Origin of the sequence: Citrobacter sp. Igbk 17 (assembly GCF_028069775.1) — a bacterium.
Lineage (GTDB): Bacteria > Pseudomonadota > Gammaproteobacteria > Enterobacterales > Enterobacteriaceae > Citrobacter.
In genome coordinates this window covers 1-57,671 of the sequence record NZ_JANEWI010000012.1, presented here as the reverse complement: position 1 = coordinate 57,671, position 57,671 = coordinate 1, and the positions used below count along the sequence as shown (strand labels likewise).

Below are 57,671 nucleotides of genomic sequence, written 5' to 3'. Positions count from 1 at the left end.
TGCAATATCCCCGGCTTTTAAACCCCGCGCGGCAGCATCTTGCTCGCTGATGTAAAGCGGTTCTCTTCCGGCTACCGCATACGTGCTGCGAAACGCATCACTTGAGCACAACTGGGAGTGCAGGCGTTTATCCGGATGACAGGATTGCAGGTGCAGTGGATATTTGTCTTTTTTACCCTGATGGCTACGTTCAAACGGCTCCATCCATACCGGATGCCCAGGGCAATCGTCATACTGAAAACCGGCGATCGTTTTGCTGTAAATTTCAATCAGACCTGATGGTGTACCCAGAGGATTAAGATCGGGCTGATCGCGAAATTCGCCATGACGAACCCACGGTTGTCCCGCGGGATATTCAACATACCCTTCACCTTTCCAGAACGAGTCAAAGTCTGGCAACGTGACACCGAGCGAGGCACCCATTTTGACGCCTTCGTCATAGAGCGCTTGTACCCACTGCATTTCATCGCGGTTTTCCCGGTATACCGACTCCTTGTCAAAACGTTTACAGAGTCCGGCAAACACGTCGAAATCATGCCGCGCTTCATATTGCGGTTTGACGACCTGATGCAGCGCCATCAGCCCCTTATTTGAATGGGTACCAAACTGCTCAATATCGTTGCGTTCAAAGCGTGTGGTAACAGGCAGGACGATATCGGCAAAACGACAGGATGCAGTCCATTGGTGATCTAACACCACCACGGTCTCCAGTTTCTTCCACGCCTCGATCATTCGGTTGCGATCCTGCTGGGCGTGGAACGGGTTCGCCGCGCTGAAGATCGCCATTTTGATGTCAGGGTAGATTAACGTCTCGCCGTTAAAGGCGATCTTTTTGCCCGGTTCCAGCAGGCAATCAACAATACGTGAGGTAGGAATATGCTCGGATACGCCGCGAAAATCCGGTTTATACTTCGCCTCTGGCGGATTGTTAATGCTCCCCAGACCAGAAAGTACCGGCCCGGCTGACGTTACCGTCCCTCCGCCGTTGTAGTGCCAGCCGAACCCCACACCACCGCCCGGTAACCCAATTTGACCGACCATACTGGCCAGCACCACCAGCATCCAGGGATACTGTTCGCCGTGGTGCATACGCTGTACGCACCAGCCGCCCATAAACTGCGTCCGGCCTTTCACCAGCAGCCGGGCAAAATCACGGATCTGATCCGCCGTCAGCCCACAGATTTCCGCAGCCCACTCGGCGTTTTTCGGTTGCTTGTCTGTTTCTCCCATCAGGTAGGGTAAAAACTGCTCGAAGCCGACGGTGTAGTCGTTAATGAATGCCGTGTCGTACAGTTTTTCTTCATACAGGGTATGTGCGAGTGCCAGCAGTAACGCAACATCGGTTTGTGGTCGTAACGCCAGCTGTTCACACCCCAGAAAATTTTGTGATTTGCTCCGCACCGGATCAACGCTGATGACGCGCATTTTGCCCTGGGCGACGGCCTCTTTGATCTGCTGCCAGTAGCCAAACGCGTCGTGATCGGGAACCAAAAATTCAATCTGCAAATTCTTAATGGGATCACAGCCCCACAGTACGATGGTATTGCTGTTCTCGATAACCAGCGGCAGCGAGGTTTGCTGCTCATAGACTTCAAGCGAACCAATTACATGCGGCAAGATAACCTGCGCTGCAGCCGCTGAGTAGTCGCCTACGGTCGTCACATAGCTACCATGCAAACCGAGCCCTCTGTCCATTGCACCGCCAGCCTTGTGGTATTTGCCCACCATTTGCCAATCCGCCAGCCCGGTAAAGACGCCGGATGAACCGTAGGTTTTTTGCACCCGCTCAAGCTCTTCATAAAACAGGTCCAGCGCCTGATCCCAGCTAACCCGCACAAAACGATTATCTCCCCGCTGGCTACGATCCGACTTCTCACGCTTGCGTAACCAGTCCAGTCGAACCATCGGATAACGAACCCGTGAAGGGTTGTAGACGATTTCACGTACCGCATTGAGCATATCGCACGGGTGTTTGTCATGTTTGAACGGTCGCGTTTCCGTCCACTCGCCGTTAACCACTTTGGCTTCAAAAGCACCATAATGTGAGCCGGATTGGATCCATTGTTCGGGGTTTTCCCCCGCCGCCCATACTTTTGATATCAGCGGATTAGGCGCCAGCGCACTGGCTGCGCCAACCGCCAGCATTCCGGTCAGAAAACGACGGCGTGACGGATTAAAGTCATGAATATCCATATCTTATCCTTATTATTTGTTGGGTTCAGACACATCACTGGCGTGGGTCTGGAGGTATTTCAACAACGTACGTTCTTCCACCGGATTGAGTCGATAATACGTCGACATCGCTTTCAGTCCGGCAATCCAGCCGTTGGCGGTGTATCGGGTAGCCGGTGGCGTGCTGTGACAGGCGCTACACGTCGATTGCAGCATCTGATCCGAGTACTCCCACACCGGCGTAATGCTATCGATGAGTCCCTGCGCGGAGGTCCATGCGGTCACACTCACCTGCTGCCATTCCTGATGCGAACCAGGGTCAGTCTGGGTTTGCAGGACTTTCACGTTTTCCATCAGTGAAGCATCAAGGACCGCGGAGAAGACGCGTTTGCCCATATACTGGGTGATCACCCGCCCACGCCCCTTGCTTTCACGCCAGCCCGTCACTTCCAACTGGACGTTGTTCCCCTCTTTTTGCAGCACCTTGACCTGGGTTGCCGGAAATAACAGCGCTTTCCCTGCTGGTGCCCCCGCCGTAGCTGTTAGTGTTTTTTCGCTTAACGAAAACAGCGTCGTCGCAGTTGATAGTTTTTCCCCCTGCTGTTGTAGCTGCTTGTAGCGATCGCGAAAGCCACTGCTCATGTCCGGTTTGTGGTGCGCGATCCCTTTGTGACAGTCAATGCAGTTGCTGTCCTTCGCTGCCGCCGCCGTCATCTGTGCTGCGGCATTGGCGGATTGTTTTCCATGATCCATCGCTTCATAGCTGTGACACGATTTACAGGCTGCCGAATTGTTGGCACTCATCCGTGCCCACTCTCGCTGGGCGAGCTCAGCCCGTTTGGCATTGAACTTTTCCGGGGTATCAATCGAAGGTGAGATAAAGGTGTGGTAGAGATCGTTTAAGGCTTCGGTTTTACGCACAAGCGTCGGGACGACTCCCGGGGGAATGTGGCAATCCTTACACTCCGCTCGTACACCAGAGGCATTACGAAAATGCACACTGGTCTTATACTCCTCTCCTGATGTGCGCATCGAGTGGCACGATAAACAAAACTCCGTAGTGCTGGTGTAATGGACTCCTTGCCATGTTCCCCAAATAACAATGGCCATTACGACTGCGCCACCTAACGCACACCAAAGCGCGTTCTTTTTTATCCACGACATACCTGCCTCCATTTTTTTAATAGCATCACGCTAAGGGATATTAAAAAGCAAAAATAGAGACAGCGATTTCAGATTATAGGAACAGCCTTAACTCTATGAGGCGTGTCAAAATAGCAATATGCTGAAACGTGTAATATGCCCCTATTGTTTAAACAAGGAATTTCCTCATGCTGACACTGTCTCTCAATAGGGAAAGTCGCACCCCGCTACAATTGCAGATCTTTCAATTTTACTTTCAGGCAATTCAGCAAGGCGATTTGCTTTGCGGGGATAAACTGCCCTCTATCCGCGAGCAGGCGCAGACGCTAAACGTGGCCAAAATCACGGTGGTGATGGCGTATGAAAAACTGATGGCGGCCGGTTTTATCAAGAGCAGGCAGGGTATCGGCTATGAAGTCACATTTACGGCACCTATGCGTAGTCCCCCGGTACACGTGCCATCTGCGGAAGGCTCACCGCCGATAAAGCCGAAGCCTGCCGGTGTTTCTACCGATGTTTACGCTGAAATGGGGCGTGAGTGCTATTGCCGGATGGGCGTCCCTGACCCCAATGCGTTTCCCTGGTCAAACTGGCGTAAATGGAATAATGCCCCCAGCGTACTTAAAGAGCAGCTACTGACCCGATATCATTCACCAAACGGATTATTTTCATTACGTGAGCAAATTGTCAGATACCTTAATTTATCCCGTGGCATTAATACCAGTGCACAAAACATCATCATTACTGATGGAATTCAGGAAGGGTTATCACTGCTCAGCCAAATATTTATTATTCATCACACCCTAAGCCAGAATAAAAAATGTCACGTGGTCGCCGAATCACCTTGTTATTCTGGTGCATGGCATCTGTTTAATTATTATGGTGCCGATATTACGTCTATTGCCGTGGATAATCACGGGCTGTGCACCGATAATTTACCTGAGGTTGAAACCCAGCTTTGTTATGTGACACCCGCTCATCAGTATCCAATGGGCAGTGTTCTGTCACTTGAACGACGTAAGTCATTACTCACGTGGGCACAGCGAGTGGGCGCCTGGATTATTGAAGACGATTACGACGCCGTATTTACGTATGGTGAGAATCCCCTTCCGGCACTGAAAGCCATGGATTACCACAACCGGGTTATCTACATGGGGACCTTCTCAAAAACGCTGGGACCGGGGGCACGTCTCGGTTACCTCGTTTGCCCTGATGAACTGCTGCCCGCCGTTCAAAATATGAAAGCGCTGAACAACAATGGTAGCCAGTGGTTATTGCAGCAGTTTTTAGCCGAGTTAATGCAAAACCAGGTGTTTTATACTCATCTCGGCAAGCTAGCCAGCAACTACGCAGCACGCCTCGCATTACTGCGTGATGGCTTATCAGCCCTGTTCCCTGAAGGAAAGATCGATGGTGCCTCGGCAGGGTTACATCTCTCATTGCGCATTAACTGGTCGCCTGACATCATCGCAAAACTACGCCAGCGCTGTCTGCGGGCAGGGGTACGCTTTGATACATTACAGGAAATTGAAAACGGTTCAGAAACAGCCTGGAGGCAAAAAAATTCCGATGCGGTGATGTTCTTTGGTTTTGGCGGGTTGCAGGTGCCGCACCTCAGAAAGGTATTAAATGTACTGGAGCAGGAGATGTGTGCGTTATTACAGCAATAACAACGCACCTGAGTATTGCCGGGGGCGGTACAAGCGCCATCCGGCAATTTATGGTCTCGTGTTGAACGAATTACAGCAGATCGCGAAACTGCGTTTTTTTCAGCGCCAGCTCCACGCCGCGAACTTCTGCCAGCCCTTTCAGGCGACCAATCGCGGAGTAGCCCGGATTCGTTTTCTTGTGCAGATCGTCAAGCATCTGATGTCCATGATCCGGGCGCATTGGGATCGGACGCAAATCACCCGCTTTCTTACGGCGTTGCTCTTCGCTCAAAATGGCTGCCACCACCGATACCATATCCACGTCGCCCTGCAAGTGTGCGCCTTCGTGGAAGGTTTTCGGGTTTTCTTCACGGCAGGTTGAACGCAAGTGTGTGAAGTGAATACGATCGCCAAAGGTCTCAATCATTTTTACCAGATCGTTATCGGCGCGCACGCCGTACGAGCCGGTACACATGGTGAAACCATTATTGATGCTATCTACCGTTTCTTTCAGCCATTGCATATCTTCAATGGTCGACACGATACGTGGCAGACCGAGGATTGGCCGTGGCGGATCATCAGGATGCACTGCCAGACGTACGCCAACTTCCTCGGCAACAGGCACAATCGCCCGCAGGAATACAGCCATGTTATTGCGCAGTTCGTCTTTGCTGATCCCATCATATTCCGCCAGGCGCGCGCGGAACTGATCCAGCGTATAACCTTCTTCGGCACCCGGCAGACCAGCAATAATGTTGCGGGTCAGCTTTTCAATGTCGGCAGCGGTCATTGCATTGAAATAATCCAGCGCCTGACGCTGCTCTTCAGCGGTGTAATCGGCTTCGGCCCCCGGACGTTGCAGAATGTGCAATTCAAAAGCCGCAAACGCAATCTGGTCGAAACGCAGCGCTTTGGACCCATCCGGTAGCTGATATTCAAGGTCGGTACGCGTCCAGTCCAGGATCGGCATGAAGTTGTAGCACACGGTATCAATGCCGCAGGTCGCCAGGTTTCGAATACTTTGCTGGTAGTTTGCAATCCACATCTGATATTGGCCGGACTGTGTTTTGATGTCTTCGTGGACAGGGATACTTTCCACCACCGACCAGGTCAGCCCTTTTTCGGCCAGAATCGCCTGGCGCTTTTGAATTTCTTCTACGGGCCACACTTCACCGTTTGGAATGTGGTGCAAGGCGGTCACAACACCCGTTGCGCCAGCCTGACGCACATCATCAAGCGATACTGGATCGTTTGGTCCGTACCAACGCCAGGTTTGTTCCATTGCTTCACCTCACAAGTTGTTATACCAAATTAAACGACTTTTATGACGACTACCATACAGGCATCCGGTATACGATCAACACATCGCCCATCATTGATTGATCCAGCTCACATTACCCGGATAAATGAGGCACACCAATTCAATTTGTTGTCATATAACTTTATACTGCCATTGTTAATTAATGGTTAATCAGGTGTATTTAATGAAGACTATTGCCTCAGCATCTCTTGCGGAAAATGTCGTAATGCCTCAGTACGATCGCCAACAGCTAAAAACGCGGATCGTACATTTTGGTTTCGGTGCATTTCATCGTGCCCATCAGGCGTTATTGACCGACCGGGTGCTAAATTCGCAGGGCGGAGACTGGGGGATTTGTGAGATCAGCCTGTTCAGCGGCGACCGGTTGATGAGCCAGCTACGCGAGCAGGATCATTTATTTACCGTGCTGGAAAAAGGTGCGGCCGGTAACCAGCCAATTATCGTCGGGGCCGTCAACGAGTGCCTGAATGCAAAACTGGATTCGCTGGCTGCTATTATTGAGAAATTCTGCGAGCCTCAGGTCGCGATTGTCTCGTTAACCATTACGGAAAAAGGCTACTGTATCGATCCTGCCACCGGGTCACTCGATATCACTAACCCGCGTATTATTCACGATCTGCAAGTACCGGATGAACCCCACTCTGCACCGGGTATTATTGTTGAGGCACTGCACCGCCGACGTCAACGTGGGCTGCAACCGTTTACTGTCCTCTCCTGTGATAACATCCCGGACAATGGTCATGTGGTAAAAAACGCCGTACTGGGAATGGCGGAGAAACGCTCGCCTGAACTGGCTAACTGGATTCGGGAGCACGTCAGTTTCCCGGGAACCATGGTAGACCGGATTGTCCCGGCAGCGACTGAAGAATCACTGGATGAAATTGCCCGCGAATTAGGCGTGGCAGACCCTTGCGCAATCAGCTGCGAGCCGTTTATTCAGTGGGTCATTGAAGACCATTTTGTCAGCGGCCGTCCGCAATGGGAAACGGCCGGTGTACAGATGGTTGATGACGTTTTGCCGTGGGAGCAAATGAAGCTACGGATGCTGAACGGTAGCCATTCGTTTCTCGCTTACCTCGGTTATCTGGCGGGATTCCAGCATATCAGCGACTGTATGCAGGACCGCGCATTTCGCGAAGCGGCTCACCGCCTGATGCTCAGCGAACAAGCCCCGACGCTGCGCATCACCAATGTCGATTTAGACCAGTATGCCGACAGCCTGCTGGAACGCTTTGCCAATCCGGCGCTAAAACATAAAACCTGGCAAATCGCGATGGATGGCAGCCAAAAATTACCCCAACGAATGCTGGACGGGATTCGCGTTCATTTAGCACGTCAAAGCGAGTGGCCGCTGCTGGCACTCGGCATTGCGGGCTGGATGCGCTACGTAAGCGGAATTGATGATTCAGGTGCAATTATTGATATTCGTGACCCGATGAGTGACAAAATCCGCACTATCGTCGAACAGAGTACGGAATCAGAACGCGTCAGCGCGCTGCTTTCACTGCATGAAATCTTCGACACAGACCTCGCACAGAACCCACAATTCGTCGATACCGTGGAACGAGCCTGGCAACGTATCGCCCAGTACGGTGCACATCAGGCTGTCATCGAGACGTTAAAAAGTTAACGATTTCTGCCATTAAACAGGACGAAGTTCGTCTTCGTCCTCTCTGCCCTTCTCTTTTCCCCCGTTTTTCGCCAGGATTGTTAAAAGCCATTACGGTAATTTATGATTCTGGAGTAAACGTGACTAAAACCAATCTCATCACGGGTTTTCTCGGCAGTGGCAAAACCACCTCTATTCTTCATCTATTGGCCAACAAAGACCCCGCAGAGAAGTGGGCCGTTCTGGTCAATGAGTTTGGCGAAGTGGGTATCGACGGCGCACTGCTCGCTGATAGCGGCGCATTGCTCAAAGAGATCCCCGGTGGCTGTATGTGCTGCGTTAATGGTTTGCCCATGCAGGTTGGCCTCAATACGCTGTTACGTCAGGGAAAACCGGATCGGCTGCTGATTGAGCCCACCGGTCTCGGACATCCCAAACAGATTCTGGATTTACTGACCGCGCCGGTTTACGAACCGTGGATCGACTTGCGCGCAACGATTTGTATCCTGGATCCTCGCCTGTTGCTGGATGAGAAAAGCGTAGCGAATGAGAATTTCCGCGATCAGCTGGCCTCTGCCGATATCATCGTTGCCAATAAATCCGATCGTGCCACGACAGAAAGCGAAATTGCGCTGCAAACCTGGTGGCAACACTACGGCGGCAACCGCCAGTTAGTTCACGCCGATCATGGGCAAATCGACGGACAATTACTGGATTTGCCCCGGCTGAATCTGACGGAGCTTCCTTCCAGCGCAGCACATACTCACCAGCATGCTGATAAAAAAGGGCTGGCAGCCCTAAGCCTGCCTGCGCAGCAACGCTGGCGTCGCAGTCTGAACAGCGGTCAGGGACATCAGGCCTGCGGCTGGATTTTTGACGCTGATACGGTGTTCGATACCATCGGCCTGTTGGAATGGTCACGTCTCGCCCCTGTTGGGCGTGTGAAGGGAGTGATGCGTATTAAAGAGGGGCTGGTGCGTATCAATCGTCAGGGTGAGGACTGGCATATTGAGACGCAAAACGTCGCTCCTCCTGATAGCCGTATTGAACTCATCTCCGATACCGAGACCGACTGGAATGCATTACAGAGTGCATTGTTGAGGCTTCGTTTAGACGTTGGCGCGTAAGGTTGCCTCCGTTTTATGGCAATGGTAAACGACGATGAAAACCCGATACCCACAAATACTCCTGCTTAATATTGCTGGTCTGGCGCTATTTCTGTCCTGGTACCTTCCACACGGGCATGGGTTCTGGTTTTCTCTTGATTCGGGCATCTTCCACTTCTTCAATCATAAGCTGGTTGAGAGCCCGCTCTTTCTGTGGATTGTCGCTGTCACCAATAACCGGGCATTTGACGGCTGTTCATTATTGGCGATGGGTACATTAATGCTGAGTTTTTGGCTAAAAGAAACGCAGGAAGGTCGTCGCCGTATTGTGGCAATTGGGCTGGTGATGCTGCTAACTGCGGTGATATTAAACCAGTTGGGCCAGGCGCTTATTCCGGTTAAGCGCGCCAGCCCCACTCTCACATTCGATAATATTAATCGCGTCAGCGAGCTGCTGCATATTTCAACAAAAGATGCGTCCAGAGACAGTTTTCCTGGCGATCACGGTATGATGCTGCTTATTTTTTCCGCATTTATGCTGCGTTATTTCGGAAAAGTCGCAGGAATAATCGGCCTTATTATAACTGTGGTTTTTGCCTTTCCACGCGTAATGATCGGCGCGCATTGGCTCACAGATATCGTGGTAGGTTCAATGACCGTCGTATTGATTGGCTTGCCCTGGTGGTTAATGACGCCATTAAGCGATCGCCTGGTTATGCTGTTTGCCCATTATCTTCCCGGTAAAAACAAACAATTTTTAAACAAATAACGCAGAGTAATTAACATCATCAGGGATGCTTCTGATTTCCTGATGATATCTGCCGGGAATTTATCATTCTGACTGTCATTCTCCTGTCATATTATTCCTGTTTAAAATGAATGAATTGCGTGTTTTTTACTCTATCTGTTCTTAATTTAGCCAATGCAGTTTATTCACTTTCTGTATCACTTTTTCTTATAAGAAATCACATAAAATCACTCGCAATGACCGGAGCGATCGGGTAACCTCAGACTCGTTTTGCCTCGCGGGATAATTATTCACTATAAGAATAAATTTGTGCGTTCTGCCACAGATTTGACCTTAAAGAATTGTCTCATCATGCGTTGGTAATTAGTCTCGTCACGTTTGGCATTTTTTATAACGATATTTATCGTTAAGGACTTCAAGGGAAAACAAACAAAATGGTCAAATCTCAACCGATTTTGAGATATATCTTGCGGGGGATTCCCGCGATAGCAGTTGCGGTTCTGCTTTCTGCATGTAGCACAACAAACACCGCGAAGAATATGCATTCTGAGACGCATGCTGTGGGTAATGGAGATAACTCTTCACTGCAAGCCTCTCAGGATGAATTTGAAAGTATGGTACGTAATATCGATGTTAAATCACGTATTATGGATCAATACGCTGACTGGAAAGGCGTGCGTTACCGCCTTGGCGGCAGCACTAAAAAAGGTATTGATTGTTCAAGCTTCGTACAGCGTACGTTCCGCGAGCAATTTGGTTTAGAGCTTCCGCGCTCAACCTACGAGCAACAGGAAACGGGCAAATCCGTTTCGCGCACTAATCTGCGCACAGGCGATCTGGTTCTGTTCCGTGCGGGTTCCACCGGCCGTCACGTCGGTATCTATATCGGCAATAACCAGTTTGTACATGCCTCGACCAGCAGTGGCGTTATCATTTCCAGCATGAACGAGCCTTACTGGAAAAAACGTTACAACGAAGCTCGCCGGGTCCTGAGCCGCAGTTAATTTCGTTTGGCAGCTATCCCTTGGCTATCCTGATGAGACTTATCAAAAGCACTGCTTCGGCAGTGCTTTTTGCGTTGCGCTATGTTTAAGAAAAATCTCACTATACGAATCAATCCAGGTTATAGTTTTACAGATCAAGCCGTTTAATAATAAGCAGATACCCCAGGTAAACATAAGGAACTATGTTCAGACGTCCTTCATCTTCCAGTCGAAATGTCCTTTTTACCTGTATTTTTACGGGGGTAGCCGTCGCGGTACTTGTCAGCACCCTGCAGTTTTTTGCCACCTGGCACAAACGAGATGTTAAGTACGAAACGCTTCTTTCCGATATCGAATATTACATCAGCAGTTACCTCTCAGACCTCAAAAGCACAACAGATGCCCTGCAACCGCTGGTCTCATACAATTGCCAACAAGTTGCCGCCAAGCTGACCGCCAGCGCAGCGTTTAACCTCAATGTACGCGCTTTTTTGTTGGTAAAAGAGGGTATTGCTTTCTGCTCCTCCGCAACTGGCGCGATGGATTCGCCTATTCTGTCGCTGATTCCGAAGCTGGATATCCACAAAGATGTCGATGTGGAATTGCTGTCCGGTACCCCGATGATGCCTGACAAACCGGCGATCATGATTTGGCACCGGAATCCTTCATTTAATAATAGTGGCGTGTTTTCCTCACTGAATATCAATCTGGCACCTTACCTGCTCTATACCGCCCGAGAAGATGATTTTGACGGTATTGCGATTATTGTCGGTGATACCGCTATCACGACATTTTCATCCCAACTGATAGACGTCTCCGCACTTCCGGATACCACCTGGCGTCAGACGACGCTGAAAGGGATCCCCATGAAGATTCGGCTATACGCGCAAGAGTGGACGTACACTGACGTCTGGTATGCCGTCATGTTGGGATGTATGGCCGGGATCATGACTGGGTTGCTTTTGTGGTACTACATCTACGCCATTCGTTTACGCCCGGGAAAAGATATTCTCAACGCCATCAAACACGATCAGTTTTATGTGGTCTACCAACCGGTCGTTGAAATGGCGACGCTGGAAGTAAAAGGCGTAGAAGTATTGTTACGCTGGCGCCACCCGACAACAGGTGAGATCCCGCCAGATGCTTTTATTCACTACGCTGAATCACAACAAATGATTGTGCCGCTGACGCAGCATCTGTTCAAACTGGTGGCCCGTGATGCCCCTGCATTAAAAAAAGTGTTACCGCAAGGTGCAAAACTCGGGCTCAACATCGCGCCAACGCACCTGCATGGTGAGAGCTTTAAAGACGATATCCAGCACCTGAATGCCTCCCTGCCGCCACGCCATTTCCAGGTTGTACTGGAAATCACCGAACGCGATATGCTCAATCAGCACGAGGCATCAAAGCTTTTTGAATGGCTACACTCTGCCGGATTCGAAATTGCCATTGATGATTTCGGCACTGGCCACAGCGCACTCATTTATCTGGAACGCTTTACCGTTGACTATCTGAAAATCGACCGAGGATTTATCAACGCCATTGGGACAGAAACGCTAACGTCTCCAGTACTGGATGCGGTGTTGACACTGTCTAAGCGTCTTAATATGCTGACGGTTGCCGAAGGGGTAGAAACGCCTGAGCAAGCCCGATGGCTGCGCGATCGCGGGGTTCATTTCTTCCAGGGATACTGGATCAGCCGCCCATTAATGCTTGATGATTTTGTGCGTTGGATGGCGCAACCCGATAAGCCAACGTGGTGATCGCACCAGGCGATTTATATATTTTCACTCGCCACCCCAACCGCTATTTCTCAGGCAAGAGGCCTGTCGGGTTGTGGCAGGACAAGGAAACCTCTGTGATATGATTCCTCGCGTACTGCTTCTGTTTATCGCCCTTATCGGGTTTAGCGTTCATGCCCAATCCATCAAAGAAAGCTACGCCTTTGCCGTGTTGGGCGAACCCAAGTACGCATTTAATTTTAATCACTTTGATTATGTTAACCCTGCGGCCCCCAAAGGCGGACAACTCACCCTCTCCGCCATTGGTACCTTTGACAACTTCAACCGCTACTCGATGCGCGGCAACCCTGGCGCACGCACCGAAACGCTCTACGATACACTGTTTACCACTTCGGATGATGAACCCGGCAGCTACTACCCGCTTATCGCTGACAGAGCGCGTTACGCCGATGATTACTCATGGGTAGAAATCGCGATTAATCCGCGGGCCCGTTTCCACGATGGTTCCCCCATTACCGCACGCGATGTCGAATTCACCTTCCATAAATTTATGACCGAAGGCGTACCGCAGTTTCGTTTGGTCTACAAAGGAACAACGGTAAAGGCAATTGCCCCGTTAACAGTGCGAATTGAACTCGCCAAACCGGGCAAAGAGGATATGCTCAGCCTGTTTTCCTTACCCGTTATGCCCGAAAAGTACTGGAAAGATCACAAGCTCAGCGACCCCTTGTCATCTCCACCCCTTGCCAGCGGCCCTTATCGCATCAGTCAATGGAAAATGGGACAGTACATTGTTTATTCGCGCGTTAAAGATTATTGGGCGGCAAACCTGCCCGTCAATCGCGGGCGCTGGAACTTTGATACCATCCGCTACGATTACTATTTAGATGATAACGTCGCTTTTGAAGCGTTTAAGGCTGGAGCATTCGACCTGCGACTTGAAAACGATGCAAAAAATTGGGCAACCCGTTATACCGGTAAGAATTTCGCGAATCATTACATTGTCAAAGACGAACAAAAGAATGAGTCCGCACAGGACACACGATGGTTAGCCTTTAACATTCAACGTCCAATGTTTAGTGACCGACGAGTACGGGAAGCGATTACGCTGGCCTTCGATTTTGAATGGATGAATAAGGCCCTGTTTTATAATGCCTGGAGTCGGACAAACAGTTATTTCCAGAACACCGAGTATGCAGCCAGAAGTTATCCCGATGCGGATGAACTGGTGATCCTTGCGCCAATGAAAAAAGATCTGCCACCGGAAGTTTTCAGTCAAATCTATCAACCGCCGATGTCGAAAGGCGATGGCTACGATCGTGAAAACCTGTTGAAAGCCGATACGTTACTCCAACAGGCGGGATGGATACTGAAAGGGCAACAACGGATAAATAGCACCAGCGGTAAACCGCTGACCTTCGAGTTATTACTCCCGGCAGGCAGCAACAGCCAGTGGGTATTGCCATTCCAGCATAACCTACAGCGGTTAGGTATTACGATGAATATCCGCCAGGTCGATAACTCGCAAATCACTAACCGTTTGCGCAGCCGTGACTATGACATGATGCCCAGGCTCTATCGCGCAATGCCGTGGCCAAGCTCAGACCTGCAAATTCTCTGGGCCTCTGAATATATAGATTCCAGCTATAACGCGCCCGGTGTGCAAAGCCCGGTCATTGATAAACTGATTAGCCAGATCATTGCCGCACAAGGGAATAAAGCCAAACTGATCCCGTTGGGGCGGGCACTGGACCGGGTATTAACCTGGAACTACTACATGTTGCCGATGTGGTACATGGCAGAAGATCGTATCGCCTGGTGGGATAAGTTCTCGCATCCGGCTATCCGCCCGATTTATACCATTGGCATCGACAACTGGTGGTATGACGTCAACAAAGCGGCGAAACTTCCCGCAGCCAGAAGACAGGGAGAGTAAATGGGCGCTTATCTGATTCGACGTCTGCTGCTGGTGATCCCCACGCTCTGGGCCATCATTACTATCAACTTTTTTATCGTACAGATTGCACCTGGCGGTCCTGTTGAACAGGCCGTCGCCGCCATTGAGTTCGGACAAAGCGGTGCGTTGCCCGGTGCGGGCAGCGAAGGTGTTCGCGCCAGCCACGCGCAAACCGGCGTTGGGAATATCAGCGACAGTAACTACCGTGGCGGCCGGGGCCTTGACCCGGAGGTGATTGCGGAAATTACCCGTCGCTACGGATTCGATAAGCCCATTCATGAACGCTATTTCAAGATGCTCTGGGACTATATCCGTTTTGATTTTGGCGACAGTCTGTTTCGCAGCGCCTCTGTTCTTACGCTAATCAAAGACAGCCTGCCGGTGTCCGTGACTTTGGGGCTCTGGAGTACACTCATCATCTATCTGGTGTCGATTCCACTTGGTATCCGCAAAGCAGTCCACAACGGTAGTCGTTTTGACGTCTGGAGCAGTGCTTTCATTATTATCGGCTACGCCATCCCCGCATTCCTGTTCGCGATTTTGCTGATCGTCTTTTTTGCCGGAGGCAGCTATTACGACCTGTTCCCGCTACGCGGACTGGTGTCCGCTAATTTTGACGCCCTGCCCTGGTATCAAAAAATTACCGACTATCTGTGGCACATTACCCTGCCTGTGCTGGCAACCGTGGTGGGTGGGTTCGCCGCGCTGACCATGCTGACTAAAAACTCATTTCTGGATGAGGTACGTAAGCAATATGTCGTTACTGCGCGTGCCAAAGGCGTTAGTGAGAAAAATATTCTATGGAAGCATGTGTTCCGCAATGCCATGTTGCTGGTAATCGCAGGATTTCCCGCCACATTTATCAGCATGTTTTTCACCGGTTCGCTGCTGATCGAAGTGATGTTTTCGCTTAATGGTCTGGGATTACTGGGGTATGAATCTACCGTATCGCGCGACTACCCGGTGATGTTCGGCACACTCTACATCTTCACCCTGATCGGCCTGTTGCTCAATATCCTTAGTGATATCAGCTATACGTTGGTCGATCCTCGTATTGATTTCGAGGGACGCTAATGTCGCGATTAAGCCCCGTCAATCAGGCCCGCTGGGCGCGTTTTCGTCATAACCGCCGCGGCTACTGGTCATTATGGATTTTTTTGGTGTTGTTTGGCCTGAGCATGTGTTCCGAGCTGATCGCAAATGATAAGCCGCTGTTGGTTCGCTATGACGGCAGCTGGTATGTCCCTCTGGTTAAAAACTACAGTGAAAGCGATTTCGGCGGCCCGTTAGCAACAAAGGCTGATTACCAGGATCCGTGGCTGCAACACCGCCTGGAGAGCCAGGGTTGGATACTATGGGCCCCCATCCGGTTCGGCGCTACCAGCATCAACTTTGCCACCGATAAGCCCTTCCCCTCGCCGCCCTCTGCGCAAAACTGGCTGGGTACTGACGCAAATGGTGGTGACGTGCTGGCGCGTATCCTTTACGGCACCCGCATCTCAATTCTGTTTGGCTTGATGCTGACCCTGTGTTCCAGCGTCATGGGGGTGATGGCCGGCGCACTACAGGGATATTACGGCGGTAAGGTAGACCTGTGGGGACAACGGTTCATCGAAGTGTGGTCTGGTATGCCAACGCTGTTTCTGATTATTTTGCTCTCCAGCGTCGTTCAGCCTAACTTCTGGTGGCTATTAGCGATCACCGTGCTGTTTGGCTGGATGAGCCTGGTTGGCGTGGTACGCGCGGAATTTCTGCGCACCCGAAACTTTGATTACATTCGCGCAGCGCAAGCGCTCGGGGTTAGCGATCGCAGTATTATTTTGCGTCATATGTTGCCGAATGCGATGGTTGCCGCCCTGACCTTTTTACCGTTTATTTTATGCGCCTCAATCACCACGCTCACCTCGCTGGATTTTCTCGGGTTCGGATTACCGCTCGGCTCTCCATCACTAGGAGAATTGCTGTTGCAGGGTAAAAATAACCTTCAGGCCCCGTGGCTTGGGATCACCGCGTTTGTCTCCGTTGCCCTCTTATTATCGCTACTGATTTTTATTGGTGAAGCGGTACGCGACGCATTTGATCCCAATAAGGCGATTTAAGATGACACAACCTCTGTTAGCCATTGAGAATTTATCCGTCGGTTTTCGTCAACAAGATACCGTACGCAATGTAGTCAACACACTCTCTTTGCGCCTTGATGCTGGGCAAACACTGGCGCTGGTGGGTGAATCTGGTTCAGGTAAAAGCGTCACCGCGCTTTCGGTGTTGCGTCTGTTGCCCACGCCGCCTGCGGTGTACCTCTCCGGTGATATCCGCTTTCACGGTGAATCATTACTTCACGCTAACGAGCAGACACTTCGCGGTGTACGGGGAAATAAAATCGCCATGATTTTCCAGGAGCCAATGGTATCGTTAAACCCATTGCATAACCTTGAAAAACAGCTCTATGAAGTCCTGTCGTTGCATAGGGGAATGCGTCGGGAAGCCGCACGGGCAGAAATTCTGACCTGTCTGGATCGTGTAGGCATTCGCCATGCAGCAAAACGCCTTACAGATTATCCGCACCAGCTTTCCGGCGGTGAGCGCCAGCGCGTAATGATTGCTATGGCGCTGTTAACCCGCCCGGAGCTGTTGATTGCCGACGAACCCACAACCGCGCTGGATGTCTCTGTGCAGGCGCAAATTCTGCAACTGCTGCGAGAATTGCAGCGTGAGCTGAACATGGGATTGCTGTTCATCACTCATAATCTCAGCATCGTAAGAAAGCTGGCCGATTCCATTGCCGTCATGCAGAACGGTCAATGCGTTGAACAAAACCGTGCCGAGCCACTGCTTGCTGCACCAACCCATACCTACACGCAGAAACTGTTAAATAGTGAACCCTCTGGCGATCCCGTCCCTTTACCTGCCGGACAACCGCCATTACTGGAAGTGAATGGGCTCAGCGTCGCCTTCCCTGTACGCAAGGGTATCCTCAAGCGCGTGGTGGATCATAACGTGGTGGTTAACAACGTCAGTTTTACCCTCAGGCCCGGTGAAACACTGGGGCTGGTGGGCGAATCAGGATCCGGGAAAAGTACCACCGGTCTGGCGCTGCTGCGATTAATCACATCACAAGGCAGTATTGTGTTCGATGGTCTGGCGCTGCATACCTTAAATCGTCGCCAACTGTTGCCAGTACGTCACCGCATTCAGGTTGTCTTTCAGGACCCTAACTCGTCACTGAATCCGCGTTTGAGCGTATTACAAATTATTGAAGAGGGATTGCGCGTTCACCAGCCAACGCTTTCCGCTGAACAGCGTGAAGCGCAGGTAAAAGCCGTGATGGCTGAAGTCGGACTCGATAGCGAAACCCGCCATCGTTATCCTGCAGAGTTTTCCGGTGGTCAACGCCAACGCATAGCCATTGCCAGGGCATTGATTCTCAAACCCTCACTGATCATTCTGGATGAGCCGACATCCTCGCTCGACAGAACCGTACAGGCGCAAATCCTCACGCTGTTAAAGTCCTTACAGGAAAAGCATCGTCTGGCCTATATCTTTATCAGCCATGATTTGCATGTCGTACGTGCGTTATGCCATCAGGTTATTGTGTTGCGGCAGGGAGAAGTCGTGGAACAGGGGCAATGCGAGCACGTATTTAACGCGCCACAACAGGCCTATACGCGTCAGCTGCTCGCGCTAAGCTGACGCTCAAAATGGATTGTTATTTGAAAAAGGTTCTGCGATGGCCACGCCGAAATTTTTCAGCCTGCAGGTCGCGGCAAACTCATCCTGGCGATTTACAAACAGGCACGGTTCCCCTTCACATTCCAGTACGGAACAAGGAACTTCAATATCACTAAGCGCCTGACTGAGTTTATGCATGACCGACCACGCACTGTCGCCATCGGGACTGAGTAATTTTAGCGCTACCAGGCTGTTTTCTGTACTTTGGCCGTTTTGCGGAATCGGTTCAACTTTTGAGCCTGCGAAACCCACCGACCAACGATAGCACTGCGGCAGACGATGAACGATTGAGAGTTGTAATGTCATCACTTTCTTTCCCTGGAAGTACAGTTACTTCACAATTATTTTACATCAATATTAACACATCATTGACAATACGTCTTTAGACAGTTGGTAAACGTTTACACCCTGTCTTTAAGCCGCTTTCCGAACCCCGTATTTAAATTTATTCAATGGGTACGGCATGTTTCCGCGCTATATGTACGCGTTTCTGCGATCTAACTCAACCTTTTTAACTACAATGATGTGACTTTTTACATAAATTGATTTTACATAAAATAAACATTACTGGGGGGAATGATGGATTTGCGGTTGATATGCATCAACTCCGGAGGCGTTATAGCCCCCAGGTTGTGTATTAGATCACCGTTTTTTGCTGCGACTGGCGTAGAGATAGAAGAGAATTGAGCTGGTGGCGCAAAACGCAATCGACCAAATCATTGGCCAGGCTGAGTTAAAGGTCGCCAGTGACAAGAGCGCGCCAACAACAGCGCCGATACCAAAACGAAACGTCCCCGCCAACGATGAGGCTGTCCCGGCCATGTGCGGAAACTCATCCAGAATGACCGCCATCGCATTTGATGACACCATCGACACGCAACCTACAAACGCCGCAACACCGACAACCAGAGCCCAGAATCCAACGCCGAACAGTGCGCTGAATACCATCCAGCCCGCCATCACAAACTGGATCCACAGCCCGGTACGGAACATATTTAGTGCACCAACCCGACGAACAAAGCGACTGTTAATGATTGTCATCACAAACAGGAAAACGATGTTCAGTGCAAAGTAATAACCGAAGTGCTGTGGTGAAACATGGTTGATTTCAATGTAGACAAAGGGGCCTGCACTCAGGAAAGAAAACATCCCTGCAAAGCTAAACCCACTGGCCAGCATGTAACTCAGGACGCGCTTGTGGCGAAACAGCGAGGCAAAGTTGCCCAGAGTAGTACGCAAGCGAAACGGCTGACGGCGCTCAACGGGCAAGGTCTCTTTGATCAGCGTAAAGATCATCACCGAGGCCAGAATCGCCGCCACAGCGAGGATCCAGAAGATATAGTGCCAACTCAGCCATACCAGCACCCAACCGCCCACAATAGGTGCCATCAGTGGTGCAATCGTCGTCACCAGCATGACAAATGACATCATGCGCGAGAATTCTTCCTTCGGATAGATGTCGCGCATCAGGGCATTGATGACCACGCTTGCCGCCGCAGCCGCCAGACCGTGGAAGAAACGCATAGTGATCAACTGATCGATAGTTTGCGCCAACGCACAGGCGACCGCTGCCGCCGCAAACACCAGGGTCCCTCCCAGTATCACCGGTTTACGCCCGATGCTGTCGGCCATCGGCCCATAGATCAACTGCCCCACCGCGAACCCCAGAATATAGGTACTGAGGGTCATTTGTGCACTGCCTGCCGGCACGCCAAATTGAGCAGAGATCACCGGCAGTGCCGGAAGATACATATCGATCGACAACGGCATCAACATGGCCAACAAGCCAAGGATAAAAACAATGGCAATTGAAGAGTTCTGCCGGGTGGTCACATTTAGCTCCTGATATTAACGCGGGGTTAAGTTAACGCTGGCGATTTCTTCTTCGGTCAATGGACGGTATTCACCGGGCTCCAGATCCTCATCAAGCTTGATGGCACCGATGCGTTCACGATGCAGTTCCACAACGTGATTCCCGACAGCGGCAAACATGCGTTTAACCTGATGATAGCGCCCTTCACTGATGGTCAAACGTACCTGAGTCGGCGTGATCACTTCCAGCACAGCCGGCTTCGTCAGATCTTTCTCGTTATGCAATTGCACACCACGGGCAAACTGCTCAGCGGTATCGTCTGCCACCGGTGATTCCAGCGTCACCCGATAAGTCTTCTCACAATGGTGACGCGGAGAGGTAATGCGATGCGACCACTGACCGTCGTCGGTCATTAACACCAGTCCGGTGGTGTCGATATCCAGACGTCCTGCCGCATGCAGTTTGTGCGCGACAGGTTCATCGAGAAAATAGAGCACTGTCGGGTGATCCGGATCATCCGTGGAGCAAACATAGCCCTGAGGCTTATTCAGCATAAAATAGCGTGGACCCGTCTGTTGAACCAGAGAATTGCCGTCATATTCAACGTCATGTTCTGGCAGCAGCTTAAAGGCGCTATTTCTGACGATTTCGCCGTCGACGGTAACACGGTTACCACGGATCTCACGCCCGGCAATAGCGCGGCTGACGCCGAGTTGCTGAGCGATAAATTTATCAAGTCGCATGAGTGTGATTTTGCCTGTAACAATACGGAAATCGGGCGTTATGCCCGAAAAGTGGAGCCGTTTTCCGCTCAGTATAACGAGCTAACAACTTCCCTCAAGGGAAAAAGATTCGTGGCATACTATACGCGAGACTGTTACATATTGTGAGCCCATGATTTTTACTCTTCGTCCTTACCAAAAAGAAGCCGTGGATGCCACGCTCAACCATTTTCGTCATCACCGCACGCCGGCAGTTATCGTCCTCCCCACAGGTGCAGGCAAAAGCCTGGTGATTGCTGAACTGGCGCGGGTTGCGCGTGGGCGCGTATTGGTGCTGGCACATGTCAAAGAGCTGGTTGCGCAGAATCATGCCAAGTACTGCGCTCTGGGGTTGGAAGCCGATATCTTTGCCGCCGGGTTAAAGCGCAAAGAGAGCCACGGGAAAGTGGTTTTTGGCAGCGTTCAGTCGGTGGCACGTAATCTGGACGCCTTCCAGGGAGAATTCTCCCTGCTCATCGTCGATGAATGCCATCGCATTGGTGATGATGAAGAGAGCCAGTATCAACAGATCCTGACACACCTGACAAACGTAAATCCTCATCTACGCCTGCTCGGGCTCACCGCCACGCCTTTTCGCCTGGGCAAAGGCTGGATTTATCATTTCCATTATCACGGTATGGTACGCGGCGATGAAAAAGCGTTATTTCGCGACTGCATTTATGAATTGCCGCTGCGCTACATGATAAAGCACGGTTATCTGACGCCGCCGGAACGCCTCGATATGCCGGTCGTACAATATGATTTCAGTCGCCTGCAGGCGCAGAGTAATGGCCTGTTCAGTGAAGCAGACCTTAATCGGGAGCTGAAAAAACAACAACGAATAACACCGCATATCATCAGTCAGATTATTGAGTTTGCTCAGACGCGCAAAGGGGTAATGATTTTCGCCGCTACCGTTGAGCACGCCAAAGAGATTGTCGGCCTGCTCCCTGCTGATGATGCGGCGCTTATCACCGGAGAGACACCGGGATCGGAACGTGATGTATTAATCGAAGACTTCAAATCACAGCGCTTTCGCTATCTGGTTAACGTTGCGGTCTTAACCACCGGATTTGACGCCCCACATGTTGATCTGATAGCCATCCTGCGCCCAACCGAGTCGGTCAGCTTGTACCAACAAATCGTTGGACGCGGGTTGCGCCTGGCTCCGGGGAAAACGGACTGTCTGATCCTTGATTACGCCGGGAATCCGCACGATCTGTACGCCCCGGAAGTGGGTGCGCCCAAAGGGAAAAGTGACAACGTTCCGGTGCAGGTATTCTGCCCTGCCTGCGGATTTGCTAACACGTTCTGGGGGAAAACAACCGCTGATGGCACACTGATCGAACACTTTGGCCGTCGCTGCCAGGGATGGTTTGAAGATGATGACGGTCATCGCGAGCAGTGCGATTTCCGCTTTCGTTTTAAAAACTGTCCGCAGTGTAATGCGGAAAATGATATTGCCGCTCGCCGCTGTCGCGAGTGCGATACGGTACTGGTCGATCCGGATGATATGCTGAAAGCCGCGCTCAGACTCAAAGATGCACTGGTTCTGCGCTGTAGCGGCATGGTGTTACAAAACGGCCAGGATGAAAAAGGTGAATGGCTGAAAATCACCTATTACGATGAAGATGGTGCCGACGTCAGCGAGCGTTTTCGCTTACACACGCCCGCGCAGCGAGCGGCCTTTGAACAGCTGTTTATTCGCCCACATACCCGTACCCCCGGCGTGCCCTTACGCTGGATAACCGCCGCCGATATCCTCGCCCAACAGGCCCTGCTGCGACATCCTGATTTTGTGGTGGCACGCATGAAAGGCCAGTACTGGCAGGTACGTGAAAAGGTCTTCGACTATGAAGGTCGTTTCCGGCGGGCACATGAATTACGCGGTTAATCGTACTTTTGATTGATGTACCCGCCGTTTGAGTATAGAATCTCGCCCGCTTTTGCATACGCAAAGCAGATCACTTACCTGTTGCTGGGTCGCCTGTAGCAGGAATTATTAAAGAGAGATTTAAATGTTTACTATCAACGCTGAAGTACGTAAAGAGCAGGGTAAGGGTGCGAGCCGCCGCCTGCGTGCCGCTAACAAGTTCCCGGCAATCATCTACGGTGGCGCAGAAGCCCCGGTTGCTATCGAACTGGATCACGATGCAGTTATGAACATGCAAGCTAAAGCTGAATTTTACAGCGAAGTTCTGACCCTCGTTGTTGACGGTAAAGAAGTTAAAGTTAAAGCTCAGGCTGTACAGCGTCACCCGTTCAAGCCGAAGCTGTCTCACATCGACTTCGTTCGCGCGTAATCGCCAACAAGTTGAAGAAAAACCCCGCCCTGGCGGGGTTTTTTTATGGGATTTTGTTGGCGGTAAAGAGGAATCACGCAGGCCGGATAGGCGTTAACTCGCTTATCCGGCAAATGGCTCTATTTCCCGCCTGATGTGCGACGCTGCAGTTGGTCACGCAGGTTCGGCGGCGTACCTTTAATGGTCAACGTGTCTGTCGCCGGGTCCCAGAAAATACGCTCGCCCAATAGCATGGCATCGAAGTTAATCGTCAATCCGCCGCCGCTTCCGGCAAATTTCGTTAACTGACGCAGCGTACTGCGATCTGCCGGGAAGCTCTCCTCCAGCTCATACCCTTTATCAGCGGTAAACTCACTAAAGCTGACTTCACTGACGCCGGAAAGCTCTTTGGACAGCGACTCCAGTTCGATCTCTTCGCCTGCCTGCAGCTGCTCGTTACAGTAGCTGTAGACCTGCTGGCGCACGTTCTGACGCTCAGCTTTATCGAGCTGCGCCTCAGCGGTAAAGTCGTCCACGGCCTGCAGCAGGCCACGGTTTTGCGCTTTGGCATTCAGACCTTCGCTGGCACCGAGGAAATCCATAAAGAAATCGGCAACTTTACGCCCGACCCGCCCTTTCAGGAACGTCAGGTAGCGCGTGGACTCCGGGTTGGTTTCCCACTCGGTTAAATCAATACGCGCGACGATGTCCGCATGATTGATATCCAGATAGTGTGTCGGATTGATATCCAGATTTTCATTGACGCGCATGCTGCTTAAATTATTCAGCACCGCGACCAGAAGATACTCTACCGCCAGATAGCGATAATGGCAGAACAGTACGACACCACCGTCGGCAAAAGGATATTTCGCCAGTTCGTCGCGCAGACGTCCCGTCGCAGCACGACTAAAAGCCAGAAAATCCTCTTCACCCTGGCGCTGTAAGCGCAGCGTTTGCGCCAGCTCGCTCTCTTCGCTAAAGAGGCCATAGGCTTTATTCTTGGCGCTATACACCCGGTGCAACTCAGCCATCATCTCGACAACCGTCGCTGTCGGTTCCAGTAATGAATCGCGCAAGACCAGCTCAAGATTCTGCTCGTCACGTTTGATAAGCTGGTGCAGGGCAATCTGGTTGATATCCAGACTCATGATAAACTCTCCTTTTAGACCGGGCGGTATTCAACCACCTGCCGGGCAGTGACGCAATAGAAGATAAAAAAGCAGAAAAAAAACTGTCTCTACGGTAATATGTTGCCCTTTCATGAACAGACTGATTTCGATTTATGCCACAAATTTCCCGCTATAGTGACGAACACGTTGAACAATTACTGAATGAGATGCTCAACGTACTGGAAAAACATAAGGCACCAACCGATCTTTCCCTGATGGTTTTGGGAAATATGGTGACTAACCTTATCAATACAAGCATCGCACCGGCCCAGCGCCAGGCGATTGCGAACTCTTTTGCCCGCGCATTGCAGTCTTCGGTAAACGACGACCAAGCGCACTAAGAGCCTGCTCCGGGGAAACGAACAACAGTTTATGGTAACTCATCATCAGCGCTACCGTGAGAAAGTCTCCCAGATGGTTAGCTGGGGGCACTGGTTTGCCCTGTTCAACATGTTGTTGGCCATGGTACTCGGTAGCCGTTACCTGTTTGTCGCCGACTGGCCGACAACGCTTGCAGGACGTGTTTATTCTTACCTGAGCGTTGTCGGGCATTTTAGCTTCCTGGTGTTTGCCACCTATCTGCTAATCCTGTTTCCTCTGACGTTCATCGTCATGTCCCAGAGGCTGATGCGATTCTTATCAGCCATTCTGGCGACAGCAGGTATGACGCTGTTGTTGATTGACAGCGAAGTGTTCACACGCTTCCACCTGCATCTCAACCCCATAGTTTGGGAGCTGGTCATTAACCCTGACCAGAATGAAGCGGCCCGAGATTGGCAGTTGATGTTTATCAGCGTGCCAATCATTCTGCTAATCGAAATGCTGTTTGCAACCTGGAGCTGGCAGAAACTGCGCAGCCTGACGCGTCGCCGCCATTTTGCCAAACCGTTAGCAGCATTCTTTTTCGTTTCATTTATCGCCTCACATGTGGTGTATATCTGGGCTGATGCCAACTTCTATCGCCCGATTACCATGCAACGTGCAAACCTGCCACTTTCCTATCCTATGACCGCACGTAAGTTTCTGGAAAAACATGGTCTATTGGATGCACAAGAGTATCAGCGCCGCCTGATTGAACAGGGTAATCCGGAAGCGGTCTCCGTCCAGTATCCGCTCAGTGAGCTGCGTTACCGTGATATGGGAACGGGTCAGAATGTCCTGCTGATCACCGTTGACGGTCTGAATTACTCGCGCTTTGAACAGCAGATGCCTGCTCTGGCTGAATTTGCCGGGCAGAATATCTCCTTTACGCGTCACATGAGTTCGGGAAATACCGCAGACAACGGGATTTTTGGCCTGTTTTATGGCGTATCTCCAAGCTACATGGACGGCATTTTGTCGACCCGAACGCCTGCCGCGCTAATCTCTGCGTTGAATCAACAAGGTTATCAGTTAGGATTGTTCTCCTCTGATGGCTTCACTAGCCCACTGTATCGCCAGGCATTGCTGTCCGACTTTTCGATGCCAAGCGTGCAAACGCAATCTGATGAACAAACTGCAAGCCAGTGGATCAACTGGCTGGGTCGCTATGCGCAAGATGATAACCGTTGGTTCTCATGGGTTTCCTTTAACGGAACGAACCTTGATGACAGCAACCAGAAGAATTTTGCCAAACGCTACGCCAGCGCGGCGCAAGATGTGGATGCAAACATCAACCGTATACTCAGCGCACTGCGTGATTCCGGGAAACTGAACAATACGGTGGTCATTATTACCGCAGGCCGGGGCGTGCCGCTGACGCAGGAAGAGAATAACTTTGCCTGGTCGCGTGGCCATCTACAGGTGCCTCTGGTTATTCACTGGCCGGGAACACCTGCGCAGCGTATTAATAGCCTGACCGATCATACTGACCTGATGACAACACTGATGCAGCGCCTGCTCCACGTCAGTACCCCAGCAAGCGAGTACTCACAGGGTCAGGATTTGTTTAATGCAACACGCCGCCATTACTGGGTCACGGCGGCTGACAGCAGCACAATGGCCATTACCACACCAGAGATGACGCTGGTGCTTAATAACAACGGTAATTACCAGACCTATGATTTACGCGGCGAGAAAATTAAAGATCAGAAACCGCAGCTGAGTTTGCTGTTGCAAGTCCTGACGGATGAGAAACGATTTATCGCTAACTGATTAATTATAAATCAGTTAGCAGTCCATCCTCTTGCATTCGTGGTGGAAAGCAGTAGTATTAGCAGCCATAAGTGTCGGCACGTAGCGCAGCCTGGTAGCGCACCGTCATGGGGTGTCGGGGGTCGGAGGTTCAAATCCTCTCGTGCCGACCAAAAATCCCCAAAAAAACCAACCCTCGTGGTTGGTTTTTTTATGCCTGTTTTCTGTACGGGAAAGCAATGGGGAATTATCGGGGAAAAACCCCGGTGCACAGTACGCAACCCAAAAAAAGAAGCCAAGGAATGCTAACCTTCGGAACAAATTCATTGCTTTTTCTCCCGCTTGTCTAACTCATCTTTTACAGCTTGTCCTGTAAGTTCGGAAGCAGTAGAACCTGTAACGGCACTAATAACATCCTTTGTTACTTGATCAGTTACCGGAGACAATGAATCAACAACTTTTCCCCCTAAACTACCTGCTACACCAGGCTTTGTTGAATAAATAAGATTCTGTGCGAACGTCCCTGTAGCTGGCTGGATTTTCAGGCAATACGCACGCTTTCTGGCATACCTGCCTTCGCCATGTTGTTCAGCGCACGTAGCCTCTGCAACCTGACCATCGTAGTCACGCAGTGTCAGTGAACCTTCGAACAGCTGCTTTATCTAATACATAGCTGTTTCCGCTGTAGCGCGACGGTTATATTCCGTTGTCCATTTCCACAATGCATTACTTCCACTCAGCCGCTGATTAGCAATGGCGCGATTGCGGTCCTCATACTCACCAGGCCAGTAACCCGCTCCCTTCCGGGGAGGAATGAGGGCGCGGATTTTCTTACGGGCAGTTCATCGTGACATAACCGGGTATCGTAAGCGCCATCGGCAGCGGCCGACCTGATTTTCCGGAGGGTCTGCCGGAATACGCGTTTAATCACCAAAACGGTAGTGATGGCAAGGTCAGAAAATCATGCAGCCACGGTTGATTAGAGCTATAGGTGTGCCAGTGGGTGATTCTGAACTTCTGCTTTGCCACGGGACTGCCTGCGTTGTCAGGGAATGCGTGATCTGATCCTTCAACTCAGCAAAAGTTCGACTTATTCAACAAAACCATTCTGGAGTGTCTCTTTCACCAGCTCAAGCTCTGTCTTATCCGATACACTCAGGAAGTTATTCTCAACGACGTTTATGCAATTTATTTTTCAACCATACTCCAGCACCTAATACTACTCCTGCGATGCTCCCTTTTTTCAATGCGATATATAGTGCCTCTTCCCATGAAAAAAGGAATGCCCCATCCTTGATGAAGAAAATTGTTGACACTCCTAGTTGACATATGAAAAGAACAACAGAAATTAAGGCAGTACAGTACACAACCAGGAAAAGAAGCCAAAAGATACCAACCTTGTTGAAGAGATTCATTGCTTCTTCTCCCGCTTGTCTAACTCATCTTTTACAGCTTTTCCTGTAAGTTCAGAAGCAGTCGAACCTGTAACTGCACCAATAATATCCTTTGTCACTTGATCAGTTACCGGAGACAATGAATCAACATATTTTCCCCCTAAACTACCAGCCGCACTACCAAAGCCAGTGCTTATCACAGAGTTAGTCGGATCTTCCCCTTTAATCACACTGCCAATCGCAGCACCTCCCATATTGATCGCTGCTGATGCCTGCCAACTTTTACCTGTAGTCGCGGCAGCTGTCACACCGGCGAGAATTGCATCAACATAGCTGAAAGGATCATTCCCGCTAAGTTGTACGGTCGTATTCACGCCCACACCGATTGCCGCATTAAGCACCATACCTTCTTTTATTGTGGTGCCAAGGACACTGCTACCAAATAACAATACCGGGTCTCCAATACTGGTGTTGGATTTATGATAACCCCAGGTATTCATGATGGTTTGTGCTTTCTGCTGCGCCTCTGTCTGTGGCGCTGACTTCATATAATCCTGCCCAGTCAGCATTCCTGCGATCAGCTCTTTAGTTACTGCCTCACCATATTTTGCCTGCATGTCAGATGCATATATCTTCAAATAACTTACCAACTCGGTTCGCTCTGCCGTGCTCAATTCCGCTGGTTCTTTATTGAACTTAGCAACCAGTGCATCGCTACGTTTATCGGCATTCTCAAGTTGTAAAAACTCTTTCGCAGTTTGCAGGGATTTATCGCCTTTTAAGACTTTCTCTGCCAAAGCATCACGTTTTTCCGAGGAGGTACTGCTCAGGAAATTATTCTCAACCGCATTTTTCCCGGCCTGCGCCCCGGCAGCCGCCGACGCCGTACTGTCACCCGACAGACCACCGGCCATCCCTGCTGATATCGTTGCCAGCGTGCTGATGGTCTGCTTCTGATCCTCACTCAGTTGCGACAGATCAGTCACATCAGGATACAGCATACCTGCAATCGCCCGGGCCGCAAGTTCACCCGTTGCCGCACCCGCTGCGCCCGCTGCCGCGCTGTTTCCCTGCATCGCCGCCACTGCACCGCCCAGTATCGCGTGGGCAATAACATTTACCGCAGTATTGCCCTCTGTCGATTTAAGTAGATGCGCTAGCTCCGGTGCTGACGCCCCCGCCAGCGCGGCCCCCATATCACCACCAGCCAGCCCCTGAAGCGCCGCCGTTGCCGCCTGAATCCCCCGCTGAATATCGCTGCCCGTGCCATACTTCGCCAGTTCTTCCTTATACTTCGGCGTATCTTTCAGCTTATCCGCAGGCAGATTCGGATTGTCCTTGCGCGCCTCTTTCAGCGCATTTATCTCTCCCTGTGTTCTGGCAATATCCGCTGCCTGACCGCCAATATCACTGATGAGACTTACCGTCTGCAGCCGCTTCTGCTCTTTCTCTTTGTCAAAAATCGGGCTGATGCTGTCGTTCGCATGTTCTGTATCACGGCTCAGACCGGATATATCCTGCTGCTGGTTCGCTGTATCACGAACCGTAATTGTTCCTACCGCTACCGCCGCCTGCGTAGTTCCTTCCGCATGCCCGCTGTTGCCACCCGCTGAAATCATTCCACCCGGCATATTGCCTTTGAACGTGTCGCCGCCAAAAGAACCGCCGCCGCTCAGGCTGACGCCTGAATGACTGACCTTAAAGTCCGCTTCGTTATGAATGTCCCTGAACCCCAGCGTTCCGGTATCCAGGCTGTTTTTGTCCCCCGTTGCCGTCGAAGCGATTACCGCACCGTCCAGTTGCGTGTGACGTCCCACCGCCACATCAAATCCGCCATCGCCCGCAAAAAGCCCTGTCTGCTCCTGAACCGAGTCATAAGTGCTTTTCATCTTGTCCTGGCTGGCGCTGATATAGCCCGAACCGGTCATGCTACCGAAGGTAAAACTACCGCCTGCCGCTACGCTGTTCTGCTTCGATTTGTAGTCGTTGCTGTCCTGCTGGCTGCTCATCCACAGGTCTCGACCAATATCCGCGACCACTTTATCGCCGCTGACCTGCGCGCCATTCAGAAGGGCATCGCGACCACTGCTCATCGATACTATGCCTCCGCTGTCCAGCGTGGTCTCCGTCCACGCCGTGCCGTTACCCTTCTCATGTCCTTTTGCCGCATTCACGTTGGCGAAGACGCTGATACCATAGCCATTGGTTCCTCCGCCAATGCTGACCCCTACACCGCCGCCGCTGCTGCTATTTTTCCCGGTTGTCTGTTGAGTGTTTGCCGCACCGCTCAGTACGATATCATTCGCTGCTGCAAGCGTGGTGTCCCCACCCGCCTTTATCTGGCTGCCGCCGATCAGAATATCGCCGCTGTTCCCGCTCTGACCTTTACCCGTCGCCGTAATAGCCAGATTGTTGCCTGCATTCAGGGTGCTGCCTGCCACAGTATCACTCCGGGCATGCTGCTCAGACTTTGATTTCTGGGAAGTCAGAGAAATGCTGACGCCTATACCGTTATTCGGATCGCCACCGGCCTGAGCAACTGCAACCCCCTGCGCAGCCTGCACGCCGGAAAGCGCCGCTTTCGTTGCCTTCAGAGCCGCAAGACGATCGTCACTCTCATCTTTCGCATCCTGCGCTGCTGAAACCGCGCTGTTCACCGCACTGCCCACAGCCCCTGACAACGCCACCGTCAGTCCGCTGGTTTTCTGCTCAAACTTCTCATCACGGGTGCGTTTGTCGTGTCCCGGTTCAATAAGTACACTATCGCCGCGAACAGCAATATCTTTCTGGGCGATGATATCCGCGCCGCCGATATGTGCCTGCTGGCCTGCGGTGATACTGACGTTGCCCCCCGTAGAACCGACCGTACTGAAGCTCTCGCTTTGAGTGGTGCCTTTTTCGCGCAGATCGTGCGTCGTTTTACTGCTACCGATGGTGAAGCCGATCCCGCCCGACCCCATCAGCCCGCTCTTTTTCGTCTCTTTAAAGCGCCATGAGGTATCCGTATTGGTGGCGGCAACGATATCCACATTGTTGTCAGCCCCCAGCGCCACATTGCCGTCACCGGCAACGGCTGAACCCTGTACCAGAATGTTATTCCCGGCGGCGACAGTCACATTGTCCCCGCTCAGCAGCGCACCTTTTTCCCGCGTAGCGCTGTCTTCTTCAATCGTATGGGTAGTCTTTTTACTGAGGAATCCTTTTTTGGTTTTCGTGGTTTCCTGGTAGTGATAATCGCTCTCTGTGGCGGTCGTGAGATTCACATCCCGGCCTGCCGTGACGCCGATATCGCCCTGCGCCGTAACATCCGCTGCCTGCGCACTCACATCGCGCCCGGCGATAATGACCGTGTCGCCACCGCTGGCAATTTCCGTCCCCTGCTGGCGTATGGCGTCATTGACCACGGTTTTCTTCTTCGCACGATAGCTGTCGCCGTCGGTCGTTGCTTCAGCCAGCAGGTTGACATCACGCCCGGCCAGCAGACCCACATCATTTTCCGCTGCCAGCCCGGCCGCGTGGGAATTAATATCCTGACCCGCTTTCAACACCAGATTGTCACCCGCTGAGACGGTGGTACGGGAAAGCCCGATGCTGTGCGATTCACTGCCGCCGTTACGGCTATTCTGCTGAGTGGTGGCCGCATTCAGATTGAGATCGTTACCCGCTGTAAGCTGAGCATTCCCTCCCGCGTTAACATTGCTGGCGGTGACGTTGAGGTTATTCCCGGCATTGATACCGAGGTTACCGCCCGCGTTGATGGTGCTACCCTGCCAGTCCACTGACGAACGCCCCGTCTCTGTTATCCAGCGTCCAGAGTGGCTCCGGGCATCGTTAATCTGGTTGGCATTTACCGCAATATCTCCCCACGCATCCATCAGCAATGAGCCACCCGCAGAGAGATTCGCGCCAGTGACGGTGATATCCTTGCCTGCCGAGAGCGACAATCCGTCCTGTGCGGTAATGGATGCCACAGACCCCAGCAGCGTATCTTTAAAGCTCACATTGCGGTATTTATCCCTGGCACTCACATCAATCTGTTCCGCCAGCGTCAGGTTATTGATGTCGCCGCCCAGACTTTCCAGCGTCACCGTTTTTCCGCTAATGGCGGAGCTGACGTTATTGATATCGCCAATCGCACTCAGCGCAAGGTTGCCCCCGGCCTGCATCAGACTATTGTTAAGGTTGTTGATGCTGTTCTGACTGTCGAGAGTGAGATCGTTTCTCGCCAGCAGCGTACTGCCAGCGTTGGTGATATTCCCGCTGGTAAGCTGAACATTATTCCCGGCAATGACGCTACCGTTGTTCACCGTGATATCTTTTGGCGAGAGATATAGCTTCGGTATCATGACCGTCTCACCGTTGACGGTCGCGGCTTCCCACCACAGCATGCTGTGCTCAAGGTTCGCTATCTGATCGGCCGTCAGGGCCACCCCGAATTTCAGCCCCAGCGACTGCTGGGTACTGGCAGCGCTGTCCATCAGATAACGCATCTGGTCAAGATCAGAACCTATACCGTTGATGTAACGACTTCCCGTCTTATTCAGCATGGCGTTACTGACATAGCGGGTATCGAACGCCGCATCACCGAGGAAACGGTAGTCATATTCCGGGTTCAGTTTGAGACGATCGAGCATATAGGCCGATCCCAGAAACTGGTTTTGATCGGTATACGCAACGTTAGTTTCACGCGGCGCTTCGCCCGGTTTGATACCCAGCATGGCATTCAAATCACCAAACAGACTGGGATCGAGTTGACCAAGGCCATTCAGTTTCGGGTTGACGTTGATCAGGTACGGGCTTTTCGGATCGTCGGAGACGACGAAATAGCCGTTCTTTCCGGAAGGCAACGGATACACGCTGGTATCCACCGTTTTGCCCTGATTTTGCCCGGCGGTATTCACGCCCTTCTCGCCTGGGTTAATCAGGCCATTCAGTTGGCCGAGGCTGGCATCCCCTTTCTGCGTGGTAGAAACAGAGCTGAGCGTGGCGTCTGATACGCCACCGCTTTCCAGCGTGCCGCCGCCGTTAATCTGCTGCAATGCGTCATGCAGTCGATCGTTCCACGGTGGGGAACTGACGCTCACCGTGTCATTGCCTGCCAGCGCCTGCTTTTGCACCCCATTACTGAGGGTTTGGTTGCTGAGAGTGTTGAGGGTTGGCACAGAAATAGTGGTGCCAACTCCACTGTTCGCCGTGATGCTGGTATTACTAATGTCATTAGTGAAATTCGCTGTAATATTCCCACCCGCACTAATCACTGAGCGGTATGACTCACTATCAGCTGTAAACTCCTTTTTAATTTCCCCTAAAACATACGGAACCCCTATGTATTCGAAGCCATCTTTATTGGGTATAACCAGTCCTCCGTAAGTATCAGTGGACTGATACCATTTACCGTATCTGGGATAGCCCTTAAGTCTCTCAGGGGTTAAATTGCAATTATCAGAGAACCACTCACACCGGTATTCAGCCTCTTGATAAACGATTTCATGCCCGGCTTCGGCAGAAAGATTATTCAACGAATCTCCTCTCAGTATTGCCTCTCTGTCCGAAAGAATATGGCTTGCACGGTTATCCATTATTGTAGCGTTGATAACAATATCCCTACCTGAGGCAATACGTGCGGCATCCCCCGTAGCATTCGCTTCAACTATTGATTCACTTAATATAAAACGACGAATATCATTCCCAACTAAAAGATACTTATAGCTATCGTGGCAGATCTGACTATTTCCGGCACAACTTTCTCCCCAATAGCTCCAGATAATATTTTCAGGTGATTTCAGCCATTCCTGCAGACTAAGCGCAACATCCGGCTTTTTCTTACCATCACCAATCGTGATTGGAAATAAAAATGGTCCCGAAGGTAATGCATTAGAAAATTCCTGTTTTCTCTGACTGAAAGTCAACCCATCCCGCTGGTTTAGCAGATGCCCGGTTTTGATGGTGATATCACCATTCTGGGTTTCGATATTGCCGGAGGTGTTGACCACTTCGCTGTTGGCATTTCCCGCCGCATCTCGCTGCATCCACAGATTGTTGCCTGCGAGGATATCGCCGCGCTGGTTGGTAATGGTGTTGGCATAAAGCGCCAGATTATTTGCCGCGTACAACAGCGCCGTATTAACGATAGCGCCAGCCGCATTGAGCGTCAGAGAACCACGCGTGCCGGTGAAACCATCGACTGAAATATTACCGTGACTGGTCAGCGTAATATCGCCACCGCCCTGTAACGTTCCGGCGGCATTGAGCGCCACGTTGCTGCCGCTGAGGTGGCTCGCACCATTGCCCGTTGTGATTTGCCCGTTATTGCTGAGCTGCCCGCCCGCCGTCAGGTTGAGCGACTGCCCCTGAAGCACGCTACGGTTGTCGATAGCACCTTCGCTGGTCATGGTCAGCGTTTTACCCGCGGCAAACGCGCTTTGCGCAGTAAAGCCATTCACCAGTTTCAGCGTCAGATTACCCAGCGCAACCACCTGCCCCAACGCATCCAGCCCGTGGCTTTCAACAGTCAGATCGCCACCGCTGAACAGTTTGCCTGCCGCATTCTGGTTAACCTGACTGGCATTAACACTCAGTTGCGAGTTGCCCAACAGCGTACCGTTATTCGTCACCTGCGTGTATTTCACTGCCAGTTGACCGGCCTGTGTCGTTCCCTGGTTGGTAAAATTGTTACCGGTAAGCGTGGCGCTGTCGGCCAGCCAGTTCCCGCCATTGGTGGCCGTTGCCGCATTCAGAATGAGGTTTGTCGCCTGTAACCAGCCTGCGCCGGAATACTGCGGCGTGGTCAGCGTCATTCCCGCGCCGGAAAGCAGTTTACCGTCATTGAGCGCGCGAGTTGTGGTGTTAAGATGGGTCTCTCCACCGCCCTGCATTAAACCGTAGTTGGACAGCACTGGCGTAGAAAGCGTCAGCCCCTGACGGCTGACAATCTCCCCGGAAGCCTGGTTTATCAAATCGCCGCTCAGCGACAGCGTTGCGCCATTATCCCCTTGTAGGCGTCCGCTGTTGGTCAATGTGCCGGACGTCATGCCCAGCGTAGCACCCTGAATTTTGCCTTCGTTGGTGACTGACGCCGCAGTCAGATCCAACGCGCCACCGCTCAGCATACTGCCCGCTTTCTGCTGCCTGACCGCGCCGTTCATGGCAAGCGTGAGCGCATTTACGCCGCTAATTGCCGCGCTGTTATCGAGGGTTGTCCCCTTCAGCGTAAGATTTTTCGCCGTCCATTGCCCGGAGTTAGTCAGAGAAAGCGCCTGTAGCGTCGCGTTACCCAGCGCGGTAATTTTGCTGCCAGCCGCAGAAGTCAGGTTATTCGCGAGCGTAAGCTGCAGAGCGTCGGCGCTGTGTATTGCCCCATTGTTTGTCAGCGTTTGCGCATTGAGCTGAATCGACTGCCCCTGCCATGTACCATTATTCGTCACATCGCCAGAAGTGAGTTTCAGCGTACCCTGCGTCAGCAGTGAACCGCCTGCTGCGTTAATCAATTCCTGTTGCGGTGAAGCCATCGCCATGCGCGCCATCAGACGCTGACGTGCTTCCAGCGTCAGGCTTTGCAGGCCGGTCAGCGTGCCCTGGTTGTGGATCCGGTTTTGCTGCAGGGTCAGGGTCTTTCCCTGTACCGTGCCGCTGTTATCAAGCTGTGCGCCGTCGAGCGTTACGTCGCTTTCGCTGAGCAGTTTTCCACTGTTATCAAGCTGCTGCGCGGTCAGTAACATTCCGCCATGACTCATCATGTCGCCTGACGTGGTAAGGCCGTTGTTTACAGTCGCCGTCAGATTACCCAGGCTTATCAGCGAGCCTTTGTGCAGCCAGTCATCAGCGGTCAGCGTAAGTTGCTGCCCCTGCAGCGTTCCTTGCGTCGTTATACTGCTGGCATCAAAGGTCAACGCGCCGCCGCTCAGCGTACGGGATGTTATGCCCGTCGTGAGTACATCGCCAGACAGGGCCAGTCCGTTTGTCCCCTGCCACAGACCTGTATTGTTTAACATCGAGGCTGCAAGTGTCAGCCTGTCACCGGCAATACGGCCGGCGCTGTTGATATCATCAGCCGTCAGCGTCAGTGCGCCGCCACTTTGAATGTGTCCGGGGTTGATAAGTCGCCCGGATAGCTTGCCTTCCAGGCCATGTAAACCGTTAAGCACGCCGCTGTTATTCAGCGAGCCGGCAGTGAATGTCAGGACATCGCCCTGCAGTATGCCGGCGTTTTCCATCGCACCGGTATGCACCAACAGCGCATTACCGGCCAGCCATTTGCCTGTGGCATCCGTGGTGAAGGTATTCGCAGAAACCGAGGTACTGTCATTACCCTGAACCAGACCGCTGTTACGGATGGATTTTCCATCCAGAGTGACACTTTTCGCCGCCAGCGTACCGCGGTTATCCAGAGAGGCGGTATTTATCGACGCCCCCTGTTTCGCCACCAGGTTCCCCTGGTTTTCAACTGAGTTTGCCAGCGTCAGGTCCAGGGAATCGGCCTGAATATCACCGGCGTTAATTAATGTGTTGCCACGCAGCGTGAAGTCGGTATTCGTCAGCAGCAGACCGTGGTTTTCCAGCGTATCGAGGCCTAAATCCAGCCCCGCACCGCTAACCAGTTGTCCCTGCTGACCATTAAACAGATTGCGGGTGGTGAGCTGTAGCACCGAATTACCCTGCACAGTGCCGTTATTCATAAGCTCCGGCGCGGAAATGCTAAGGGATTTTGCTGCAATCGTTTTGTCGTTAAACAACTGCGCTGCAGCCAGTTCGAACAGATTCAGACTGCGCAGCGCTCCCTGATTGTCCAGTCGCTCGCTGGCAGTGATCTTCAGGCTATTCTGAGCCTGAATGCTGCCGCCGTTCCGCAGGATGTCCAGCGTAATCGCCGCCGTACGGGCCTCAAGTTGGCCATCGTTGTCGATACGCTTTCCGCTAAGATGCAACGCTTCGCCGCTGGTTACCTGCCCACCCGCAAGGTTGGTGAAGCGATTGCCATCCCAGGCAAGCGTCTGATTCCCCTGCAGGATCCCGCTGCTGCTGAGATCGCCGCGTAATGCCAGCACCTTCGCCGCCAGCATTCCGCTGTTATTCGCACTGGCGGCATGCACGGTCATACCTTGTTGACTGAGTACCTTGCCCTGGTTAGTGAACGCGTCGTGTACCGTTGCCGTTACCTCCGCTTCACCTAACGCATTACCGCTGTTTTGCCACGTATTTGCTTCCAGATTCAGCGTGCCGCCCTGTAGCAAGCCGGTGTTGTGCAGGGTCTGATTCTTCAGGCTCAATTCACCCATCGACAGCACATTGCCGTCGTTATTCACGTCCTGACTGTTCAGCACGAGCGTATCGGCGGCCATGAGTCCGAGGTTATCTGTCTGCTGTCCGTTAACAGATAATGACGTGTTCGCCAGCAGGCGCCCCGCGGTTTCGTTTTTTACCGTCGCATATTCACTTTGCAGATTAACGCCGTTAATTTCTCCGCCGTTAACCAACTGACGACCGTTGAGGTGCAATGAACCGTCGGTGGTAATCAACCCATGGTTGGTCAGATACGGTATATCCAGCGCCAGAGAACGCCGGGCATAGAGCGAGCCGCCGCTAAGGTTATCTAACGTATCAATCTGCAGGTCCATTGCCGCGTTGCCCTGCATCAGACCGCTGTTCACAACATGCTGACTGCGAAGAGTTAACGTCTCGGCTACCAGAGAGCCGCTGCTGGTGAGCATTTCAGGTGCAATAATCGAGATGCGTTCAGCGCTGGCACTGCCGCTATGGGTCAACGTCGCCGCGCTGAGCGTCAGAGTGTCTGCCAGCAGTTCGCCCTGGTTATCAACTGACTGCTGCGCGCTGAAACCAACATGTGTCCCGGTGGATTTTCCGCCATGACTCAGCCTGTCCGCCGTTACGTCCAGCGAACCTTTTGCCGCCTGTACACCGTCCAGCGTGACGCTGTTGCCGGTAATCGCAAGGTCCAGACCGCTCTGTAGATGACCGTCCTTGCCAGTAGTCAGCTGCTTTGCGCCCACGTTAAGCGCACCAGCGGCATTAACCTGACCGTTCAGGTTCAGGTTTTGCGCAGCGTTTAACTGTATGCCCTGTTGCCCGGCGATCAGCGAATCTTTCGCGGCGTTGAGGTTTTCAGCATTGACTGTCACCCCCCGGTTGCCAGAGAGGACGCCATATTGTTCAACTGACGCGGCCTGAACCGCCAGAGTGCCATCAGAGAGCAACTTTCCACTATTACGCAGCGTGGCATCAGCCCGGATATCCGCATCGTTTTTCGCGCTCAGGATCCCCTGCTGGTTCAGAGCTGACGTCTGAACTGAAAGCAGGCCACCGCTCGCCAGCGTGCCCTTATTATCCAGCGCCCCGCTATGGACCGATACGCTGTTACCCTGCATCAGACCTGTGTTGCTAAGACGGCTGACAGAAGCATCAAGACTGCCGTTTGCCGCCAGTTGACCCCCATTCACGAGGTGGTCACCGGAAAGAGACAATGCGCCTCCCGCATTGACCTGTCCCTGATTGTTCATTTCGCTACCGGCCAGGCTTAATGCTCCTTTCGCATCGGCCCGACTGGCGTTATCCAGCGCTATGCGCTGCGCCTTCAGCGTGAGTCCGTTACCTGCAGAGAGCAATCCCCCTTTAGCCGACAGATTACCGTGACTGTTAAGGCTAACATCAGCATCACTCCCTAGCGTGGAGCGGGTCAGCGTCAGCCCATTAGTACTCGCGACATCCAGTTTTTCTTTACTGGTCAGACTACCGTCGTTGATTGTCAGCGAACCGTCACTGCGCAGTGAGGTGTTTTTCTGGCTAACCAGAGTGGTTGCGGCAACGGCTACATTCTGTTTAGCAGCCACGTGCAACTCGCCAACTGCGGCAATCCCGCCACCCTCGATCGTCATCTTGCCATCGCTACCCAACTGCACGTTTGCGCCACTGGAGAGATTTGCTCCTTGTAGCGCTAACGCCCCGGTGCTGTTGATGACCATCCCGCTTGCAGTCTTATGGTTGCCGGTCAACGTGACGCCTTCGCCACTGGCGGAAAGACCACCGTTTGCCAGACTGTTGCCGATCGTTAATTTCCCGTTAGCATTGAGGGTGATATCACCCTGACGGGCATTCAGATTCCCGAGGTTGACTCCCAGCCCTTTCTCGCTGGAGACCAGATGAATACGGTTAGCGTACATCCCACCTAATGCGCCGGTGTCTACCGCAATTTTCGGTGCATCCCCTTCGCCATTCAGCGGGCTCGTCTGGCCATTCGCCGCAACGTGATTCGCCCCGGCGATAACATTCAGATCTTTGGCGTGTAGCGCAGCGTTAATTTCCGTGGCGCGGGCAATAATTGACACCGCATCGCTCTGGCTTCCATCCAGCCCTTTGCCTTCAATGGTAATGCTACCTTTGCTCACATCCAGCGACTGCAGGTTACCGTTAGCATCCAGCACCGGTTTACCGGTAGTCAGGGTGGCGTTAGGCGTGTTGATAAAACCGCAGCCGTTACAGGTGATGCCATACGGGTTGGCGACCATCACGTTCGCCGCTTTACCCGCCACTTCCGTATAGCCCTGAAGCTGCGAACGGTTAGCGCCGGTAACTTCGTTGATGATCCCTGACGCTTCCTTTCCGGGACGCAGGTTCGGGTTATTCTGGACGATGCCGCCGAGCTGGGTTTGGGTAAATTGCCCGGTCGCGTTGTTGAGGATCAGCCCCTCTTTTCCCACGTTGTAGTCGTTATATTTGTTGTGTGAAATCCCGGACTGGTTCGGCGTGGCAATATTCACCACCGGAACACCATTGGCGGCTTTATCCATCTGCGTATTGCCTTCAGGCGTGATGGCGGCAGCCATCGCCGGGAGCAGCGGTTGGGTAGCCAGCAGGAAACTCAACATGCCACTTAGCAAACGCTGGGAGAAACGCACCTGATCCTTTTTCATCATCCTTGTTCCTTAAAATGCCACCGCAACGCGGTAATACACATTGAGATGATCCGGTGCCAGCCAGTCCGGATAATTCACTGGCGTTCCTACGGTAAACTGACTGGAGAACCAGCGCCCTGAGCTGGTTAATCCCAGCGCGGCCCCCCACAACGTGCCGGAGGCATACCTGTCAACGCTATCTTGTTTCAGCCAGCCGCCGTCGAATGCCGCTATCGCGCCAATCTGTCCCAACACCGGCAGCGTAAACAGCGAGTAATTCACTTCGTTGCGCCAGTAGCCGCCGTTATCTCCTGAAATGTATTGTTCTTTATAGCCACGTACCGATGTTTCACCGCCCAGCGTCAGGCGTTCGCTGCCGTAAAGGCGGTCCGGTGACCATTGAAAATAGAGGCTGCTCAGCCACCACAGTCTTTCTGTCAGCGGGCGCTGAAAACTGCCGCTGACGCTCCACTTGCGAAATTCTGCCTTTGGCACATCACCCTGTTTATCATTGTCATCCTCTGCGCCAAACCACGGCACGCCCTGGGTGAATGAGGGGTTAAACGTCGCAACGCCGGAAGCAATTTTTTGCGTATGGTTGATACCCAGCGAAACGCTGGAAAGCTTGCGGCTACTGGTTTCCAGCAGGACATCATTCAATCTGTTACGATTGATTCGATGCGTGAGACCCAGCGATGCTGCGGTTTTGATCTCACCGTTGCGAAACAAAACCCAGGAGCCGGTCAGACGATGGGTTTCGCTGTCACCGGTGGAGCGCCAGAAATAGCCATTGTTATCAATGGTGCTGAGGTAGTTACTCCAGCTGTAGCTGTAATCCAGCAATCCGTAGCCGTAAGGAACACTCACGCCAGCAGCAACGTTCTGCGCATCTTTACTGCTGGAAAAATCGCTGCTACGCCCGCCGCTGATAAACCATTTATCCGCCAGCCCAAGCATATTATTGAAAAATAATGCCCCGCTCAGTTGTCCGGTTCCGGTACTCTTTTGTCCGCTGTTATCAAAACTGACGGAGCCGTTAACGGGGAATTCAGGCGTGGCGCTCAGATTTACTATTGATAACCCTTGCTGGCTGCCCGGCAAAATTTCAATTTCCACCGGCGTCTGACGAACCCGGTTCAACTGCTCCATACCCTGTTCAATGTCACGCAGATTGAGAATCTTTCCTTCCAGCCCCGGAAAGATCATTTTCAGCGTGCGCGATGGGACACCTTCCAGACGTATTTGCTGCAATTTTCCCTCAAGCACCGTAATGTGCAGCACCCCAGAGGAGAGATCCTGTTCGGTTAAAAAGGCACGACTGGTGATGTAACCTCTGCTGATATACCAGTCGGAAATTGCATTTGTCAGTTCCGTCAGGCGAGGAATATCCAGGCATTGATTCACCCACGGCGCGGTAAGCTTTGCCGAGGCAGCGGCGGACAACGTCGTTGCGCCGTCAATATCAATGCGCGAAATCATAAAACACGGCCCTGCAGTCCGGGCTGGCGTTTTCGACGTGACGGTTTCGGGCAGCGTAACGCTACGCTCCAGCTCTTCACGCTGGCGCTGGTTTTCATTAAGTAGCTGCTGTTGTTGCTGCTGAATGGTATTACGATCCGCAGGAGAGAGTGGTGCGGCAGAAACCGTTGAGAACGGCAAAACTAACATCCCAATCAGTAATGCCAGCTTTCTTTCATCCCTGAACTTCACCCTATCCCCCAAAGTACGAAACCGAACTTAGCTGTGCGCCTCTTGCCAAAAAAGCACAAAATGCAAACAAAAGTAAAGGCAATAAATGCGCTTTCACTTTATTCCTATTGCATTTTAGTGTTTTTTATATTCTTAAGTTAAATTACGCTTACTCTATTGGCCCAAGTCACCCATTTGCATGAAGAGCGCTGGGATGAGTATGTCGCGCACGTCGTGCCGCCTGGGTGACGTCTGCGGAGTTCTCTTCCAACTGCTTGCACCTTCAATATCAACATTGCTTATTATTGCCACTTATTAATGTTGATATTTAATTAATGTTGTCAAACAGCAAATCGAGAATACTTTCGTCTCGCAAACCGCCACCACCTTGATTCAAATCATAAAGAGTTTTCTTTGTAAAAATTCCAATGAGAGCTTTTTGAGTCAGGATATACTATTTGCACCTGTAAAAAGTAAGGTCACGTTGCCTTATCATCTACGTGATAAATCAGGATTATCCCATGCCCCGGAATATAACGAAATTAAGAGTACTCAGGAGAAGAAGATGCCTGAATTAACACCTTTTAAGGTGATGATCGTTGATGATCACCCACTCATGCGGCGAGGAATTAGTCAATTATTACAACTGGATACCGCATTCGATGTTGTCGCTGAAGCCGGCGACGGTGCAAGCGCTATCGATCTGGCAAACCGTCTGGATCTTGATGTGATCCTGCTCGATCTCAATATGAAAGGCATGAGCGGACTGGATACCCTGAATGCGTTACGCCGGGATGGCGTTACTGCACAAATTATTATTCTGACCGTTTCGGATGCCGCCAGCGATGTGTACGCCCTGATTGATGCCGGCGCGGATGGCTATTTGCTTAAAGACAGCGATCCTGAAGTCCTGCTGGAAGCCATTCGCGCTGGCGCAAAAGGAGGTAAAGCCTTTAGCCAACGCGTCAGCGATTATCTGCGGGAACGGGAACTGTTTGGTGCCGAGGAAGATCCGTTCAGCGTACTCACCGAACGCGAGCTGGATGTGTTACATGAACTGGCTCAGGGATTATCGAATAAACAGATTGCATCTGTACTGAACATTTCCGAGCAAACGGTGAAAGTGCATATCCGCAACCTGCTGCGTAAACTGAACGTCCGCTCTCGCGTTGCCGCCACCATCCTGTTTTTACAAACACGCGGAATGCAGTAATCAATAAGATGCCGGATACGACGCCTCAGCGTCTTATCCGGCCTACAAGGCCCACACAGGCCCGAAAGCTGCGCGCCATCGGGCAATCTGAACGCTTATTTCTCCTGCGGTGCCAGCTGTTCCATCGCCTGTTTGATGCTGCGCTCAATTACCGTCCGACGGGTATCATTGGCGGGCAATAATTTCAGCATCATCTCCCACGCCGCAACCGCCTCACCGAAGCGCTGCTGTTCGAAAGCATTAAAAGCGTACATGCTCAGTACACGCACATTCGCATGTTCGCTCCTGACCAATTGACGTAACAACTCCCCACCGCGACGGTTATCATCTGGATCGGAAGAACGGGTCAACGCTTCCGCATAACCCAGCGCAGCATCGCTGTTTTTAGGATCCAGTCGGTAGGCATTAGCATACGCTTCAGTTGCCGTACTGGCATTACCGAGAACCATGCCTACGCGCCCAAGCATAATCCAGCCTTCAACGTTTCCGGCATCGGTTTGCAGCCGGGTACGTAATCCCAGCGCCAGACGCGCCATATCCTCTTCATTCAGCGGCTCAGCCTTTGGATCTAACGCCCGCTCCAGCAACGCCGGAGCCTGTGCAGTCGCCTGCTGCCAGACCTTAACCTGCTTATAGCTACCGGTTTGGTAATAGCTCACCGCGCCCACCACCAGCGCCACGATAACGCCGGGTATAAAGAGTCCTAATCCACCGCGTTTACCGTCGGGGGTAATATCATCAGGAAATTCTTCCTGCTTCACTCGTACTCGACGGCGTGAGCGGGCAAAAATAATCCAGCCCCCTAAGCCAATTGCCACAACGGGCATCACCCACAGCAGCACAGTCAGCGGCGTCAACGGCGGATCGTAAGTCACGAAATTGCCGTATCGTGCCACCATGTAATCGACAATTTCTTTCTGGCTTTTCCCTTCCTGCATCAGTTCGTAAACCTTCTGACGCAGATCGGTGGCAATCATTGAGTTAGAGTCAGCAATGCTGTTGTTCTGACACTTTGGGCAGCGCAACTGTTCAGTAAGCTGACGGAACTGCTGTTCCTGCGCCTCATCTTTGAACTGCATCACGTCAATAGTGGCCAGCGCCGATCCCGAGATAACCAGCATCAGCAGGCCCAGAAAGAACCTCATTGCGCAGCCTCCTTACTGTATTTATCCCACAATGGTTTGATCTCGCTCTCCCACACCCTGGCGTTTAAGTCGCCGGCATGGCGATAGCGAATAATGCCTTTACCGTCGATAAGGAATGTTTCCGGCGCACCATACACGCCAAGATCGAGGCCTAGCATACCGTCGCCGTCAAACAGACTTAAGGCATACGGATTGCCCAGTTCTTTCAGCCAGACGATAGCTTTTTGACGATCGTCTTTATAGTTCAACCCAACGACCCGCACGCCTTGTGCCGACAGCTGGTTCAGATACTGGTGCTCAGCGCGACAGGTCGGACACCAGGTCGCCCACACGTTCAGCAGCACCGGCTTCCCCTGCGTCAACACATCAGCCTGGTAATGCTGGCCCGGGTTTTCCAGCGATTCCAGGCGGAACGTCGGAACAGGTTTGCCGATCAACGCCGACTCCAGATTGGTAGGATCGTCTCCCTGCGCGTTACGCGCTAACTGCCACAGCAGCGCCGCCGCAATGATGAGAAAAATAATAAACGGAATTAACAATGCATTGCGCTTCATACAGCCTCCGGCGCGTTTTTTTGCGCAGCAGCACGAGGACGTGTGCGCTGGCGATAGCGTGGATCAAACAGGCAGAACAACCCGCCCAGCGCCATCAGCAACCCTCCGGCCCAAATCCAGCGAATAAACGGTTTATAGTACAGACGCACTGCCCACGCGCCGTTGTCCAGCTCTTCGCCTAATGCAGCGTACAAGTCACGCGTCAGCCCGCCATCGATCGCCGCTTCGGTCATCATTGAACTGGTGCTGTTGTAAAAACGTTTTTCCGCATGCAGCGTCGCTTCCGGCTTGCCGTCGCGGGTAACACCAATCACGGCCACGCCCCCCCGATAGTTAGGTCCGGTAATATCTTTTACTTCGCGGAAGGTGAACTGATAATCATGAATAGCGACGCTATCGCCCGCCTTCATACGCACATCGCGTTCAACGCTGTAGTTCTGACTAAAGGCAATACCGACGATGGTGACAGCCAGCCCCACGTGACCTGAAACCATGCCCCAGTAGCTCGGCGTCAGCTTTGTGCCGCGCGAAATACGCAGGAACGCTTCAGACATCGCCAGCACAAATATCCAGCATGCCATTGCCATACCCACGACCGTCATGGCAGCGATACGGTCTTCAAACAGCCACGGCAGCAGCACGGACAGTACCAGCGTGGTAACAAACGCGACAATCAGTAGCGTTTTCAGCTTCCGCGGTCGGTCACGTCCCCAGCGTACCAGTGGCCCAATCCCCAGCAATAGCGCAAACGGTGCCATCAGCCAGGTAAACATGGTATTGAAGAATGGCTCGCCAATTGAAATACTGCCCAGCCCCAGCTGTTTGTGCACCAACGGCAACAGCGTGCCGAGGAGCACCACCAGCATGGCAGCAATCAGCAGCACGTTATTACCCAGCAACAGCGATTCACGCGACCACAGCGCGTTATTCACCCGCGAACGAACCTTGTGTCCACGTACCGCAAACAGCAGCAGGGAACCGCCGATAACCAGCACCATAAAGGCAAGAATGAACATCCCGCGCGACGGGTCAGAGGCGAAAGCGTGCACCGACACCAGTACACCCGAACGCACCAGGAACGTCCCGAGCAAGCAAAGCGAGAAGGCGCATATTGACAGCAGCAACGTCCAGGCTTTAAAGCTGGCGCGTTGTTCGGTCACTGACAGCGAGTGCATCAGCGCAGTCCCCACCAGCCACGGCATAAACGAAGCGTTCTCTACCGGGTCCCAGAACCACCAACCGCCCCAGCCCAGTTCGTAGTATGCCCACGCAGAGCCGAGCACAATACCCAGTGTCAAAAATACCCATGCCGCCAGCGTCCACGGACGGGAAAAACGGGCAAAGGTGCTATCCAGACGCCCGCTCATCAGTGCGGCAATGGCAAAAGCAAAAGCCACAGAGAAACCGACATAGCCCATATACAGCAATGGCGGATGGAAGATCAACCCCGGATCCTGCAACAGCGGATTAAGGTCACGCCCTTCTATCGGGAAGTCCGGCAGCGTGCGGGAAAACGGGTTGGAGGTAAACAGAATAAACAGCAGGAAGCCGACGCTGACCATGCCCATCACCGCCAGTACGCGGGCGACGATATCCAGCGGCATCCGCTGGCTGAATAGCGCCACTGCGAACGTCCAGCCGCTCATCAACAACACCCACAGCAACAGTGAGCCTTCATGTGCGCCCCATGTCGCGGCGACGCGGTACCAGACCGGAAGTTGCGTATTGGAGTTACTGGCGACATAGGTCACGGTAAAGTCATTGACCACAAATGCGTTTACCAGTACCAGAAACGCACCCACCACACAGATAAACAACACCCAGGCAAAGGGGCGCGCAGAGGCCATCATCCGGACATCGCCACGCGCAACACCCCACAGCGGATAAACCGACAGCAATAGTGCAACGCCGAGTGCCAGGCACAGTAGCCCATTGCCAATTTCAGGCATCATGACGTTTTATCCTTATAAACACTTTCCGGGCGACGGTGGTTCTCCTGCATCGCTTTTTCAACTTCCGGCGGGGTGTAATTTTCATCATGTTTGGCAAGGACTTCTTTGGCCTGCACATGATTTCCCTGATCCAGTTCCCCCTGAACAACGACGCCCTGCCCTTCACGGAACAGATCCGGCAGGATACCTTCATAAGTCACATCCACCACACCTTCGGCGTCATAGATGCTGAAGTTAACTTTCAGCGACTGCGGATCGCGCTTCACACTACCCGGCATAACCATTCCGCCAACGCGCAGGCGTTGACCGACTTCCGGCATCTGCTGAGTTTCGCGCTTGCCGTAGAGTATTTCTCCCGGCGTATAGAACAAATCGATATTGGAACGCAGCGCGTAGAGCACCAGCGTGATGGTCAATGCCAGGCCCGCCAGCACCGCACAGGCTATCCATAGCCGATTTTTACGTCGAATATTCACGCCGCCTCCCGTTGAACTTGCGCCGCACGCATGCGCGCTTCTCTCGCCCGCTGCTGCGCCACGCCGCGTAAGATTGCGCGATGCTGTAGTGCAGAATGCAGCACCAGCACCACCAGCGGGATAACGCTCATGGCCACAGCCAGCCAGACATACAAGGCGTAACCGCCCATCGCGAAAAAATCACTCCATGATGCAAATGCAGGGGTCATTGGCGGCCTCTTTTTAAGATCAGTTCACTCACCCACGGGCGGCGTTTTTCCATCAATAAAATCAGATTACGCATGCGCATCAGCGCCAGCGTGACAAACAGGAGTAGATAGCCGACGATCGCCAGGCGCAGTGGCGTACGCATCGCCGGATCAATACTTTGCTGCATGCGGGTCGACCCCTGGTGCAACGTGTTCCACCACTCGACCGAATAGTGGATAATCGGTAAGTTCACGACACCAATCAGTACCAGAATACCGGCTGCTCGTCCCGCCATGCGACGATCATCAAAGGCATGCCACAGCGCAATGGCGCCAACATAGAGAAACAACAGCACCAGCTCAGAAGTGAGTCGGGCATCCCAGACCCACCAGGTTCCCCACATCGGTTTTCCCCATGCAGAGCCCGTCACCAGTGCAATAAAGGTAAACACTGCGCCAACTGGCGCCATCGCTGCCAGCGCCAGATTGGCCATTTTCATTTGCCAGACCAGGCCGATAAATGCGGCAACCGCCATCGACGCGTAAATGCCCATCGACCAGATTGCCGCCGGGACGTGCAGATAGATGATGCGATAGCTTTGCCCCTGCTGATAATCCGCTGGCGCGAAGCCAAATCCCCAAACCCATCCTGTTACCAGAACCACTGCACTGGCAATCGCCAGCCATGGGATAAACCAGCCACAGATCTGATAGAGACGTGGGGGCATCGCCAGTTGATGAAGTGTTTTCCACATAGTTCAGTCACCAGACTCAATAAATTAGTAAATTTCCGTTTTACCGGAGGGCGGCTTCGCCTTGTCCGGCCTACAAGTCATATCTGCGCTATTGCACGCTGATACGTAACGCCGCCGCCGTCGCAAAGGGACTTAACGTGGCGCTTCCTACCAGTAGAGCTCCAAGAATCGCCATGTACCCTTCAACGGGTAAGTGCATCGAGGCGGCGTCCATCGCAGCGGTCGCAAAAATCAACAATGGAATGGTTAGCGGGAGTACCAGCACGCTCAACAGCACGCCACCGCGTTTTAACCCCACCGTCAGTCCCACGCCAGGTGCGCCGAGAAAACCCAGCGTCGGCGTTCCAAGCAGCAACGTCAGCGCCATAATTTGCCAACCATACATATCCATTCCCAGCAGCAATGCCACCAGCGGCGAGAGGATCAGCAGCGGTAAACCGGTTACAACCCAGTGCGCCATTACCTTCGCCAGCACCACGGCCGGTAGCGGCAATGGCAGCAGCATCAATTGTTCGAGGCTGCCATCCTGTAGGTCATCCCGAAATAAACGTTCCAGCGCCAGTAATGATGCCAGCAATGCGGCAACCCAGATAATGCCCGGTGCAATACGCGCCAGCAGCTGTGGCTCCGGCCCTATGCTGAGCGGGAACAGGGTTATGACGATCAGGAAAAACCATAACGGATTGGCGATCTCTGCACTATGACGGAACGCAACCCGCAGTTCTAAACGGAAGATTTGCCACATCATTGCGCGGCCCTCTCGCTGGTCAGCGCAATACGTCGCACTTTATCGGTCTCAACACCCAGAGGCTGGTGCGTGGTAAGGATCACAATACCCCCCTGCTCTGTATGCTGTGCCATGCGCTGAGTCAGTCGCTCAACGCCGTGCACATCAATTGCCGTAAAGGGTTCATCGAGGATCCACAGTCGCGCGCGGGTCAGCCAGAGGCGAGCCAGTGCCACGCGCCGCTGTTGTCCGGCAGAGAGTTGATTAACAGGAATATCTTCATATCCAGCGAGACCTGCCTGCGCCAGCGCCACTAGACAATCGCCATCGTGATGGAAAAACCGCAGATTCTCCAACGCCGAAAGCCGGGTTTTTATCCCCGGCTGATGTCCGATCCACAGCAGTTCCTGATGGTAGCTGTCCCGCACCTGGTGCAGCGATTTCCCTTGCCAGCAAACCTCTCCGGCGTCAGGACGAGCCAGCCCGGTAAGCAACCGCAACAAGGTGGTTTTCCCTGCGCCATTACTCCCGGTAATTTGTACCCATTCCCCTGCATTGACGCGAAATGACAGATCGCTAAACAGTATTCTGTCATCTCGCTCGCAGAGCAGTTCTCTGGCCTCAAGCATCCTGATTATTTACATCCTGTTAAAAGCCCGGTTTGACTTCGCGCATATCAGGCAGTTTGTGTGCTATCCCTTTATGACAGTCAATACAGGTTTGCCCTTCTTTCACGGCCTGGTCATGCATTTTAGCCGCTACGCCTTTCTGGGCGGTTAAATCCATAAACTCGAAGTTGTGACAGTTCCGACACTCTTGCGAATTATTGTCTTTCATACGCCGCCATTCATTTTGCGCCATCGATAAACGGTGGTCTTCAAATTTTTGCGGTGTATCTATCAACCCCAGTGCTTTCGCGTACAGCTCCTTGCTGGCCTTGATTTTGCGGATCATTTTCGGGCCCCACTCATGAGGGACGTGGCAATCAGGGCAAGTCGCGCGCACACCGCTGCGGTTGTTGTAGTGTACGGTTTCCATATATTCCTGGTATACCGTGTTGCGCATTTCGTGACAGCTAATGCAGAACTCTTCAGTATTGGCCTTTTCCATACCGGTATTAAAGCCGCCCCAGAAAATAATGCCGCCCACAAAGCCGATTAACAACAGCGTGCCGAGCGCCAGACGGCTGGGGCGACGCCACCATTGCCAGACGCGCTTAATCCAGCCTGGTTTACGGTTAGAATTTTCCATAATGACCTCTTATTTCCCGTAACCTTTCGAGGGGGTGAAGGTATTTTCAACAATCGGTGCCGCATCAGCCTGCGGGACATGACACTGCAGGCAGAAGTAACGACGCGGAGCGACTTCAGCCAGTACCTTGCCGTTGCTGTCCATAAAGTGCGTCGGGCTGATACGCGGTGCACCGGTGGTGCGGTAGCTTTCAACACCGTGACACTGCAGGCAACGGTTGGTATTGGTCGTCACCTGGTAGCCGTCAACACTGTGCGGAACCATTGGTGGCTGATTCACATAATTCAGCGGCATACGCTCCTGCTCTTTCGGCATGCGAATCGCCCCTTCCTGTGTCCCTGAGACTTCCGGTGACTGGCTCAGATCCACTCCGTTTGCAGCCCAAACGGCCCCACTGACTACCAGGGCCAGCGCGGCTGTCCATTGACTCAGCGCTTTAATCAGGTCATGGCTTTTCATTGTTTAGCTCCCGAACTCCATCGCATTTACACTTCATCCTTTAAGCTGCCTCTTTGTTGGCTGCGCTCCGAAACCCCAGTCACATAGTTACTATGCTCCCGGGGATTTCCTCACTTGCCGCCGCGATGCATCTCAAATGATTTTGTGTATCGTTATTGTAAAAACATCCTCAGAACAGACATCCACACAGCGACCGCAGGCCATGCAATCGCGACTGGTCACCTGCACCGGGCTTTGCTCATCCAGCACCGGCGCACGTAGCACATGCGGTTCCGGGCAAACATGAAAACAATCCATACAGCGGTTACATCTCTTACGTTCTTTTGCCGATACGGTTAATGCACCTTTACTACCCAATACGCCATACAGCGCACCCAGGGGGCAGAGATGCCCGCACCAGCCATGCTCAACAACCAGTAAATCAAATAAAAACAGCGCGAGAATAAGCAGCGCCCCGCTGCCAAAGCCCATTACCAGGCTACGTCCCAGCAAAGAGACCGGATTTATCCATTCCCATAGCAGCGTCCCTGTCAGGGCAGAACCGACCAGGATAACCACCAGCAGGACGTACCGTATATGGCGCGGCAAAGTCGCAGACTGATTCAGGTCAAATCTTCTGCGCAGCCAGCTCGCCAAATCAGTAACCGGATTCATCGGGCAGACCCAACTACAAAACAATCGCTTACCGGCAAGGGCATACAGAACCGTAATAATGGCGGCCCCTGTTAACGCAACTGTTGCGGGCAGGTGCCCGCTGGCCAGGCTTTGCAGGGTGATCAGCGGATCGGTTAACGGAATGGTATCCAGCAACAGGCTGCTGCTGTAATTACCATGCAGGATCCACACGCCCAGCCAGGGACCGCTGAGAAACATTGCCAGAACCAGAAACTGGCTCAGACGACGCAACACCAGCCAGCGATGGCTCCGCCACCAACCTTTTTTCGTTTGTGCTTCACGCCCCGCATCACGTTTACGATTTGCCATTGTTCCCCTCCAGCCAACCGAAGCGGTAATGGTGTCCCAACTCCCCTTTCGCCAACGACAGTGGCAACACTTTTATTGCCGGCTGTTCCAGTACGCATACTTTTTCGCATTTACCGCAGCCAGTACAGGCATCGCTATGCACGGTTGGAATAAACCGCGCATGCTTACCGGTACGCATGTTGCGATCCAACTCCAGGGTGATGGCCTCATCGATTTTCGGGCACTCGCGATAGCAAACGTCGCAACGCAATCCCTGATAGTTGAGGCAGTTCTCGTGATCCAACAACACCGCCAGCCCCATGCGTGAATCGTCAATAGACTCGATCTCCCTGTCCAACGCGCCGCTGGGGCAAACTTTGGCGCACGGAATGTCTTCACACATCTCGCAGGGGATGTCGCGAGCGACAAAATAAGGTGTTCCGGCCGCCAGCCCGGAGGCCAGCGTTGCCAGTTTCAGCGTGTCGTACGGGCAAGCCTGGACGCACTGACCACAGCGCACGCAGGCGCTGGCAAATGCGTCCTCACTCAGAGCCCCAGGCGGGCGCAACCGCACACCTGTTGCGCGTGCAGTTTGCTGTTGCAACCCCAGCGCCACGCCAACGACAGCCAGCCCGCCAGCTGCACGAACCATATCGCGCAGGAAGCGGCGGCGGCCATTTTGGGGTTTTGCTGACCGGGACATAACGCGTTACACCTTCGCCAGTTTCACAGCGCACTTCTTGAAATCCGTCTCTTTAGAGAGCGGATCCGTCGCATCCAGCGTCAGGTTGTTCACCAACTGTGCGGCATCGAAGAACGGCATGTACACCAGCCCCTGCGGCGGACGGTTGCGGCCGCGTGTTTCAACAATCGAAATCACTTCACCACGACGGGAAACCACTTTGACCTTGTCGCCTCGGCGCAGATCGCGCGCTTTCGCGTCCAGCGGATGAATAAACAGTACCGCCTCCGGGAACGCACGGTGCAGTTCCGGCACGCGGCGCGTCATGCTGCCGGTGTGCCAGTGTTCCAGCACGCGACCGGTGGAGAGCCACAGATCATATTCTTTATCCGGCGCTTCAGCAGCAGGCTCAAATGGCAGCGCGAAGATAACCGCTTTACCGTCCGGTTTACCGTAGAACTTGTAGCTTTCACCTGCTTTCACGTAAGGGTCATTGCCTTCGCTGTAACGCCACTGGGTCTCTTTACCGTCAACCACCGGCCAGCGTAACCCGCGCGCCTTGTGGTAATCATCGAACGGTGCGAGATCGTGTCCGTGTCCGCGACCAAACCAGGCATACTCTTCGAACAGACCTTTTTGCAGGTAGAAGCCGAGTTCGCGAGATTCATCGTTGAGTTGATCTTCAGCCAGTTCGCTGACCGGGAATTTCGTGACAGCTGGCGTGGCGAACAGCACGTCATACAACGTCTTACCGCGCAGCTCGGGTTTCTTCGCCAGCAGTTCCTCCGGCCAGACGTCTTCCGTTTTGAATCGGCGGGCAAACTGCACCATCTGCCACAGGTCAGATTTCGCTTCGCCCGGTGCTTTAATCTGCTGGCGCCAGAACTGAGTACGGCGCTCGGCGTTACCGTAAGCCCCTTCTTTCTCTACCCACATCGCTGTTGGCAGGATCAGGTCGGCCGCCAGAGCACTGACCGTCGGGTACGGATCGGAAACGATGATAAAGTTGCGCGGATCGCGCCAGCCAGGCATACGCTCTTCGTTGATGTTCGGCCCAGCCTGCATGTTGTTGTTACACATCACCCAGTAGACATTGAGCTTGCCATCTTTCAGCGCACGATCCTGCGCCACCGCATGCAGACCGATTTTCGCCGGGATAGTCCCCGCCGGAATGTTCCAGTGTTTTTCACAGATATCGCGGTGTTTCTCGTTCGTCACCACCATGTCCGCAGGCAGACGGTGAGAGAAGGTCCCGACTTCACGCGCAGTACCACAAGCAGAAGGCTGACCCGTCAGCGAGAATGGGCCGCAGCCTGGCTGAGAAATTTTACCGGTCAGCAGGTGCAGGTTATAGACCAGGTTGTTCGCCCATACGCCACGGGTATGCTGGTTAAAGCCCATCGTCCAGTAGGAGATAACTTTCTTCTTCGGATCGGCATACAGCTGTGCCAGCTGTTCCAGCTGATCTTTTGGCACGCCGGTCATTTCTGCGGTTTTGTCCAGCGTATATTCCGCAACAAACGCTTTGTACTCTTCAAAGCTGATCGGTTCAGAGGCGTCAGAACCTGGGTTTTTCGCCGCTTTTTCCAGCGGATGGGTAGGACGTAAACCGTAGCCGATATCCGTCGCCCCTTTACGCAGGTTAACGTGCTTGCTAAAGAAGTCCTGGTTTATCGCATTGTTTTGAATGATATAGTTTGCGATGTAGTTGAGGATCACCAGGTCGCTTTGCGGCGTAAAGACGATGCCGTTATCCGCCAGCTCAAAGCTACGATGCTGGAAGGTAGAGAGAACGGCGACGTTAACGTTAGGATCGGACAGACGACGGTTGGTAATGCGTGACCACAGGATCGGGTGCATTTCCGCCATGTTTGCGCCCCACAGGACGAAAGCATCTGCATGTTCGATATCGTCATAGCAGCCCATCGGCTCATCCATACCAAAGGTACGCATAAAGCCCACAACGGCTGACGCCATGCAGTGACGCGCGTTCGGATCGATGTTATTCGAACGGAAACCGGCTTTGAACAGTTTTGCGGCAGCGTAGCCTTCCCAGATGGTCCACTGACCGGAGCCAAACATACCAATTGCGTCTGGCCCTTTCTCTTTCAGAGACGCTTTAAACTTCTCTTCCATCACATCAAAGGCCTGGTCCCAGCTAATCGGGGTGAATTCGCCTTCTTTGTGATATTTGCCGTCTTTCATGCGCAGCATCGGCTGCGTTAAACGGTCTTTTCCGTACATGATTTTCGGCAGGAAATAACCTTTGATGCAGTTAAGCCCACGGTTAACAGGCGCATCAGGATCGCCCTGACATGCCACAACACGTCCTTGCTGGGTTCCTACCAATACGCCACAACCCGTACCACAGAATCGGCACGGGGCTTTGTCCCATTTGATCGCTTCTTGCTGACCGACTACCGCGCGGGCAACGCCCGGCACGCTTAACCCGGCAGCCGCCGCAGCGGCCGCAACGGCGTTAGCTTTCATAAAGCTACGACGACTGAGTTTCATGGTGTTTCCTCACCTTGCTCATCCTGCTGGTGATAAACCAGCGACACCGCCAGCACGCCCGCAACGTTGCGCACTGACTCAATTGTTTTCATTAGCGTTTCACTATGCTCAGCTTCTACCACCACAATCAGCTGACCGCTTTCCACATCGCTGAGAGCAACTTCGCAACCCGGAAACGAACGTAACTGCGTGGCGATATCGCTGATGTGCTGACTTTTGGCCTGAACGACCAGGCTGCAGACCTGCCAGTTAGTGTCCATGGTTGTACTCCGCATTAATGGCTGATACCGGACAGATAGCGACACACGCGCCGCATCCGTTACATGCCTGATTGTCGAGCTGTGGCTGATAAATACCGGACAGCGTGGGACGAAAGGTAATGGCCATGGGTTCACAGCTATCCTGACAGCGATGGCATTCAACGGACTGATGCGCGAGACAGTTGTCACCGATCGAAAAATTCAGATCCCATGCCCTGGTGTGGCGCGGAAGAAAAAGTGATTCGGGACAGGCCTCTGCGCAGGCGTAACAAAAGCTGCATTCGCCGTGTTTGAAATTTACGCTTGGATAACCGCCCTGGCCTCGCTGCAGGATGTCGGTTTCACACGCCTGGATGCAGGCGTCACAACGGAGGCAATTGGCCAGAAAGTGAGAGTCTTCCTTGCTCCACGGCGGACGAATCCCCGCGTTGGCTTTACGCCAACTGCCTGTCAACATGCCTCGACGGGATAAATCAACCATGACATTGTCCTTCCATAATGACGCTCTCCCTCGGCGGGTTGAACGACAATAAAAAACGCACTATTTATGAGTAGTTATTTTTAACCGTAAGATATTTCAGGATGTGTTAGAGGTGCATACCCCAATTGGGGTAAATGCTGTTGCCGGATCAAAAGAGTGTTGAGTTGGCGGGGAAAAGTGCGCTTTTGCTCACATTTCAATGAGTTATATAATGAATTATATAACGAAGTTATGCAACAGAGAATAATCTCATAATTCAGATAATTCCTGGTATTTATCGCTACACAAACCATAAACCTTTAATTAATGCACTTAAAATATAAGTAAATTTAGATTAATAGACGATGTGAATATGCTAACCTGCCCTGGATACGTTCATAAGACAGAAGAAAGGAAACACTGTGAACAATAAGATGAAGACAATTGTCCCTGCCGTACTCTTTGCCGCCTTCGCCAGCACCACTACGTGGGCGACAACCACCGATGCCAGCGCTCAGCCGCTGGAAAAAGTCGCCCCTTATCCTAAAGCGGACAAGGGAATGAAGCGTCAGGTTATTCAGCTTACTCCTGAGAAAGATGAATCTACTCTGAAAGTAGAACTGCTGATCGGACAAACGCTGGAGGTTGATTGCAACAAACATCGCCTTGGCGGAGAACTGGACAGCAAAACGCTGGAAGGTTGGGGTTATGACTACTATGTATTCGACAAAGTCACTTCTCCGGTTTCAACCATGATGGCCTGCCCGGACGGTAAGAAAGAGAAGAAATTCATCACCGCGTATCTGGGTGAAGACGGTATGCTGCGTTACAACAGCAAATTACCGATTGTGGTCTACACCCCAGAAAACGTGGAGGTGAAATACCGCATCTGGAAAGCAGAAGATAAGATTCAGGACGCCGTCGCGCGATAAGTGAGAATGTGCCGGATGGCGGCGTACCGCCTAATCCGGCCTACAGACGCATGAAGTAGAAATAGGCCGGATAAGCGCAGCGCGATCCGGCTTTTTTTTACAGCGCGATATCCGCCACGGCTTTCTGCTCAGGTTGCGGTTGCGCCTGAGGTTTTAGCTGTGGTTTCGGTGCTTCATCAGCAACCTGCGGTTTATCGTACTTCAGACCCAGTACTTCGCTGGTGTATTGCAGCTCTTGCTCCGTCGCATCAACGTTGCCGTTCAGCTTGGTGCCATAAGACGGAATAATCGTTTTCAGCTTCGCCTGCCATTGCGGACTGGCAACTTTATCTTTAAACACTTTTTCCATCAGATGCAGCATGATCGGTGCCGCGGTTGATGCCCCCGGTGATGCGCCCAGTAGCGCAGCAATGGTTCCCTCTTTATCGCTGACCACTTCGGTTCCCAGACGCAGAACGCCGCCCTTCTCAGCATCGCTTTTGATGATCTGCACGCGCTGGCCCGCTTGCCACAAACGCCAGTCTTCTTTCTTCGCCTCTGGATAGTACTCCTGCAGAGCAGCAAAACGATCGTCGTCGCTGAGCATGACCTGGCTTACCAGATATTTGACCAGATCGAAGTTATCCAGACCCACATTCACCATTGGCATAAAGTTGGACGTGGTAGTAGAACTGAGCAGATCCCACAAAGAGCCATTTTTCAGGAATTTGGTGGAGAAGGTCGCGAACGGCCCAAACAGCACCACGCGTTTACCATCCAGAATACGGGTGTCAATGTGCGGTACGGACATCGGCGGCGCGCCGACAGATGCCTGACCATACACTTTCGCCAGGTGACGATTGACCACATCAGGGTTTTCCGCCACCAGGAACTGACCACCAACCGGGAATCCGGCATAGCCTTTCGCTTCCGGGATATCGGTTTCCTGCAGCAGTTTCAGTGCTGCACCACCGGCACCAATAAAGACAAACTTCGCCTTAATGGCGTGTTCCGCTTCGTTGTTTTTCAGATCGGCAACCGTGACGGTCCAGCTATTATCCGCGTTACGCTTAAAGCCGCGAACTTCGGTGCTCAGTTGCAGCGCAAAATTAGGTTTTTTCTGCAACGATGCAATCAGCTGGCGCGTAATTTCGCCGTAGTTCACGTCAGTACCGATCTCAGTACGCGTTGCCGCAACTTTCTGTTTTGGATCGCGACCTTCCATAACCAGAGGCGCCCATTCTTTAATCTGCGCGTGATCTTCAGAATAGCGCATACCGCGGAACAGGGTGCTTTGCTGGAGTGCCGTGTAACGGGCACGCAGGAAATTCACGTTCTCGTCGCCCCAGACAAAGCTCATATGGGGAACCGTGGTAATAAACGAGCGGGGTTCATGCATCACGCCATTGTTGACCTGATACGCCCAGAACTGGCGGGAAATCTGGAAGGCTTCGTTAATTTCGACTGCCTTTTCAATACTGATGCTACCGTCAGCCTTTTTAGGCGTGTAGTTCAGTTCCATAAGTGCGGAGTGGCCTGTTCCGGCGTTGTTCCAGCCGTTTGAACTCTCCTGAGCAACGCCATCCAGTCGCTCTACCATGGTCATTGACCATTGCGGCTCCAGCTCCTGTAAATAGGTTCCCAGTGTGGCGCTCATGATGCCGCCGCCAATCAACAGTACATCCGTTTCCTGCTCTTCCGCCGCTTTCGCTTTTGCTGCCATCGAGACAACATTCAGCCCTACGGCCATGGTGAAGAGCATGGCAGTCACTTTTTTCATAATGTTAATGCCTTACTTTTAGTATCGCTTTTTGCTTTTAGTGCAGGTGAAAATCGAGCGGTAACAACGGTAACACTTAAGTAAAAATAATTAAAT

Annotated in this window: 42 protein-coding genes, 1 tRNA gene and 2 pseudogenes (1 of these 45 running past the window's edge); 17 read left to right on the top strand and 28 right to left on the bottom strand. The window is 52.5% G+C overall.

Annotation, left to right across the window (positions count from 1 at the left end):
- Positions 1-2,193, bottom strand: partial view of a trimethylamine-N-oxide reductase TorA gene (torA, locus tag NNO08_RS09525; protein ID WP_271456618.1) — the 5' portion only. The gene continues 306 nt to the left of window position 1, outside the view; only the first 2,193 of its 2,499 coding nucleotides appear in the window; the start codon lies at positions 2,191-2,193; the stop codon falls past the left edge of the window.
- A 12-nt stretch (positions 2,194-2,205) separates the two neighbouring features.
- The gene (torC, locus tag NNO08_RS09520; protein WP_271440080.1) at positions 2,206-3,336 is read right to left on the bottom strand and encodes a pentaheme c-type cytochrome TorC; all 1,131 of its coding nucleotides are present in this window, start codon (positions 3,334-3,336) and stop codon (positions 2,206-2,208) included.
- Positions 3,337-3,503: 167 nt separating this feature from the next.
- On the opposite strand from torC, the gene pdxR reads away from it, so the two are divergent.
- Positions 3,504-4,985, top strand: a complete 1,482-nt coding sequence (gene pdxR / locus NNO08_RS09515) for a MocR-like pyridoxine biosynthesis transcription factor PdxR (protein WP_271456617.1) — start codon at positions 3,504-3,506, stop codon at positions 4,983-4,985.
- Positions 4,986-5,055: 70 nt separating this feature from the next.
- Here pdxR and uxuA read toward each other — a convergent pair whose 3' ends face one another.
- Positions 5,056-6,246: a mannonate dehydratase gene (gene uxuA / locus NNO08_RS09510; protein ID WP_271456616.1), complete on the bottom strand. Its 1,191-nt coding sequence runs from the start codon at positions 6,244-6,246 to the stop codon at positions 5,056-5,058.
- 202 nt (positions 6,247-6,448) lie between these two features.
- On the opposite strand from uxuA, the gene NNO08_RS09505 reads away from it, so the two are divergent.
- From NNO08_RS09505 to yejF, 9 genes are all read left to right on the top strand, one after another.
- Positions 6,449-7,915: a mannitol dehydrogenase family protein gene (locus NNO08_RS09505; RefSeq protein ID WP_271456615.1), complete on the top strand. Its 1,467-nt coding sequence runs from the start codon at positions 6,449-6,451 to the stop codon at positions 7,913-7,915.
- A gap of 119 nt (positions 7,916-8,034) precedes the next feature.
- Positions 8,035-9,021 (top strand): CobW family GTP-binding protein, encoded by a 987-nt coding sequence (locus NNO08_RS09500; protein ID WP_271440084.1) that lies wholly within the window; start codon positions 8,035-8,037, stop codon positions 9,019-9,021.
- A gap of 34 nt (positions 9,022-9,055) precedes the next feature.
- Positions 9,056-9,769 carry a phosphatase PAP2 family protein gene (locus tag NNO08_RS09495; protein ID WP_271440085.1) on the top strand — a complete coding sequence of 238 codons (714 nt, stop codon included), beginning with the start codon at positions 9,056-9,058 and terminating at the stop codon, positions 9,767-9,769.
- A gap of 413 nt (positions 9,770-10,182) precedes the next feature.
- On the top strand, positions 10,183-10,752 hold the full coding sequence (gene mepS, locus NNO08_RS09490) for a bifunctional murein DD-endopeptidase/murein LD-carboxypeptidase (protein WP_121584825.1): 570 nt from the start codon (positions 10,183-10,185) through the stop codon (positions 10,750-10,752).
- 182 nt (positions 10,753-10,934) lie between these two features.
- Positions 10,935-12,494, top strand: coding sequence for a cyclic di-GMP phosphodiesterase (locus tag NNO08_RS09485; protein ID WP_271454365.1), 1,560 nt, complete (start codon positions 10,935-10,937; stop codon positions 12,492-12,494).
- Between the two features lie 100 nt (positions 12,495-12,594).
- Entirely contained in the window at positions 12,595-14,409 is a 1,815-nt protein-coding gene (locus NNO08_RS09480; protein ID WP_271456614.1) for an extracellular solute-binding protein, read from the top strand.
- Positions 14,410-15,504 carry a microcin C ABC transporter permease YejB gene (locus NNO08_RS09475; RefSeq protein ID WP_040230596.1) on the top strand — a complete coding sequence of 365 codons (1,095 nt, stop codon included), beginning with the start codon at positions 14,410-14,412 and terminating at the stop codon, positions 15,502-15,504. It begins immediately after the preceding gene.
- Entirely contained in the window at positions 15,504-16,529 is a 1,026-nt protein-coding gene (locus NNO08_RS09470) for an ABC transporter permease (protein WP_137384091.1), read from the top strand. The genes NNO08_RS09475 and NNO08_RS09470 overlap by 1 nt, the downstream gene beginning before the upstream one ends.
- 1 nt (position 16,530) lies before the next feature.
- Positions 16,531-18,120, top strand: a complete 1,590-nt coding sequence (gene yejF / locus NNO08_RS09465) for a microcin C ABC transporter ATP-binding protein YejF (RefSeq protein WP_271456613.1) — start codon at positions 16,531-16,533, stop codon at positions 18,118-18,120.
- A 3-nt stretch (positions 18,121-18,123) separates the two neighbouring features.
- Here the strand turns inward: yejF and NNO08_RS09460 are convergent, their stop codons facing one another.
- From NNO08_RS09460 to rsuA, 3 genes are all read right to left on the bottom strand, one after another.
- The gene (locus NNO08_RS09460; protein ID WP_137384093.1) at positions 18,124-18,468 is read right to left on the bottom strand and encodes a YejG family protein; all 345 of its coding nucleotides are present in this window, start codon (positions 18,466-18,468) and stop codon (positions 18,124-18,126) included.
- A 333-nt stretch (positions 18,469-18,801) separates the two neighbouring features.
- On the bottom strand, positions 18,802-19,992 hold the full coding sequence (locus tag NNO08_RS09455) for a Bcr/CflA family multidrug efflux MFS transporter (RefSeq protein WP_271440090.1): 1,191 nt from the start codon (positions 19,990-19,992) through the stop codon (positions 18,802-18,804).
- A gap of 15 nt (positions 19,993-20,007) precedes the next feature.
- Positions 20,008-20,715 (bottom strand): 16S rRNA pseudouridine(516) synthase RsuA, encoded by a 708-nt coding sequence (gene rsuA, locus NNO08_RS09450; RefSeq protein WP_137384095.1) that lies wholly within the window; start codon positions 20,713-20,715, stop codon positions 20,008-20,010.
- Positions 20,716-20,866: 151 nt separating this feature from the next.
- Here rsuA and NNO08_RS09445 point away from each other — a divergent pair, with 151 nt between their 5' ends.
- A complete protein-coding gene (locus tag NNO08_RS09445; RefSeq protein WP_271456612.1) occupies positions 20,867-22,627 on the top strand; it encodes a DEAD/DEAH box helicase in 1,761 nt (586 codons plus the stop codon).
- A gap of 124 nt (positions 22,628-22,751) precedes the next feature.
- Complete coding sequence (gene rplY, locus NNO08_RS09440) at positions 22,752-23,036, top strand: 50S ribosomal protein L25 (protein ID WP_137384097.1); 285 nt, start codon at positions 22,752-22,754, stop codon at positions 23,034-23,036.
- 119 nt (positions 23,037-23,155) lie between these two features.
- Here rplY and yejK read toward each other — a convergent pair whose 3' ends face one another.
- Positions 23,156-24,163 (bottom strand): nucleoid-associated protein YejK, encoded by a 1,008-nt coding sequence (gene yejK / locus NNO08_RS09435; protein WP_271456611.1) that lies wholly within the window; start codon positions 24,161-24,163, stop codon positions 23,156-23,158.
- Positions 24,164-24,297: 134 nt separating this feature from the next.
- On the opposite strand from yejK, the gene NNO08_RS09430 reads away from it, so the two are divergent.
- From NNO08_RS09430 to NNO08_RS09420, 3 genes are all read left to right on the top strand, one after another.
- Positions 24,298-24,525: a YejL family protein gene (locus NNO08_RS09430; RefSeq protein ID WP_003027506.1), complete on the top strand. Its 228-nt coding sequence runs from the start codon at positions 24,298-24,300 to the stop codon at positions 24,523-24,525.
- Between the two features lie 31 nt (positions 24,526-24,556).
- Entirely contained in the window at positions 24,557-26,317 is a 1,761-nt protein-coding gene (gene yejM / locus NNO08_RS09425; protein WP_271454369.1) for an LPS biosynthesis-modulating metalloenzyme YejM, read from the top strand.
- Between the two features lie 75 nt (positions 26,318-26,392).
- A tRNA-Pro gene (locus NNO08_RS09420) sits at positions 26,393-26,469 on the top strand.
- Between the two features lie 368 nt (positions 26,470-26,837).
- On the opposite strand, the pseudogene NNO08_RS09415 reads toward NNO08_RS09420, so the two are convergent.
- The 4 genes and pseudogenes from NNO08_RS09415 to NNO08_RS09400 all read right to left on the bottom strand — a co-directional run.
- Positions 26,838-27,212, bottom strand: a pseudogene (locus NNO08_RS09415) (transposase); the annotation flags it as partial.
- Between the two features lie 253 nt (positions 27,213-27,465).
- Positions 27,466-27,711, bottom strand: coding sequence for a hypothetical protein (locus NNO08_RS09410; RefSeq protein WP_267455941.1), 246 nt, complete (start codon positions 27,709-27,711; stop codon positions 27,466-27,468).
- Positions 27,708-39,614 carry a hemagglutinin repeat-containing protein gene (locus NNO08_RS09405; protein ID WP_271456640.1) on the bottom strand — a complete coding sequence of 3,969 codons (11,907 nt, stop codon included), beginning with the start codon at positions 39,612-39,614 and terminating at the stop codon, positions 27,708-27,710. The genes NNO08_RS09410 and NNO08_RS09405 overlap by 4 nt, the downstream gene beginning before the upstream one ends.
- Before the next feature lie 12 nt (positions 39,615-39,626).
- Entirely contained in the window at positions 39,627-41,264 is a 1,638-nt protein-coding gene (locus tag NNO08_RS09400) for a ShlB/FhaC/HecB family hemolysin secretion/activation protein (protein ID WP_271456639.1), read from the bottom strand.
- Between the two features lie 586 nt (positions 41,265-41,850).
- Between NNO08_RS09400 and narP the strand changes: the two genes are divergently transcribed.
- A complete protein-coding gene (narP, locus tag NNO08_RS09395; RefSeq protein WP_202038243.1) occupies positions 41,851-42,498 on the top strand; it encodes a nitrate/nitrite response regulator protein NarP in 648 nt (215 codons plus the stop codon).
- 95 nt (positions 42,499-42,593) lie between these two features.
- Here the strand turns inward: narP and NNO08_RS09390 are convergent, their stop codons facing one another.
- The 16 genes and pseudogenes from NNO08_RS09390 to NNO08_RS23190 all read right to left on the bottom strand — a co-directional run.
- A complete protein-coding gene (locus NNO08_RS09390) occupies positions 42,594-43,643 on the bottom strand; it encodes a cytochrome c-type biogenesis protein CcmH (RefSeq protein ID WP_271440095.1) in 1,050 nt (349 codons plus the stop codon).
- Positions 43,640-44,197 (bottom strand): thiol:disulfide interchange protein DsbE, encoded by a 558-nt coding sequence (gene dsbE, locus NNO08_RS09385; RefSeq protein WP_005129316.1) that lies wholly within the window; start codon positions 44,195-44,197, stop codon positions 43,640-43,642. Before dsbE ends, NNO08_RS09390 begins: the two co-directional genes overlap by 4 nt.
- Positions 44,194-46,149, bottom strand: coding sequence for a heme lyase CcmF/NrfE family subunit (locus NNO08_RS09380; RefSeq protein ID WP_271456610.1), 1,956 nt, complete (start codon positions 46,147-46,149; stop codon positions 44,194-44,196). The genes dsbE and NNO08_RS09380 overlap by 4 nt, the downstream gene beginning before the upstream one ends.
- Positions 46,146-46,625 (bottom strand): cytochrome c maturation protein CcmE, encoded by a 480-nt coding sequence (ccmE, locus tag NNO08_RS09375; protein WP_005129319.1) that lies wholly within the window; start codon positions 46,623-46,625, stop codon positions 46,146-46,148. The genes NNO08_RS09380 and ccmE overlap by 4 nt, the downstream gene beginning before the upstream one ends.
- Positions 46,622-46,834, bottom strand: a complete 213-nt coding sequence (ccmD, locus tag NNO08_RS09370; protein WP_020996676.1) for a heme exporter protein CcmD — start codon at positions 46,832-46,834, stop codon at positions 46,622-46,624. Before ccmD ends, ccmE begins: the two co-directional genes overlap by 4 nt.
- Entirely contained in the window at positions 46,831-47,568 is a 738-nt protein-coding gene (locus tag NNO08_RS09365) for a heme ABC transporter permease (RefSeq protein ID WP_271440097.1), read from the bottom strand. Before NNO08_RS09365 ends, ccmD begins: the two co-directional genes overlap by 4 nt.
- 88 nt (positions 47,569-47,656) lie before the next feature.
- Complete coding sequence (ccmB, locus tag NNO08_RS09360; protein WP_005129323.1) at positions 47,657-48,316, bottom strand: heme exporter protein CcmB; 660 nt, start codon at positions 48,314-48,316, stop codon at positions 47,657-47,659.
- Positions 48,313-48,930 carry a cytochrome c biogenesis heme-transporting ATPase CcmA gene (ccmA, locus tag NNO08_RS09355; protein WP_271456638.1) on the bottom strand — a complete coding sequence of 206 codons (618 nt, stop codon included), beginning with the start codon at positions 48,928-48,930 and terminating at the stop codon, positions 48,313-48,315. The genes ccmB and ccmA overlap by 4 nt, the downstream gene beginning before the upstream one ends.
- Positions 48,931-48,943: 13 nt before the next feature.
- Entirely contained in the window at positions 48,944-49,546 is a 603-nt protein-coding gene (napC, locus tag NNO08_RS09350; protein ID WP_005129332.1) for a cytochrome c-type protein NapC, read from the bottom strand.
- Positions 49,547-49,555: 9 nt separating this feature from the next.
- Positions 49,556-50,005 (bottom strand): nitrate reductase cytochrome c-type subunit, encoded by a 450-nt coding sequence (gene napB / locus NNO08_RS09345; RefSeq protein WP_048212558.1) that lies wholly within the window; start codon positions 50,003-50,005, stop codon positions 49,556-49,558.
- Between the two features lie 132 nt (positions 50,006-50,137).
- A complete protein-coding gene (napH, locus tag NNO08_RS09340; protein WP_271456609.1) occupies positions 50,138-50,989 on the bottom strand; it encodes a quinol dehydrogenase ferredoxin subunit NapH in 852 nt (283 codons plus the stop codon).
- On the bottom strand, positions 50,976-51,671 hold the full coding sequence (gene napG, locus NNO08_RS09335) for a ferredoxin-type protein NapG (protein ID WP_137384108.1): 696 nt from the start codon (positions 51,669-51,671) through the stop codon (positions 50,976-50,978). Before napG ends, napH begins: the two co-directional genes overlap by 14 nt.
- A 6-nt stretch (positions 51,672-51,677) precedes the next feature.
- Complete coding sequence (gene napA / locus NNO08_RS09330; RefSeq protein ID WP_271456608.1) at positions 51,678-54,164, bottom strand: nitrate reductase catalytic subunit NapA; 2,487 nt, start codon at positions 54,162-54,164, stop codon at positions 51,678-51,680.
- Entirely contained in the window at positions 54,161-54,424 is a 264-nt protein-coding gene (gene napD, locus NNO08_RS09325) for a chaperone NapD (protein WP_048211123.1), read from the bottom strand. The genes napA and napD overlap by 4 nt, the downstream gene beginning before the upstream one ends.
- Positions 54,414-54,905 carry a ferredoxin-type protein NapF gene (napF, locus tag NNO08_RS09320; protein WP_202038234.1) on the bottom strand — a complete coding sequence of 164 codons (492 nt, stop codon included), beginning with the start codon at positions 54,903-54,905 and terminating at the stop codon, positions 54,414-54,416. Before napF ends, napD begins: the two co-directional genes overlap by 11 nt.
- A 375-nt stretch (positions 54,906-55,280) precedes the next feature.
- Positions 55,281-55,337: pseudogene (locus NNO08_RS23190) on the bottom strand (hypothetical protein); the annotation flags it as partial.
- Here NNO08_RS23190 and eco point away from each other — a divergent pair.
- The gene (gene eco, locus NNO08_RS09315) at positions 55,319-55,816 is read left to right on the top strand and encodes a serine protease inhibitor ecotin (protein WP_271456637.1); all 498 of its coding nucleotides are present in this window, start codon (positions 55,319-55,321) and stop codon (positions 55,814-55,816) included. The pseudogene NNO08_RS23190 and the gene eco overlap by 19 nt on opposite strands.
- A 97-nt stretch (positions 55,817-55,913) precedes the next feature.
- On the opposite strand, the gene mqo is transcribed toward eco, so the two are convergent.
- Positions 55,914-57,575, bottom strand: a complete 1,662-nt coding sequence (mqo, locus tag NNO08_RS09310; RefSeq protein ID WP_271440102.1) for a malate dehydrogenase (quinone) — start codon at positions 57,573-57,575, stop codon at positions 55,914-55,916.
- Between the last annotated feature and the right edge of the window lie 96 nt (positions 57,576-57,671).

Coding starts and splice junctions, on each gene's coding strand:
- torC (WP_271440080.1), bottom strand. CDS start 3,336: ATGTCGTGGATAAAAAAGAACGCGCTTTGGTGTGCGTTAGGTGGCGCA.
- pdxR (WP_271456617.1), top strand. CDS start 3,504: ATGCTGACACTGTCTCTCAATAGGGAAAGTCGCACCCCGCTACAATTG.
- uxuA (WP_271456616.1), bottom strand. CDS start 6,246: ATGGAACAAACCTGGCGTTGGTACGGACCAAACGATCCAGTATCGCTT.
- NNO08_RS09505 (WP_271456615.1), top strand. CDS start 6,449: ATGAAGACTATTGCCTCAGCATCTCTTGCGGAAAATGTCGTAATGCCT.
- NNO08_RS09495 (WP_271440085.1), top strand. CDS start 9,056: ATGAAAACCCGATACCCACAAATACTCCTGCTTAATATTGCTGGTCTG.
- mepS (WP_121584825.1), top strand. CDS start 10,183: ATGGTCAAATCTCAACCGATTTTGAGATATATCTTGCGGGGGATTCCC.
- NNO08_RS09485 (WP_271454365.1), top strand. CDS start 10,935: ATGTTCAGACGTCCTTCATCTTCCAGTCGAAATGTCCTTTTTACCTGT.
- NNO08_RS09480 (WP_271456614.1), top strand. CDS start 12,595: ATGATTCCTCGCGTACTGCTTCTGTTTATCGCCCTTATCGGGTTTAGC.
- NNO08_RS09475 (WP_040230596.1), top strand. CDS start 14,410: ATGGGCGCTTATCTGATTCGACGTCTGCTGCTGGTGATCCCCACGCTC.
- NNO08_RS09470 (WP_137384091.1), top strand. CDS start 15,504: ATGTCGCGATTAAGCCCCGTCAATCAGGCCCGCTGGGCGCGTTTTCGT.
- yejF (WP_271456613.1), top strand. CDS start 16,531: ATGACACAACCTCTGTTAGCCATTGAGAATTTATCCGTCGGTTTTCGT.
- rsuA (WP_137384095.1), bottom strand. CDS start 20,715: ATGCGACTTGATAAATTTATCGCTCAGCAACTCGGCGTCAGCCGCGCT.
- NNO08_RS09445 (WP_271456612.1), top strand. CDS start 20,867: ATGATTTTTACTCTTCGTCCTTACCAAAAAGAAGCCGTGGATGCCACG.
- rplY (WP_137384097.1), top strand. CDS start 22,752: ATGTTTACTATCAACGCTGAAGTACGTAAAGAGCAGGGTAAGGGTGCG.
- yejK (WP_271456611.1), bottom strand. CDS start 24,163: ATGAGTCTGGATATCAACCAGATTGCCCTGCACCAGCTTATCAAACGT.
- NNO08_RS09430 (WP_003027506.1), top strand. CDS start 24,298: ATGCCACAAATTTCCCGCTATAGTGACGAACACGTTGAACAATTACTG.
- yejM (WP_271454369.1), top strand. CDS start 24,557: ATGGTAACTCATCATCAGCGCTACCGTGAGAAAGTCTCCCAGATGGTT.
- NNO08_RS09410 (WP_267455941.1), bottom strand. CDS start 27,711: ATGAATCTCTTCAACAAGGTTGGTATCTTTTGGCTTCTTTTCCTGGTT.
- NNO08_RS09405 (WP_271456640.1), bottom strand. CDS start 39,614: ATGAAAAAGGATCAGGTGCGTTTCTCCCAGCGTTTGCTAAGTGGCATG.
- NNO08_RS09400 (WP_271456639.1), bottom strand. CDS start 41,264: ATGTTAGTTTTGCCGTTCTCAACGGTTTCTGCCGCACCACTCTCTCCT.
- narP (WP_202038243.1), top strand. CDS start 41,851: ATGCCTGAATTAACACCTTTTAAGGTGATGATCGTTGATGATCACCCA.
- NNO08_RS09390 (WP_271440095.1), bottom strand. CDS start 43,643: ATGAGGTTCTTTCTGGGCCTGCTGATGCTGGTTATCTCGGGATCGGCG.
- dsbE (WP_005129316.1), bottom strand. CDS start 44,197: ATGAAGCGCAATGCATTGTTAATTCCGTTTATTATTTTTCTCATCATT.
- NNO08_RS09380 (WP_271456610.1), bottom strand. CDS start 46,149: ATGATGCCTGAAATTGGCAATGGGCTACTGTGCCTGGCACTCGGCGTT.
- ccmD (WP_020996676.1), bottom strand. CDS start 46,834: ATGACCCCTGCATTTGCATCATGGAGTGATTTTTTCGCGATGGGCGGT.
- NNO08_RS09365 (WP_271440097.1), bottom strand. CDS start 47,568: ATGTGGAAAACACTTCATCAACTGGCGATGCCCCCACGTCTCTATCAG.
- ccmB (WP_005129323.1), bottom strand. CDS start 48,316: ATGATGTGGCAAATCTTCCGTTTAGAACTGCGGGTTGCGTTCCGTCAT.
- napC (WP_005129332.1), bottom strand. CDS start 49,546: ATGGAAAATTCTAACCGTAAACCAGGCTGGATTAAGCGCGTCTGGCAA.
- napB (WP_048212558.1), bottom strand. CDS start 50,005: ATGAAAAGCCATGACCTGATTAAAGCGCTGAGTCAATGGACAGCCGCG.
- napH (WP_271456609.1), bottom strand. CDS start 50,989: ATGGCAAATCGTAAACGTGATGCGGGGCGTGAAGCACAAACGAAAAAA.
- napG (WP_137384108.1), bottom strand. CDS start 51,671: ATGTCCCGGTCAGCAAAACCCCAAAATGGCCGCCGCCGCTTCCTGCGC.
- napA (WP_271456608.1), bottom strand. CDS start 54,164: ATGAAACTCAGTCGTCGTAGCTTTATGAAAGCTAACGCCGTTGCGGCC.
- napD (WP_048211123.1), bottom strand. CDS start 54,424: ATGGACACTAACTGGCAGGTCTGCAGCCTGGTCGTTCAGGCCAAAAGT.
- napF (WP_202038234.1), bottom strand. CDS start 54,905: ATGGTTGATTTATCCCGTCGAGGCATGTTGACAGGCAGTTGGCGTAAA.
- eco (WP_271456637.1), top strand. CDS start 55,319: ATGAAGACAATTGTCCCTGCCGTACTCTTTGCCGCCTTCGCCAGCACC.
- mqo (WP_271440102.1), bottom strand. CDS start 57,575: ATGAAAAAAGTGACTGCCATGCTCTTCACCATGGCCGTAGGGCTGAAT.